Source organism: Bacillus sp. SIMBA_074 (genome assembly GCF_046534555.1).
Classification (GTDB): domain Bacteria; phylum Bacillota; class Bacilli; order Bacillales; family Bacillaceae_G; genus Bacillus_A; species Bacillus_A mycoides.
In genome coordinates this window covers 1-57671 of sequence record NZ_JAWRYM010000010.1, presented here as the reverse complement: position 1 = coordinate 57671, position 57671 = coordinate 1, and the positions used below count along the sequence as shown (strand labels likewise).

Sequence of the window (57671 nt, the reverse complement as noted above, 5' to 3'; positions counted from 1 at the left end):
AACACATTACTGCCCAATTTGCCAACCTAGAATATAGAAAAGGGATAACATCGGATAGGCATTTGTCATATACATAGAGCAGAGCTATGTATAAGGGAGGAGCTTACCGATGTACCTTTATTTATCTCTTATTTTATTAGCTTTTACATTAAGCTTAGATAGCTGTAGTGTAGGGCTAACATACGGGTTAAGGAGCGTAAGAATTCCACTAAGATCAATTATAATTATCGGGATCTGTTCAGCAGCTGTAATGCTCGTTTCCATGGGAATTGGACATATGATCGCGAAAATATTTTCACCTGTTATCGCAACGCGTATCGGCGGATTTGTTCTTATTGGAATAGGTATTTGGGTATTATATCAATTTTTTCGAAGTGATAAAAAAGAAGAACCGAAGCAAGAGGAGAAGGTTTGGAAACTAGAAATTGCTTCGCTAGGGTTAGTGATTCAAATTTTGCGGAAGCCGACTGTTGCAGATTTTGATAAATCAGGAACTATCTCTGCAGGAGAAGCGCTACTTCTCGGTATCGCTCTTTCTATAGATTCGTTTGGTGCTGGAATTGGTGCATCTTTATTAGGTTATGCACCCGCGATGATGGCGGTATTAGTCGCGGTTATGAGTTCTTTATTTTTATTTATTGGAATGAAGCTCGGTACGATTTTATCAAATATGAAATGGTTACAAAAATTTACATTCCTGCCTGGGGTATTACTCATTATTATTGGAATTTGGAAAATGTAAGTATGGGCGTGGAACATTAGTTTCGCGCCTTTAATATTGTGAGGGGGATTATTATGACAGTAGTAATTGGATTAACAGGAGGCATTGCAAGCGGAAAAAGTACGGTATCAGAAATGTTTCGTGAAATGAGTATACCGGTTATTGATGCAGATATTATTGCGCGAGAAGTTGTAGAACGAGGAAAACCGGCATATAACAAAATTATAGAGGTGTTCGGAACGGAAGTGTTACAAAAAGATGGAGAGCTTGATCGACCAAAGCTTGGGAGTGTCGTTTTTTATAATGAAGAAAAACGATTGCAGTTAAACGAAATTGTTCATCCTGCAGTGCGTGAAGAAATGAATGCACAAAAGGAGATGTACATAAAAGAAGATATGCAAGCGGTTGTGTTAGATATCCCTCTTTTGTTTGAAAGTAAATTAACAAATCTCGTTGATCGTGTTTTAGTTGTAGCAGTCACACCGAATACGCAATTGGAACGTTTAATGAAACGAAATAACTTTTCAGAAGAAGAAGCAACGGCTCGTATTCAATCTCAAATGCCATTAGAAGAAAAAGTAAAGAAGGCAGATGAAGTAATTTATAATGATGGCACAATTACTGGAACGAAAACACAATTAGCCTCTATTTTGAAAGAATGGAACATTATTGATTAAAAAATTGTGAAATTAATGAAAATGCTTAGTGACATATCTCCTTTTTGTGTTATACTATTATTGGGATTGGAGATAAATAGTATAACGCATTCAAGGGGGATAACATATTATGACTCGTGTGGCAATTAATGGATTTGGACGTATCGGGAGAATGGTATTTCGTCAAGCAATAAAAGAAAGCGCATTCAAAATTGTAGCAATAAATGCAAGCTATCCATCAGAAACGTTAGCGCATTTAATTAAATATGATACAGTTCATGGAAAGTTTGACGGAACAGTGGAAGCATTTGAAGATCACTTACTAGTTGATGGGAAAATGATTCGCCTTTTAAACAATCGCGATCCAAAGGAGTTGCCTTGGAAAGATCTAGGTGTTGAAGTTGTAATTGAAGCAACTGGTAAATTTAACTCTAAAGAAAAAGCAATTCTTCATGTTGAAGCTGGAGCGAAAAAAGTTATTTTAACAGCACCTGGTAAAAATGAAGATGTAACAATCGTAGTTGGTGTGAACGAAGACCAATTAGATATCACAAAGCATACTGTTATTTCAAATGCATCTTGTACAACAAACTGTTTAGCGCCTGTTGTAAAGGTGTTAGATGAGCAGTTCGGAATTGAAAACGGTTTAATGACAACTGTTCACGCTTATACAAATGACCAAAAAAATATTGATAACCCACATAAAGATTTAAGAAGAGCGCGTGCTTGCGGACAGTCCATCATTCCAACAACGACGGGTGCTGCAAAAGCGCTAGCAAAAGTTCTTCCACACTTAAACGGAAAACTTCATGGTATGGCACTTCGTGTACCAACACCAAACGTGTCTCTTGTTGATTTAGTAGTAGACGTAAAACGTGATGTAACAGTTGAAGATATTAATGAAGCATTCAAAACTGTTGCAAACGGTGCATTAAAAGGAATTGTAGAATTCAGCGAAGAGCCTTTAGTGTCTATCGATTTTAATACAAATACACACTCAGCTATTATTGATGGTTTGTCTACAATGGTAATGGGTGATCGTAAAGTGAAAGTACTTGCTTGGTATGATAACGAGTGGGGCTACTCTCGTCGTGTTGTAGATCTTGTAACGTTAGTTGTTGATGAATTAGCGAAACAAAAAAATGTGCAACATATTTAAGTGAACGAGAGAGGGCAAGTGAAAATTTGCCCTCTTTTTTATTTTTTTCTGAAAAGGAAAAAAATTATATAAGTATATTTTTAAATAGTGGACATACCACGAAACGTTGGGATTACTGTATTCGTGAATCATTAATTTTTTTTAGGGAAAAGTAAAGAGGAAAATATGACAGAAAATCGAAAAAACTGTTGTTGCAAAATGAAAATAAACAAAGTATACTAACACTCGTAAACTTAAGAGCTGAGGTACGTAGTCACTACTTAAAGGGTTAGGACCTCTCTGGACTAACTTTCCCCCGTGGTAGTGGAGCAAGCCAAATTGCAAATTAGTTTTCAATTCGAACAGTTAGAATAAATTTACAAGGGGGAACTGTAGAATGGATACTATGGATACGATGGGTCGTCACGTGATTGCTGAACTTTGGGATTGCGATTTCGACAAGCTTAATGACATGCCGTATATTGAACAATTATTTGTGGATGCAGCACTAAGAGCTGGTGCTGAAGTACGTGAGGTTGCTTTTCATAAATTTGCACCACAAGGTGTAAGTGGAGTAGTAATTATCTCGGAATCACATTTAACAATTCATAGCTTTCCGGAGCACGGTTACGCAAGTATTGATGTTTATACTTGTGGGGATCGTATTGATCCAAATGTTGCTGCAGAATATATTGCAGAAGGTTTAAACGCGAAAACGCGTGAGAGCATCGAGCTTCCTCGAGGCACTGGTAGCTTCGAAATTAAGCAGAGAGAAACAAAAGCTCTTTAAAAAAGAACATAATTGATTTAAAATGTAAAGAGGTGTATAATGCACCTCTTTTTTAGTTTATATAAAATAGGATCACGATATGTAATAACTTAAAGTGGTCATTATAGAAGAATGAGTTATATAATATTGTATATATATTTTCACATGTAGGTGAGTAGCGAAAGAATAAAGATTATAGTGTAAAGGAGTGAATGAATTGCGTTGTCCATCCTGTTTTCATAATGGAACAAGAGTGTTAGATTCGCGTCCGGTAGACGAGGGGCGCTCTATTCGAAGAAGAAGAGAGTGTGAAAGTTGTTTAAGTCGCTTTACGACATTTGAAAGAGTAGAAGAATCACCTCTTATCGTTGTTAAAAAAGAAGGAACACGAGAAGAGTTTAATAAAGAGAAAATTTTACGCGGTTTAATTAAAGCGTGTGAAAAAAGACCTGTATCTTTAAGGCAGTTAGAGGAAGTAACACAAAGTGTGGAGCGTGAACTTCGTAACTTAGGTATATCAGAAGTGAAAAGTGATATGATTGGTGAAATTGTTATGGAAGAACTTCGTGATATTGATGATGTTGCGTACGTACGTTTTGCTTCTGTGTATCGTCAATTTAAAGATTTAAATGTATTTATTGAAGAATTAAAAGATATACTGCAAAAAGAGAGAGAGTAGAAGGAATCTCTTTATATACTGTAAGTAAACGAGATAAGAGAGCTAGAAGCGGAAGCTAATAGCTCTTTTTCGCTAATAAATTATATAATAAAGATAGAACGAGTGAAATGTAGGCTAGATTGGATGAGAGAAAGGAAAAGCAAGAATGGAAAAACAGTCATGGATGGAGCTATTGCCGATTGATCGTTATAAAGTAAGTGCGAAAGGGTTGTTACATAATTACGACCGGAAAGTATTAACGATGTTGTATCAGCCGTTAATAGGTAGTAGAGCTTTTAGCTTATACATGACACTATGGGGAGAGTTAGAGCAAGATCGTGTGTTTGGAAAAGAGAATACACATCACTCCCTTATGGTGACTATGCAAATGCAGCTTCCTGAAATATATGGGGAACGAGTAAAGTTAGAAGCGATTGGTCTTTTAAATGTATATATTAAGAAAGAAAAAGATATTCGGATGTTTATATATGAATTGCAACCACCTTTATCTCCGAAGCAGTTTTTTGATGATATTGTTTTAAGTATCTTTTTATATAATCGCTTGAGTCGGACAAAATACAACCAAGTAAAGCAATATTTCTTAGAAGAAGAATTCGATTTTGCTTCTTATGAAAATGTTACGCGCTCCTTCAACGATATATTTGATTCGTTTAACCCAGGTCAGTTTGAATATGCGCAAGAAGAACTGCGTATCCCGAAAACGACAATTATGCCAAGTAACGAGAATGGGGATGCTCCGAAAGTTTGGAACGATTTCTTTGATTTCTCTTTATTTGTAGACGGACTATCAGCGCTTGTTCCTAAAAAGGCGATTACAGATCAAGTGAGAGAATGTGTTATTACACTCGCTTATGTGTACGGTGTGGATGTGTTATCGATGCAAAATATCGTTCTTGGCGCAGTGACAGAAGTGCAAACAATTGATATCGAAAGGCTTCGGAAGGGAGCACGCGATTGGTATCAATTCGAAAATGGTCAAGCGTTACCTGTATTAAGTGAAAGAGTGCAACCTCATGCTGCTCGTACAATGAAAGAGAAAGAGCCATCTACGCAAGAAGAGATGCTAATGAAACAGTTAGAGGAAATCTCGCCAAAACAATTATTGAAAGAGATTTCAGGCGGTGCAGAGGCGACGAAAGCGGACTTGCAAATCGTTGAGGATGTAATGATAAATCAAAAGTTAACGCCAGGGGTTGTGAATGTACTTATTTATTACGTTATGCTACGCTCAGATATGAAGCTTGCTAAAACGTATGTCGAGAAGATTGCTGGACATTGGGCGCGAAAAAAGGTCGGTACAGTAGGCGAGGCGATGGGGCTAGCGAAAGAAGAGAATCGTCAATATCAAGAGTGGGCTGAGACGAAGAAAAAAGGTCGTACAGCGAAGAAAACAGTGCGAAAAGAAATGGTACCAGATTGGCTTAAAGAAGAGTCGAAAGAAGAAGAGAAAGAACCTGTGAAAAATGACGTAAGTGCGAAAAAAGATGCAAGTACGTTAGAAGATGAACGGAAACGATTAGAAGAAGTATTGAAAAAATATAAGCGTGATTAATAAAAGAAAATGAACGCTCTTTGAGGTGAGAAAATGGAGCATATTCAAAATTCATTTACGAAATTAATGGAAAATAAAAACTTTAAAAATAGATATGAAGTCTTAAAGGCAGAAGTGATGGCGCACCCTCGTGTGAAAGAATTTATAGACGAACATAAAGGTGAAGTAACGACTTCTATGATTGAACGAAGTCTTGTGAAGTTATATGAATATATTGGACAAAGTGTAGGGTGTGCGGATTGTCCAGATTTAGGGTCATGTAAAAATATGCTACAAGGATATGAGCCGAAGCTCGTCATTCAAGGTAAGATGATTGATATTCAATACGATCGTTGTATTAGAAAAGTAGCATATGATGAGAGAAAAAAATATGAAAAACTCGTTCAAAGTGTATATATGCCAGTTGACATTTTGCAGGCAACTATGGAAAATTTAGACCCTTCAGATTTAGATGCACGTATTGATGCAATAGGTGCAACGAATGAATTTTTAAACACATACGAACCAGGTAAAAAAGCACAAGGTTTATATTTGTACGGTAAATTTGGTGTAGGGAAAACGTATCTTTTAGGGGCAATTGCAAATGAGCTTGCGCGAAAGAAAATTAGTTCGATGCTCGTATACTTCCCTGAATTTTTACGTGAAATCAAAAGTTCGATTCAAGATAATTCGATTAGCGGAAAGATTGATGCTGTCAAACGTGTACAAGTATTAATGTTAGATGATATCGGGGCAGAAGCGATGTCAAGTTTTGTACGTGATGATGTACTCGGTGCAATCTTGCAATTCCGTATGTTGGAAAACTTACCGACGTTCTTTACATCTAACTTTGATTTCAAACAGTTGGAACATCATTTAACGTATACACAGCGCGGTGAAGCAGAAGAGATGAAAGCGGCCCGTATTATGGAACGAATTAAATATTTAGCGAAGCCAATCCCAATTGGCGGGAAGAATCGTCGTAATAAGTAAAGAGCGAGCTGAGAAGCTTGCTCTTTTTTATCCCGCTATTGGCGGGCAGTAAGACTCCCACCTCAAAATTCGGCTGTAAAGCAAAGAAGTTAGGTGGGAGCCCTGCTGCCCGTAAAAGCCCGATTGGTGCGGGCTAATAATCAGTGGAGGATGGACAAAACCTCCACTGATTAAAGTTTCACTTTATTTTAATCATTTTTTCAGAGTAGCTTGTATCATTTTTTTCTCCCTCCCTTAATATATATAAAATTAGCAAGCCATATCGAGTGGATGTTCTAACGATGGGAGATAGGTTTCTACTAAGAGTGAACTTCCATAGATCGGACTCTTATAGGATTTGTAACGTATAGATGCAATCCTTTAGAGCGGGGATAAAAGGGGGGACAAAAGTGATTGAAATTTGCTTCGAAGAAAAAAATGATGCTGTGTACGTATACAGACAACTAACGAAAAGAACAGAATCCTTATATAAGGAAACAAGTGTATATTTAAACGAACAAAAGGTTGTTATTCATATACCATTATGTGAATCAAATTATATTGAAAAGATTTTATTGCCAGTATTACTATATTTCATTATGAATGTGAAACAAAATGAATGGATTCATACCATTTTAAAGGAAAAGTTTTTTTATGAAGAACAAGAAGAGTGTCATCAAATATTGTATATGGCACATGAGATTTTAAAGGAAAGAAGAAAAGGAGTAGCTAGTGATTTAACACGTCAAAAATTTGAATCTTATATTGCGTCGTCTTTGAATGATTGGCTTTGTGATCCGCTCTCATTCTCGTTTTCATCATACGTTCGTTTTCGTCTTCGTACATATAGGGAAATGGTAACTAAGCTTGCTGAAGTTGCAATTGATGAGTATAAGATGGAGCAGGAATACCAAATATTCATTGAGACACTTCGCCAACAAGTAAGTAGCCGGAAATCACGTTTGTCCTGTGTACATCTTATTTTTGATGAAAGTTTTATTTTCTATGATGATAAAGGTAGGCGTTTAAAACAGGAGAAATTGGTTCAATATATAGATGAAGAATTATTAAAGAAACAGGATGTATATATCGATACGAAAGTAATTGCACCACTTCTTTCTATTTCGCCGAAAAAGATTTATTTATATACGAAAGAACAAGATCATAATATGATTATTACTTTGCGAAATGTATTTCAGGAACGAGTGCAACTACATGGATTACATGAATTTGAGCGCAATGTGAAAAATTTAAAAAATAAAGGTAACGCCCTTGATTTTCTAAGTTTTTGAGCATATAATTACCTACATAAATGAAATATATTGAAATGTTATGATGAGGACATGGGTAGTTTTCTACGATTTTCAGAGAGGGAAGCCTTAGGGTGTGAGCTTCCTAGTACGGGATAATTACTTACCACCTCTAAACTTTAGCAGTGAACGTTTTTCTAGTAATTGCTAACGGACAACACCGTTATGTTGAACTTGAGCAATTAACAATAATGTTAATTGGAACAAGGGTGGAACCACGAATTCAACACTCGTCCCTTTTTATGGGATGAGTGTTTTTTATTTTGAAAAAAAAGAGGAGTGACCAGTGATGGCAGATGTAGTTAAAATTACTTTCCCTGATGGAGCTGTGAAGGAGTTTCCAAAAGGAGTAACAACTGAAGAAATCGCAGCTTCTATTAGCCCAGGCTTAAAGAAAAAAGCTGTGGCTGGAAAATTAAACGATGAGATGATCGATCTTGTTACACCAATCGAAGAAGATGGTGCAGTTTCTATTATTACATTAGATTCTGAAGATGGCTTATATATTTTACGCCACTCAACAGCTCACCTTTTAGCACAAGCGTTAAAACGTTTATATAAAGATGTTAAGCTTGAGCTTGGCATTGGTCCAGTAATCGAAAATGGCTTCTACTACGATATTGATATGGAAGAAGCAATTACAGTTGAAGACTTCAAGAAAATCGAAAAAGAAATGCAAAAAATCGTGAACGAAAACTTAGAAATCGTTCGTCATGAAGTACCACGTGCAGAAGCACTTCGTCGCTTTGAAGAAATCGGTGATGAGTTAAAATTAGATTTAATTAACGATCTTCCAGAAGATGCAGTTATTTCAATCTATGAGCAAGGCGAATTCTTCGACCTATGCCGTGGTGTTCATCTTCCATCTACAGGGAAAATTAAAGTATTTAAATTATTAAGTGTTGCAGGTGCTTACTGGCGCGGCGACAGCAATAATAAAATGTTACAACGTATTTACGGTACTGCATTCGTTAAGAAAGCAGAATTAGATGAGCACTTACGTATGCTTGAAGAAGCGAAAGAGCGCGATCACCGTAAATTAGGTAAAGAGTTAAAACTATTTACTAATAGCCAAAAAGTAGGACAAGGTTTACCACTTTGGTTACCAAAAGGTGCAACAATTCGCCGTATTATCGAGCGTTACATCGTTGATAAAGAAGCAAGCTTAGGCTATGATCACGTATACACTCCAGTATTAGGAAGTAGAGAGCTTTATGAAACTTCTGGTCACTGGAACCATTACCGTGATGGCATGTTCCCATCAATGGAAATGGATAATGAAGAGTTAGTTCTTCGTCCAATGAACTGCCCTCACCATATGATGGTTTATAAAAATGATATTCACAGCTACCGTGAATTACCAATCCGTATTGCGGAACTTGGAACAATGCACCGCTATGAAATGTCTGGAGCATTATCTGGATTACAACGTGTACGCGGAATGACTTTAAATGATGCGCACATTTTCGTTCGTCCAGATCAAATTAAAGAAGAATTAAAACGTGTTGTAAACTTAACGTTAGAAGTGTACAAAGATTTCGGTTTAGAAAACTATTCATTCCGTCTATCTTATCGTGACCCAGCAGATACTAAAAAGTATTATGCTGATGATGAGATGTGGGAAAAAGCACAAGGTATGTTAAAAGAAGCTATGGATGAAATGGGTCTTGATTACTATGAAGCTGAAGGTGAAGCGGCATTCTATGGTCCGAAACTTGACGTTCAAGTTCGTACTGCTCTTGGAAAAGACGAAACACTTTCAACTGTACAATTAGACTTCTTACTTCCAGAACGCTTTGAATTAACTTACGTTGGTGAAGACGGTAAACAACATCGTCCAGTTGTAATTCACCGTGGTGTTGTATCAACTATGGAACGTTTCGTAGCCTTCTTAATTGAAGAATACAAAGGCGCATTCCCAACTTGGTTAGCTCCAGTTCAGGCGCAAGTAATTCCAGTTTCTCCGCAAGTACATTTAGACTATGCGAAGAAAGTACAAGATGAATTACGACGTGCTGGTATCCGTGTTGAATTAGACACTCGTGAAGAGAAAATTGGTTACAAAATCCGTGAAGCACAAATGCAAAAGATTCCGTACATGCTTGTAGTAGGTGACAATGAAGTTACTGAAGATGGCGTTAACGTACGTAAATATGGTGAACAAAAATCAGAAACAATCGCATTAGATGCGTTTGTTGACATGATTAAGGTAGAAGGAAAACGATAAGAAAGAGCCGCGGTATACCGCGGCTTTTTTATGTATTATAAAAAAGAAAATCTAGAAAAAATAACCAAACAATACTTATCATAAAAAAGTATTGCAAGTATGCTGGTTGTTTGTTACAATATTTCTTGTTGTTAGTAAAACACATCGCGTCTTCTTGACAGACGTCATGTCCTATGATAAACTCATCAAGGATAATAGAATATGGTTTTGACAAGTAGAAGCACCCGCTTCTCACCTGATGGACGCATTCGCAGTTAGCAGGTAAATGTATTTCTTACTAAAGATATTACAAGTGTGGGTGCCGTGTGCCCGCACTTTTTTTGTTCGGGTTCTACAATTGCAAAACGTATTCTAAGAAAACCTTGGAGGTGGCTTACTATTAGCAAGGATATGATGATTAACGAGCAAATTCGTGCACGTGAAGTACGCTTAGTTGGCGCAAACGGCGATCAACTTGGAATCAAGTCTCGTAATGACGCTTTAGACTTAGCTGCAGGTCTTAATCTTGATTTAGTATTGGTTGCTCCGAATGCGAAACCACCAGTATGCCGCATTATGGACTACGGTAAATTCCGCTTTGAGCAACAGAAGAAAGAAAAAGAACAGCGCAAAAATCAAAAAGTAATTAGCATGAAAGAAGTTCGTTTAAGTCCAACAATTGATGAACATGACTTTAACACAAAACTTCGTAATGCTGTCAAGTTTTTAGAGAAAGGCGACAAGGTTAAAGCGTCAATTCGCTTTAAAGGACGTGCCATTACTCATAAAGAAATCGGTCAACGTGTTTTAGATCGCTTCTCAGAAGCTTGTGCTGAAGTTAGTACAATTGAATCTAAGCCTAAAATGGAAGGACGTAGTATGTTCTTAGTTTTAGCACCGAAAAACGATAAGTAATAGATAGAGGAGGAAATACCTATGCCTAAACAAAAAACTCATCGCGGCGCTGCAAAGCGTTTCAAAAAGACTGGATCTGGTAAACTGAAGCGTTCTCACGCTTACACAAGCCATTTATTCGCTAACAAATCTACAAAAGCTAAACGTAAACTACGTAAAGCTGGTGTAGTTAGCGCTGGTGACTTCAAACGCATTCGTCAAATGCTTGACAACTTAAAATAAGTTCGGCTGATATATAGAACAAACTAGGAGGTAATATTATGCCAAGAGTAAAAGGTGGTACAGTTACTCGTCAACGTCGTAAAAAAGTTATAAAATTAGCAAAAGGTTACTACGGTTCTAAGAGTACATTATTTAAGGTTGCTAACCAACAGGTTATGAAATCTCTAATGTATGCATTCCGTGACCGTCGTCAAAAGAAACGTGACTTCCGTAAATTATGGATTACACGTATCAACGCAGCAGCTCGTATGAATGGTCTTTCTTACAGCCGCTTAATGCACGGTTTAAAAAATGCTGGCATCGAAGTTAACCGCAAGATGCTTGCTGACTTAGCTGTTCATGACGAAAAAGCTTTCGCTGAATTAGCAACAGTTGCAAAAAACAACATTAACTAATTGTTTAAAACCTTAGAAGATTTTCTTCTAAGGTTTTTTTATTTGCATTTATTGTAAAATCCTCCACTTATTATCGTTATTTCTTGCTCAAGTATATTAAGATGCGCTTGTAAGAATTTTTGTAACGATAATGAGGAGACTTTTACATGAAAGTAGGAAAGATTAACGGATGTGTCGTTATCGATATGACAAAATCAATATAAAAGCTATAGCGATATAAAAGAATATATATATAAAGTCAGGAGAATCCTCCTGACTTTTTTTATCCCTCTATTTGCGGGCAGTAAAACTCCCACCTCAAAATTCAGCTGGAGCAAAGAAGTTAGGTGGGAGTCGGGCTGCCCGTAAAAGTCCGATTGGTTCAACTAATAATAAGTGGGGATGAACAAAACCCCCCACTTATTAAAGTTTCACTTTATTTGAACTCATTCGTGAGAAGTGCATCTTTCCTAGCAGAAACGACACTGCTATAATGGAAAGATGATATGGAACTTTCATCAAGTGAACAATATATGAGTGATGATTGAAACGTATTTGCAAATTAAGGACAAGCTATCTTTATAAAGATGTAGGTAGCTGACTTGTTAATAAGAAACGAAAAATAATAATGAACTTTGAGATGAAACAACATTGTTGCGGAAAATGCGATGTTGGAGGAGGACAATAGAATGGACTTACTACAACTATTTAAATTACAAAAAGAATTAGATGACCGTATTGTGAAAGAACATGACTTACAACCGAAAAAATTGTTAAAAGAAAAAATGTTAGCTCTTCTTGTAGAAATTGGAGAACTTGCAAATGAAACACGTTGTTTTAAATATTGGAGCAATAAACCAGCGTCAGAACGTGAAGTAATATTAGAAGAATACGTAGATGGTTTGCATTTTATTTTATCAATCGGAATCGATTTAGGAATTGATAAAAACTTCTTATTCTATAAATGTGCGCAAACGAATAAAACACAAGTGGAAATTTTCTTAGACACATATGCGAAAGTAATTCGTTTTACAGATCAACCTTCTATTACGAACTATATTGAACTATTTACAAGCTATCTTCGCCTTGGACAAGCGCTTGAATTTGAACAAGATGAAATTGAAAAAGCATATTTAGATAAAAATGAAGTAAATCATCAGCGTCAAACACAAGGATACTAATTTAATTTTTGAATATTTCAATTTCCTTTTGTATAATAAAGTGACTGAAGAAAAAGGAGGGTGTTGGCAATGATAAAATTAGACGAGACATTGACAATGCTAAAAGAATTAACAGACGCACGCGGTATTGCGGGTAACGAGCGCGAACCACGTGAAGTAATGAAGAAATATATTGAGCCTTTTGCAGATGAACTTTCTACTGACAATTTAGGAAGTTTAGTTGCGAAAAAAGTTGGGGAAGAAAACGGCCCGAAAATTATGGTTGCAGGTCATTTAGATGAAGTCGGCTTTATGATTACGCAAATTGATGACAAAGGCTTCCTTCGTTTCCAAACGGTGGGTGGCTGGTGGTCGCAAGTTATGCTTGCACAGCGCGTAACGATTGTAACGCGTAAAGGAGATGTAACAGGTGTAATTGGTTCAAAACCACCGCACATTTTACCTCCAGAAGCTCGTAAAAAGCCAGTTGAAATTAAAGACATGTTCATCGATATTGGTGCTTCTAGCCAAGAAGAAGCGATGGAGTGGGGCATACGACCAGGAGATCAAGTTGTACCATACTTCGAATTCCAAGTGATGAAGAATGAAAAGATGTTACTGGCAAAAGCATGGGATAACCGAATTGGTTGTGCAATTGCAATTGACGTATTAAAACAATTAAAAGATGAAAAGCATCCAAACGTTGTATACGGCGTTGGGACTGTACAAGAAGAAGTTGGTCTTCGTGGTGCGAAAACATCTGCAAACTATATTAAGCCAGATATCGCATTCGCAGTAGATGTAGGTATTGCTGGTGATACACCAGGTGTAACGGCAAAAGAAGCACAAAGTAAAATGGGTGATGGTCCGCAGATCATTCTATATGATGCTTCTGTTATTGGTCATACAGGTTTACGTGATTTCGTTGTTGATGTTGCGGATGAATTACAAATTCCATATCAGTATGATTCTGTAGCGGGCGGGGGAACGGACGCAGGAGCAATTCACATTTCTGTAAATGGTATCCCATCTATGGCAATTACGATTGCGACACGCTACATTCATTCTCATGCAGCGATGTTACATCGTGATGATTATGAAAACGCAGTGAAGTTAATTGTAGAAGTTATTAAACGTCTTGATAAAGAGGCTGTACATAACATTACATTTAATTAATAGAAAAAAGCGAAGGATAACCTCCTTCGCTTTTTCCATTTTTAAAACGGTCTTTCTAATCCTGCTGCAGTATGAGCTCCTAAAATAATTAAGCGAGTTAATTGCATTGCCATGAAATGTGGGGTATAAATCATGCCTCTTTTTAACCATGACATAATCATTCCGATATGAGCGCCTGTAACATAACTAATAAGAATATCACGAGGGACCATAAGGTCTTCATCATCTGGCTGGGAAATAGATAGGCTTAATGTTAAATGTGTTTGAATTGTTTTCATCATTTTATAAGAATAGTTTCCAGCTGCCTTATCGCCGAGCATAACGTTATAGAAATTAGTATTGTCTGCGATATGCTCAAACAAAGCTAAAAAAGTTGGATGCGGTGAATCAAAAGTGAGCTGAAAATCTTCTTTATTTCGATTTTGTGGTTTAATTACTGCAGCTAGTTTTTCTAACATTTCTTCTATGCTTTTTTCTAATAAATCATATTTATCATGGTAATGGCTATAAAATGTAGCACGATTTACAGGAGCGCGTTCTGCGATATGTTGCACAGTTACATTTTCGAAGCCCTTTTCGCCTACTAAAGCGACAAAAGCATCCTGTATGAGTTGTCTCGTTCGTTTTACACGTGGATCATTTGTATTTTTAATAGACATTTTTACTTCACCTCGTTTAATTTTTTAACCTTAAACAACACATGTATAGTGTAATGTTGTTTAAACAACATATAGGTTTAAATTGTTGGTTGTAGATTCAGGATAATTATTTATAATTATAAACGATAGTCCTTTAGAAATCAGCACCGCTAGGATGCAGACAAAACATAGTTTGCGTCGTAAAAGGTGTGCTTTTTTTGTTTAAAGGTTAATATAATTAACAATTAAACAATGTAAACACTAAGGATGTAAATAGTTTAGAAAAAAATTATATGCGATATAAGGAGAGGAATGCAATGAATCAGTTTCGAAGAATGGTAATTATCAACATTATCACATTAATTGTATTAGTTGGCGGCGGTATTGGCGGTTATTACTATTACAATCAAGCGGAAAACTATTTAAAAACAGAAAATGCAAAGATTGACGGGAAAGTAATCCCAATTGCATCACCAGTAGCAGGTAAATTAACAGACTGGAAAGTTGAAGTCGGAAAAAATTACAATGAGAACGATAAATTAGGTGCGGTTACTGTAGCAGGAGCAAATGGTGAGCAAACAGTAGATGTAACAATTCCGCAAAATGCAACAGTTGTACAATCAAATGCAACAACTAATGCGTTCGTTGGGGCGGGTAGCCCAATTGCTTATGCATTTGATATGAGCAATTTATGGGTAACAGCAAATATTGAAGAAACAAATATTGATGATGTTCAAAAAGGCCAAACAGTAGATGTGTATGTAGACGCATACCCAGATACAACGTTAACGGGAAAAGTAGAACAAGTTGGATTAACAACAGCGAATACATTCTCGATGTTACCATCAAGTAACGCAACAGCGAACTATACGAAAGTAAAGCAAGTTGTCCCAGTTAAAGTTTCTTTAGATCATAGTAAATCAGTAAATATTGTTCCTGGAATGAATGTGTCAGTTCGTATTCATAAGTAAGGGGGAGATGAGATGTCCTCAATTGCAATTGTAGGATATGCACTATTTTGTATAATCGTCTTCTTCCTTATAAATCGTCTTTTACGAAAGAAAAAAACGAATGTGGGAGAAGAACAAGTCCCAGCCGTAAGTAAGATAGAAGTAAGTCAAGCAGAAACAGTAGAGAAAGAACTTGAACAAAAACAAGAAACAGAAGCTTCTAACGTAGTGGAATTAGAAACAGGGAAGCAAGAGCAAGTAAAACAGGAAAAAGAAATGCTGAAGAGACAATTGCCGGTAGAGAATGTGAATGTAAAGGCAGTTGTAGCTGTATTAATTCTCGGTATGTTCGTTTCTATTTTAAACCAAACGATCATTAATGTTGCATTGCCTCCATTAATGAACGAATTTAACGTATCAACTTCAACAGCACAATGGTTAATTACAGGCTTCATGCTTGTAAACGGAATTTTAGTACCAATCAGTGCATTTTTAGTTTCACGGTTTACGTATCGTAAATTATTCATAGCAGCAATGTTATTCTTTACTGTAGGATCTATCATTTGTGCTACATCAGGAAACTTTACAATGATGATGACAGGCCGTGTTATTCAAGCGGTTGGTGCAGGTATTTTAATGCCAGTTGGTATGAATATCTTCATGACATTATTCCCGCCTAATAAACGCGGAGCAGCTATGGGGTTACTTGGGGTAGCTATGATTTTAGCACCAGCTATCGGACCAACTGTAACAGGTTGGGTAATTGAAAACTATAGCTGGAACTTAATGTTCTATGGGATGTTTGTTATCGGTTTAATTATTACGTTCTTATCTTTTAAATTCTTTACACTAGCTCAGCCAGTGTCTAAAACAAAGTTAGATGTATTCGGTGTTTTTAGTTCAAGTATTGGACTAGGTAGCTTACTGTACGGATTTAGTGAAGCTGGAAATAATGGCTGGACTAGTGCAGAAGTTGTTATAACACTTATCATCGGTGTCATTGGTTTAGCTGTATTTATTTGGAGAGAGTTAACAACAGACAATAAAATGCTTGATTTACAAGTGTTTAAATATCCGACGTTCACTTTCACATTAGTAATTAACGCGATTGTAACGATGGCCTTATTCGGAGGTATGTTATTACTTCCAGTATACTTGCAAAACATTCGCGGTTTTACACCGATGGAATCTGGTTTATTATTACTTCCAGGATCATTAATTATGGGGATCATGGGACCAGTTGCAGGTAAACTATTTGATAAGTATGGTATTCGTCCGTTAGCAATTGTCGGATTAGCCATTACAACATTTGCGACATATAAATTTACAACGTTATCGATGGATACACCGTATAGCGTTATTATGACGGATTATATTATACGCTCAATTGGTATGTCATTCATTATGATGCCAATTATGACAGCTGGTATGAATGCACTGCCGATGAAATTAATTTCTCACGGTACAGCAACGCAAAATACGTCAAGACAAGTAGCTGGTTCAATTGGAACAGCGATATTAATCACGCTTATGACGCAACAAACTACTGCTCACGTAGCGGATTACGGCAATATGTTAACAACGTCAAACCCGATTTTAGTTGATAAAGTACACGGTATGGGCCAAAGCTTAGCGGCATTAGCCGGATCAGCTCAAGCAGGAGATGCGATGAGTACACAACTATTATTCGGACAAATTTCAAAGCTATCTGCAATTAACGGTATTAACGATGCCTTCTTAATTGCAACTATATTAGCTGGTATTGCTTGGGTGTTATCGTTCTTCTTACCATCAGGCAATAAATCAAATAGAAAAGCAGGGAATTAAATTCCCTGCTTTTTTGTCTTTTAAAGAGTTAGATATAAAAAATGATAACCAGCTACGGAGCACAGCCCTGTTATAAACAAAATTGTTCCCATAGCACGAATGCTGGATATTTGTCTTCCACTTATAATAGCTAATAGTCCAGCTAAAGAGAAGAAACACCAATATAAAGTTCCTGAAATTGGAACCATCCCCTCTAAATCTATTCCAAAACCTATACAAATGATAGGAACAAAGATAAGCGATATGCTAATCAAACCAGCTATAATAGTAAGTGATTTACGATATTTAATGCCAGCAATAATTAAAAAAATGCCAACGATGAATTGGCATAACATCAAAGTAAGAGCCAAAACCATCCAAGTTAATATTCCAAACACTTCTGTATTACCTCCGATAAAATATTATATATAGAATGAATCCCCTACAGACATAAGTACCCAGAAAATAACCCCTAATATGCCAGCGATAAAAATAATGAATCCCATATTACGTATACTTTTAATCTTTGCCTGTAATCCATTTAATCCTGCCAATAATCCAGTTAAAGAAAACAGTATCCAATATAAAGTAGTTGAAATAGGGAGGATCGTATCGCTATTCACCCCCATGCCCCAAAAAACAAAAGGTAGTGTGACAAAAGATAGGCTAAGTAGCCCCATTAAACCCACAAATAATTTAAGATGTTTAATGCTAGTAATAATTAAAAAAATACCACCGAAAAATCCGCATAAAACAAGAAGTGGCATATAAAAAATCCAAAGTAAGCTCGACATAAATAATCTCCTTCTATGGTGATGAGTTATATTTTACTACATGAGGTTTATTTTGGATATTATTAATAAATATGTATAAATTGATAGAAATGAGAAGCAACGATACGAATTAATAGATGTAGAGAACATTAGAGAGGAGGGGACATATGAAAATTACAGAAGAGAACGTTGCAATGCAACTACGGAAAAGGAACGAAAAAGCATTATATTTTATTATCGACCGGTACGGCGGACTTATAAAAAGTATTATTCAGAAGCATTTAGCCTCTTTTCAAGATGTACAAGAGGAATGCATGGATGATGTGTTATTGGCAATTTGGAATCATATTGAAAAGTATGATGAGGAGAAAAATACTTTAAAAAATTGGATTGCAGCTATTACAAAATATAAATCTATCGATTATGCGAGGAAATATGCGAAGACAGTAAATGAAAAAGGATTAGATCAAATAGGTGAAATAGCGGTACATACCGATACTACTAAAAATGAAATTAGTAATGATATGGAACATATATTAGATCATTTAAAGAAGAACGATAAAGAAATCTTTATGAAGCATTACGTTGAAGAAGACAGTGTAGAAAATATTGCAGAGAAAATGGGAATGAAAACTTCTTTTATATACAATCGTCTATCGAGAGGACGGAAGAAGTTAAGGTCATTATTTTTACATAACCGGATGAAATAAATAAGAAAAGAGGTGAAGAAAATGAAAGATCCATATGAAATGTTAAATGATATAAAAATGGATGAGAATGAATATGAAGAGGTTAACTTAACTCACATAGAGAAACAGAAAATAAAAAAGCGAATTCGTAAAAAAATAAACAAGAACAAAGCTCATACGAAACGGAATGTAGCGATTGTAACATCGGCTGCGGCATTATTTATTATGATGATGACTGTAGATATGAGAAGGATGATTGCGGATATACCGTTAATTGGAAGTAAAATGGAAGAGTACGTAAACAGTAGAGGAGAACCTTTAAAAGAATATAAAACGACAATAGGACAAACGGTTTATGATAACGGTGTAGAAGTAAGGTTAGATGAAGTGATGATAGATGAAGGGCAGATTATTGTTAATAGTACGTTTAAGTCTAACAGTGTTAATCTGGGAGATATTTTTTTACCGTACCCAGATGTTTATATAAATGGAAAAGAGTTAAATGGTAGTGGTGGTGGAGGTAAACAAAAAGTAAATGATTATACATACACATTTTTTACTACTACAAATTTGAAAGATTCACAAATGAAGCCAATGGAATTGGATGGGGAACTAGATATACAAATTATATATAGAAGACTTATGCCGTTAAAAGATAAAACCTCAATAAAAGGAGAATGGGGCTTTTCCTTTAAGGCATCTGGAGACAAATTAAAAGCTGAAACGAAAACAATCCCAATCCATAAACATTTTAAATTGGAAAATGGTCAAAAAATAGAAGGGGAAGATTTGAAAGTGTCTCCTGTATCTACGAAGTTAAATTATAAAATGATGAACGGAACAAAGTTAGATGTGACATTTACTGCAAAAGATCAAGATGGGAAAGAGTTAAAACCAGTTTCAGGTCATACATTAGCGGAAAATAGTTATTGGCGTTTTGAAAAATTAGAGGATAGTGTAACGAAAATTGTACTGACGCCTGTCATCACTTCTGGTGAAGAGGGAGAAAAGAAAACGAATTATCGAAAAGTGTTAACGAAAGAAGAGTTTGAAGTTGTGATAAAAGAGTGAAAGAGGTATCGCGATGAGACCTCTTTCTAACTCAAGAATGCTAACATATTATTCATAATATGAAATAACATAGCTGGAATAATGGATTTTGTTTTTTTACATAAAATAGCCATTAATAATCCCATGAAGAAAGTAATTACCATTACTCCAAGTGAGTATGTATGAGCGATACCGAAGAAGAAGCTTGTTAAAATGGCTGCAATCCAAAATGGAAAGCGTTCTGAGAAGAAGCGAAGTATAAAACCACGGAAAATAAGCTCTTCAAAAATTGGTGTGAGTATAGCGAAGCCGAGAAGTAATAATATTTGATACTGCTTAAAAACGTCTAAGTTAAGTGCGGAAGATTGCTGATTTGTTGCGTCTTGGAACACATAATTTAACAAGATGTAATTGAGTATAATGTTTATAGCGAAGAAAAGAAGTAAGTATACGTATGTACGCCATTCTTTAAGTGCTTTAAAGTTAAAAGATTTTAGCAGTAATTTTTTTGCGGGTTCAAATTTGAAAATGAAGAATAACAACACGGCTAGTTGTAATACGATACTTGCAGTATTTGCAATAGATTCATACAGGGCAATTTGTTTTTTATCTGTAAGACCGGCTGTATAAATTGTTAAGGGCATTGCGAGGAACACAGTAATAAGTCCGGTTCCGAAAAAAGCGAATAAAACGGAGCTAATAAATTGTCCCCATGACATAGAGTATTTCTGCTCATTAGAAAGTTGTGTAACGGGTTGCATTTGTAAAATCACCTCTTTACATTTGAATATTTAATTATAAAGTATTTTGTTTTCGGGTGTAATATTTAAATATTACATATAAAGGTGTATTTTTCGTGAAAATAATAAAAGAGGTATCACCCTATAGTGATGCCTCTTTCTCATTGATAACTATGTTCTGCCTTGTCATTCAATTTCTTTTGCTCTATTTGTAATTCACGCTCTACCAATCGGTCTAATTGCTGAATTGCTTTCAATGCTTTTTCATAAGAAATAGTTCTATAATGGTGTGCGCCACCTGGTTCTTCATCGGCTTCATCCGCCCACTTAATAACATTTTGTAGAGGTGTTCTTTCAAGTGTTTGTTCTAGTAGGAAAGAATCAGTGTGCAGAAGAATTGCAACAGAAATTTCTTTTGCTAGTTTAGGATGTTCTCCTAATCTAATAAGCAATTTATGAGATCTTTCTGCCCCTTTAATCGCATGTATATCATTCTTTTTATACAAGTCATAGTCCCATTCGCCGCCTGTATACCACGTATGATGTCCGATATCATGAAGGAAGCCAGCCTTTGTCGCAGCATCGACTGAGGCGTGATGCTTTTTGGCTAAGTGAAACGCATGGTAAGCGACAGCAATCGCGTGGACCATTCCAGAACGGTTTACATATTTTTGTGTAATGTGATGTTTAAAAACTTGTTCAAGCGTAATACGTTGCATAAAACATTCACTCCTTTTATCTAATGATGTACATGAAGAAAAATCGATCGGTTTAAATGTATTTTGAACATTGTACTCCATCGGGGTAGCGTTAGTAAAGTAGAAATGTTTAGGAGAAGAAAAATTTTATAGACATAAAAGGTCACCTTAGTTTTTTTTCTAAGGTGACCTTTTATTGTTTATTTTTTTAATCCTTGCTCCAGTGTTCCTAACATTTCGTGTTTTTCATTTTCATCAGCATTTTTCCAAATGACTTCGAATAAAACGCCAAGACCTGGAAGCATTTTTTCTTCACCGCTTTGAATTGCATCGACAATCGTTTCTTGTAATTGATCTTGTGAATTTCCAGATACATTCGCTAATACCGCGCCGCGTAAATTAAAACTCATTATCTTCACCTCTTCTTCAGAATTGAAACTGACGTTAGTTTTTGTTCTTTTTTATGTAAATATGTATGAAAAATAGGCTATAATGATAAGACAAGAAGAGAGGGAAATACATATTATGAAAAACATTGATTCAGTACAAAACCCGCGTGTGAAGCAGTGGAAAAAGCTGCAGACGAAAAAAGAGCGCGATAACAAAGCTTTATTTTTTGTAGAAGGATTCCATTTAGTAGAGGAAGCGTTAAAGGCAGGAGTTGTAACAGAACTTATCGTTTCAGATCAGACAGATCTTCCGAAAGATTGGACAGTTAATGATGTTGAAATGTATATTGTGCCTGAAGCAATTGTAAAAGTACTTCGCGAAACAGAAACAACGCAAGGTGTATTTGCTGTTTGTGAGAAACATGAGAAAGAAGTAGCTCTTACTGATGGGAAATTTCTTTTATTAGACGGCCTTCAAGACCCAGGTAATTTGGGAACGATTATTCGTACAGCGGATGCAGCTGGTATTCATGCCGTTGTGCTTGGAGAAGGGTGCGTTGATGTTTATAATAGTAAAGTACTACGATCTACACAAGGTTCTATTTTCCACTTACCGGTTGTGAAAGGGAACTTAGAAGAATGGGTAGACAAGTTAAAAGAAAATAACGTCCCTGTATATGGAACAGCTCTTGAAAATGGAGTTCCATTTGGTGAAGTAACCCCGGCTGGAAGTTTTGCATTAATTGTAGGGAATGAAGGAAGCGGCGTACGCCAAGAAATTCTTGCGAAAAGTGATCAAAACTTGTATATTCCGATTTACGGCGGGGCAGAATCATTAAATGTTGCGGTTGCAGCAGGGATTTTAACGTATTATTTACAAAGCCCAGTTGCGAATCGATAAAAAACTTCTTATAATAAGTTGAAGTGCATGTTCATAAAAAAGTGGTGAAATGAGTATCGAACTTTTTTGAACATATAATAAAAGTATATTAATGAAAAACGTTGATAGAGAAGAGTAGCTTACAAAATCGCCATATAGGGAGAGAGTGCCGTAGACTGAAAGCATTCTTATGGTAGATGGAAGTGAATTCACCTCTGGAGTTGGCGCCAGGACCATTTATATGTAAAGGCGTTCCGGTCAGAATTGATCGTTATAACTAATGAGTGGGCAGACTTGTTCTGTCAATTTAGGGTGGTACCGCGAATTTACCTCGTCCCTTTTTGGGAGCGGGGTTTTTTTATTTTTAAAATTAGGAGGGTTCCAAATGGAAGCACGTTTAAAAGAGCTAAAGCAAAAAGCGTTAGAGCTTATTGAAGAAGCGAAAGAGCTAAAGGGCTTAAACGACGTACGCGTAGCGTATTTAGGGAAAAAAGGTCCAATTACAGAAGTATTACGCGGCATGGGAAAATTATCAGCAGAAGAGCGTCCACGTATGGGAGCATTAGTAAATGAAGTACGTGAAGCGATTCAAACGCGTCTAGAAGACAAAATTGGTAACTTAGAAAAAGCAGTAATTGAGGCGAAATTAGCTACTGAAACAATTGATGTTACACTGCCAGGTCGTCCTGTTGAAACAGGTTGTCACCATCCGTTAACAGCAGTTGTTGAACAAATTGAAGATGTATTCATCGGTATGGGTTATGAAGTAGCTGAAGGAACAGAAGTAGAAAAAGACTACTACAACTTCGAAGCATTAAACTTACCGAAAGATCACCCAGCGCGTGATATGCAAGATACATTCTACATTACAGAAGAAACGTTACTACGTACACATACATCTTCTGTGCAGGCACGTACGATGGAAAAGAATAAAGAAAAAGGACCGATTAAAATTATTTGTCCTGGTAAAGTGTATCGCCGCGATGACGATGATGCGACGCATTCACACCAATTCATGCAAATTGAAGGTCTTGTAATTGATAAAAATATTCGTATGAGTGACTTAAAAGGTACACTGCAAGTATTCGTGAAAAAGATGTTCGGTGAAGATCGTGAAATCCGTCTTCGTCCAAGTTTCTTCCCATTCACAGAGCCGTCTGTAGAGATGGATATTTCTTGTATGATGTGTCACGGTAAAGGTTGTGGCACTTGTAAAGGGACTGGCTGGATCGAAATTTTAGGAGCAGGTATGGTTCACCCGAACGTACTTGAAATGGCTGGTTATGATTCAAAAGAATATCAAGGTTTCGCATTCGGTATGGGCGCAGAGCGTATCGCAATGTTGAAATACGGCGTAGATGACATTCGTCATTTCTATACAAATGATGTACGTTTCTTACAGCAGTTCAAACGAGCGTAAGGGAAGGAGAGGATAAATATGTTCGTATCATATCGTTGGTTACAAGAGTATGTAGATATTAAAGATGTAACAGCACAAGAACTAGCAGACAAAATCACGAAAAGTGGTATTGAAGTAGAAGGTGTTGAAGTATTAAATAAAGGTGTAAAAGGTGTTGTAGTTGGTCACGTATTAGAATGTGAAAAACACCCAGAAGCTGATAAATTAAGCAAATGCTTAATCGATATCGGTGAAGAAGAACCGGTTCAAATTATTTGTGGAGCTGCTAACATTGCAAAAGGTTTAAAAGTACCAGTTGCAAAAGTTGGCGCTGTACTTCCTGGTAACTTCAAAATTAAAAAAGCAAAACTACGTGGGGAAGCTTCTCACGGTATGGTTTGTGCTCTTCAAGAGCTTGGTATTGATGGGAAATTCGTTGCGAAAGAATATGCAGACGGTATCTTCATCTTCCCAAGTGATGCTGAAGTTGGTGCAGATGCACTTGAAATTTTAAATTTAAATGATGAAGTACTTGAGCTTGGTTTAACACCAAACCGTGCAGATTGCTTAAACATGTTAGGTGTTGCATATGAAGTAGCTGCTATTTACGGCCGTGAAGTAAAACTTCCAGCTATCGACTTACAAGAAACAGCAGAAAAAACTTCTGATTACATTTCTGTAAGTGTAGAAGCGAAAGAAGAAAACCCATTATATATTGCAAAAATGGTGAAGAACGTAAAGATTGGTCCATCACCAATGTGGATGCAAACTCGTCTTATGGCAGCTGGCATTCGTCCAATTAGTAATGTAGTTGATATTACAAACTACATTTTAATGGAATACGGTCAACCGTTACATGCATTCGATTACGATAAATTAGGTTCAAAAGAAATCGTTGTTCGTCTTGCAAAAGAAGGCGAAAAGATTCAAACATTAGATGCTCAAGAACGTACGTTACAAAGCCACCATCTTGTAATTACAAACGGCACAAAAGCGTTAGCTGTTGCTGGTGTAATGGGCGGAGCGGATTCTGAAGTTGATAGCGAGACAGTAAACGTTCTAATTGAGTCTGCATACTTTGCAGGTCAAACAGTGCGTCGTACATCAAAAGACTTAGGTCTTCGTAGCGAATCAAGTGCACGTTTTGAAAAAGGAATCGACCCAACACGTACATTTGAAGCAATTCAACATGCAGCTGCTTTAATGGCAAAATACGCTGGTGGAGAAGCACTTGAAGGTGTAGTAGAAGCTGATAACTTACAAGTACAAGAACGTACAGTATCTGTTACAGCTGAAAAAGTAAACCGTGTATTAGGTACAGATATTTCTGCGAGTGAAATGGGTACAATGTTCACAAACTTAAAATTCCCATTCACAGAAGTAGAAGGAACATTCCATGTAAATGTACCAGCACGTCGTCCTGACATTACAATTTCAGAAGACTTAGTAGAAGAAGTAGGTCGTCTGTATGGTTATGATCACATTCCAGTTACATTACCATCTGGAACAATGACACGTGGTAAATTAACATCAGCACAAACGAAACGTCGTAAAGTACGCCGCTTCCTAGAAGGTGCTGGTTTATATGAAGCAATCACATATTCATTAACAAGCGCTGACAAAGCGAAACAATATATGGTTGAGCCGAACGAAAAAGCTCCTGTAAATCTTGCGCTTCCAATGAGCGAAGAGCGTAGCCAACTTCGTTTAAGCTTAGTGCCACAATTGTTAGAAGCAGTTTCATACAATGTTGCACGTAAAAACGACAGCGTTGCATTATATGAAGTAGGTTCTATCTTCTTACCAACAGAAGCAGGAGAACTTCCGAAAGAAGAACAACATCTTGCAGGTGTTATGACAGGTCTTGCTCTTCACCATGCATGGCAAGGTGAGAAGAAAGTTGTAGACTTCTTCGTTGTTAAAGGTGTATTAGAAGGATTATTCGACGTACTTGGCGTGGCAAATCAAATCACTTATGCACCAGCAAAACGTGAAGGTATGCACCCAGGCCGTACAGCTGACATCGTATTAGATGGTGAAGCAATCGGATTCATCGGTCAATTGCACCCGGAAACAGAAAAACAATTAGATGTGAAAAATACATTCGTATTCGAATTATCTCTTGCAAAAGTATTCGGTGCAGACGCTGAGGAAACTTACTACTCAGCAATTCCACGTTTCCCATCTATGACACGTGATATGGCTGTTGTAGTAACAACAGAAACAAAAGCTGGTGAAATGAAGCAAGTCATTGCTGAAGCTGGCGGAGAACTTCTGAAAGACGTAGCACTATTCGACTTATACGAAGGTGAAAAAATGGAAGAAGGCAAGAAATCACTTGCATTCTCTATGAACTACTTCGATGCAGAACGTACATTAACAGACGAAGAAGTAACAGAAGCGCATAACCGTGTATTAACAGCGGTAGAAGAGAAATTTGGTGCGGAGTTACGTAAGTAATAAAAAATTGCCGGATTAAGTCCGGCAATTTTTTTTATGGCACGATTGTCGGAAAATGTCGGTAAGTCGATATATTATAAAAATCGCCGATATATTTGGAGTTACGGTCGATATATTGCGAAAATCGCTGATATATTTTCTGGCATCTTGCATCTTTCTCTCGAATGTAGTACATTAATTTTAGTTTAACAAAACGAAAGACGATGATAAGGAAAAGTAGTATATACTATAATCCAAAGCGAGTCAGGGACGGTGAGAGCCTGATGAGGCGGTATATGTGAAGAACACCTTGGAGTTGCTAACCGAAATTGAAACTTGTATTCAAGAGTAGACTTAGACGGGAATCCGGCCTGTTACAAACCGGGAAGTATGTATTACATACGAGTTAAAGTTGGTCTTTATGACAAATTGGGTGGTACCGCGAAGTTTAACCTTTCGTCCCTTTATGGATGAAAGGTTTTTTTGTATTTAAATATATGAGTAAAGGAGAATTTTACTATGGAAAACACATTAGTAAAAAGTCTGTATAGAGATACAGATAAATACGCAGATCAAACAGTACAAGTATCAGGTTGGATTCGTAACTTACGTGATTCAAAAGCATTTGGTTTCATCGAATTAAACGACGGTAGCTTCTTCAAAGGTGTTCAAATCGTTTTCGATACAGAATTAGAGAACTTCAAAGAAATTGCAAAGCTTCCACTTAGCTCTTCAGTTAAAGTAGAAGGTAAAGTAATTGCAACGCCTGGAGCGAAGCAACCATTTGAAATTAAAGCAGAAAAAATTGATATCGAGGGCTTATCAGATTCTGATTACCCACTTCAAAAGAAGCGTCATACGTTTGAATATTTACGTACAATCGCTCACTTACGTCCAAGAACAAATGCATTCTCTGCAACGTTCCGTGTGCGTTCTATCGCAGCATTTGCGATTCACCAGTTCTTCCAAGAGCGTGGATTCGTACATGTTCACACACCAATCATCACTGGTAGTGATACAGAAGGTGCAGGCGAAATGTTCCGCGTAACAACGCAAGATTTAAACAACGTACCTAAAGGTGAAGACGGACAAGTTGACGAATCAAAAGACTTCTTCGGTAAAGAAACAAACTTAACAGTAAGTGGACAGCTTAATGCTGAAGCTTATGCGTTAGCATTCCGTGATGTGTACACATTCGGTCCTACATTCCGTGCAGAAAACTCAAACACAACTCGCCACGCAGCTGAGTTCTGGATGGTTGAGCCTGAGATTGCATTCGCTGAGTTAGGCGATGTAATGGATCTTACAGAAGATATGCTGAAGTATGCAATGAAATACGTACTAGAGCATGCACCAGAAGAAATGGACTTCTTCAACAGCTTCGTTGATAAAACAGTTCTAGAGCGCATGAACAACGTAATCAACTCTGACTTCGGTCGCATCACTTATACAGAAGCAATTAAAGTACTTCAAGAATCAGGTGCTGAATTTAAATACCCAGTAGAATGGGGTATTGACTTACAAACAGAGCACGAAAGATACTTATCAGAAGAAATTTTCAAACGCCCTGTATTCGTAACTGACTATCCGAAAGACATTAAAGCATTCTACATGCGTATGAACGAAGATGGTAAAACAGTAGCTGCTACTGACCTTCTAGTTCCTGGCATCGGCGAATTAATCGGCGGAAGCCAACGTGAAGAAAGAATGGACGTTTTAGTAGACAGAATTAAAGAATTAGGTATGAACGAAGAGGACTACTGGTGGTACTTAGAACTTAGAAAATACGGCGGTACAAAACACGCTGGATTCGGTCTAGGTTTCGAACGCTTCCTAATGTACATCACTGGCATGGCTAACATCCGTGACGTAATTCCATTCCCAAGAACTCCAGGTTCTTCAGAGTTTTAAGATATAAAAAAGCGAGAGGATTTCCTCTCGCTTTTTTTATTGGAAAGGGTGTAACTACAAGCCGAATTTTATAAAGTATTTCACGATTGGAAAAGATGTTGTTCATAGTTCCCTTCCCACTTCATATATAAGTAAAACGAATGCGACATTTATAGGGAAGGGGTTTTTGTACAATGGGAGAAATTCCAAGTCATACAAAGTGGACATTGCGTGACAAGTATATAGTGATCACTGGTGCAACAAGTGGTATTGGATTAGCGGCAGCTAAGGTATTTGCAGAACGCGGTGCCAAACTAGGAATCATTGCACGTAACGAAGCAAAAGCGAATGATGTTATGACTCAAATTAAAAATGTAACGAATGGGAATGCAGTGGTAGATATATTTTTAGCTGATATGGCTTCCCAACAATCTATACGCCGGGTAGCTACTGATATTTTAGAAAGGTGTCCGAGAATAGATATATTAGTGAATAATGCTGGTGCTTTATTTCAAACAAGGCAGCTTACGAAGGACGGTTTGGAGATGACCTGGGCGGTAAACCATTTAGGTCCATTCTTACTCACTAATTTGTTGTTGGAGCGTTTAAAAGAAAGTGCTCCTGCTCGTGTCATTACCACTGCATCTCACGGTCACAAAATGGCTAAAAAGGGAATTGACTTCGGTGATCTAGATGCAGAACAACTTTATCGCGGTGTTAAGAAGTTCATGGGCGGTCCCACAATGCGTTATGCGCAAACAAAACTGGCTAACATTTTATTCACCTCTGAATTGGCACAGCGGTTGGAGGGAACGAGTGTTAGTGCCTATAGCTTTGATCCAGGGCTAGTGGATACGAATTTTAACCAGGACAATGGTCTGGTTGCTCGCTTAACTATGGCAGCAATGAAACCTTTCTCTCGTACACCCGAGGAAGGTGCTGAAACTCTAATATGGCTAGCAGAATCAACTGAATTTACTGATCATAGTGGTTATTACTATGCCGATAAGCAAATAGGAAAAATGTCTGAAGCTGCCTTGGATAAGGATGCCGCAAAACGTCTATGGGACATTAGTGAAAAACAGACAGGAGGATAAAAGAGTAGCCAGTATATGTTCAGATGGTTATGCTGAATAGTTTTTTACTCTTAAGTGAAAAGTAATCTTGGGGGTGATTGTAATGAGTAAGAAAGTGAAAACAGACCATTCTAGATCAAGCTTAGGTTCTCCGGAAGTGGAAGGACAAGGAACGACTACGCATGAAACGGGTTCTTATAAAGTACCTTCATCAAATAAGAAGCAGAAACGAAGTTAAACATAAAAAGGGAGTCATGGAGACTCTCTTTTTTTAGGTGAATAGTGAATATATATCGTCCTAAATTTAAATATATATCGATATAACGAAGAAGTGCGACAAAAATAGGAACGTGTGAGATTCTATTTATCCATTTTTCATTCATAAAAGGCGAAAAGAATTCAATTCTTTTCGCCTTGTTTAGTTCATCCATATCCTGTCGATACTAAAAAGTAGCTATTTTTTCAATAAGCGAAACGCCTTCTCTGTATTAGCAAAATGCACTTTCACAAACTCAGGTAGTCTTTCTTTACCGACTTTTTGAATTAATTTAGCAGCGGCAATATCAACTTGTTTACCAGCACCTTTCGGAAGTTGCATACCAGCTTTTTTGCTTAGTTCGTCAAATTGTTTTACGAATGAGTAACGAGCTAAAATGGAAGCGGCGGCTACTGCTAAATGGACACTTTCACCTTTTGTAGCGAAGTAAACATTTTCACGCTGTACCTGTTTTTGTTTCGCTAAATATTTATAGTATGTATCAGGCTGTGTAAATTGGTCGATTAAGATGCCTTCTGGTTTTGTAGGCGCGATTTTTGCCAATAAGTTTGTGATGGCTTTGTTATGCAGTAAAGCTTTTAGTTTACCTTGGTTGTTTCCTTTATCAAATAGCTCGTTATATTTTTCATTATGAAGAACGAGGGAGCTGTAAGGAACAACGTGAAGGAGTTGTTTTGCAATCTCAGCAATTTGAGCATCATTTAAGTTTTTGGAGTCTTTTACACCGAGTTCTTTTAAAAGTGGAATTTGCTTCGCATCCACATATACAGCAACAACTGTCATCGGTCCAAAGAAATCTCCAGTACCTACTTCATCGGACCCTAAAATCGACATTGTACCAATAGAAGAAGGTGGTGCATATTGATGCGAATTGGCCGATTTTTTTACAGCGGATTTTGGTGTTTGAGAGACAGTTTGCCAACGAGCAGCCTCTGCTTCGGCACGGCCCCCTTGGAACATTACTTTGCCTGATTTATATGCTGTAATCGTGCAAGATGGTACCTTTGCCATGAAGACACCGCCTTGCGGAATTTTCGGGCTAAGCGCTTGTTTGTATTGTTGTTTCATGTCTTCAATTGCACTAGAACTTGTCTGTATTACGATAGAATTTGACAAAATGGTCGCTCCTTTTTTAATATTGTTATTTTTATCATATCGGATTGTTCTTTCTGTTTCCATATTATGATGGTTCATGGTATGATAAACTTTAGGATTCTGTACGTGATTGGAGGCCGGTGAGTTGTCACAACAAAAGGGAAATAAAAGTCGAATTAATGTAGAAATATATGGTCAACAATATTCAGTTGTTGGCGATGAAAGTACAAGTCATATCCGCATGGTAGCAGCGATTGTGGATGATAAAATGCGCGAACTCAATGCCAAGAATCCTTCGCTTGATACGAGTAGACTAGCGGTATTGACGGCGGTAAACGTCATACACGATTACATAAAATTAAAAGAAGAACATGAGAAATTGAAAGAAAGTATGACACAAAAAGGAATTGAATAACATGATTGATATTATTATCATTTTATTGCTTGTTATGGGATTTTTCCTCGGTTTACGCAGAGGATTTATTTTGCAACTTGTAAAGTTAACAAGCTTTATTATCGCATACCTCGTTGCATACTGGTACTGTAAAGATTTAGCGCCAGCACTTGCAAAAATTATTCCGTATCCATTTGATAAGAATGTGTCTGTTCCAGAATGGATAGATGCGAATAATATTGAGGGTGTCTTCTATCAAGCAATTGCGTTTATTGTATTATTTATTATTACAAAAATCGCACTTTCACTACTTGGTAATTTACTGAATATGTTTGCAGAAATCCCAGTTTTAAAGCAAGTCAATGCGGTTGCTGGGGCACTTCTTGGCTTTTTAGAAGTGTATATCATTCTGTTTGTCTTAATTATTGTTGGAACAATTCTTCCAATTGAACAAATACAAACACCATTACAAAAATCATCAATTAGCAAAATAATTGTAGACGATACACCGATTCTTTCTGAAAAGGTGAAGGAACTATGGCAGACAGGTAGCAGAGTGTAACTTCTCTTTTTTCGGAAAGAGAAGTTTTTTTCTATGAAAGAAAGGCGGGGCAATGATGAAAGTGAATAAAAAACAAGTTATCAAATTACTAGAGACAATCGGCCTATTTATGGAACTAAAGGGCGCGAATCCATTTAAAATATCTGCATTCCGTAAAGCGGCGGCAGCACTAGAAAGTGATGACCGTAGTCTTTCTGAAATTGAAGATTTCACAAAGATTCCAGGTATCGGAAAAGGAACGGCAGCAGTTATTCAAGAATATATAGAATCGGGAACATCTGAAGTACTACAAGAACTTGAAAAAGAAGTACCAAGCAGTTTATTACCACTATTAAAACTACCAGGCCTTGGTGGTAAGAAGGTGGCCAAGTTATACAAAGAACTTGGTGTTGTTGATATGGAAACGTTAAAAGCTGTTTGTGAAGAAAATAAAGTACAAGCTTTAGCTGGATTCGGTAAGAAAACAGAAGAGAAAATATTAGAAGCAATTGATCAAGTAGGCTCTCGTCCAGAGCGTTTACCAATTGCGATGGTATTGCCTATTGCCGGGGAAATAGAGGAGAAATTGTCGAATGTTGCTGAAATAATTCGTTTCTCACGCGCTGGTAGTTTACGCCGTGTTCGGGAGACAGTGAAGGACTTAGATTTCATCATTGCAACGACAGAGCCAGCAGTAGTGCGTGAACATTTACTACAATTTGATAATATGATTGAAGTGATTGCAAGTGGAGATACGAAAGTATCTGTTCGTCTTCAATATGAATATGATATTTCAATTGACTTCCGCTTAGTAAAACCAGAAGAATTTATTACAACTCTTCACCATTTCACCGGATCAAAAGACCATAACGTAAAAATGCGCCAAATTGCGAAAGATAGAGGCGAGAAAATTAGTGAATACGGTGTGGAAATCTTAGAGACAGGTGAAGTGAAAACATTCGAAACAGAAGAAGCATTCTTCGCCCACTTTGGCCTTCCATTCATCCCACCAGAAGTGCGTGAAGATGGAAAAGAAATTGAATTAATTAAAGAGTATCCGAACTTAATTCAGTTCTCTGATATACAGGGTGATTTACATATGCATACAACGTGGAGTGACGGTGCTTTTTCAATTGAAGAAATGGTACAAGCGTGCCGCGCTCGTGGATATAAATTTATGGCAATTACTGATCACTCGCAATACTTGAAAGTAGCAAACGGTTTAACGAAAGAGCGTCTTCGTGAACAAGCGAAAGAAATTGAACGTATGAATGAAAAGTATCCAGACATTACAATTTTGCGCGGGATTGAAATGGACATTTTACCAGATGCGACACTTGATTTTGACGATGAAGTATTAGCAGAACTAGATTATGTCATTGGAGCCATTCACTCTAGCTTCTCACAAGACCGTGAAACGATTATGAAGCGTCTTCGCACTGCACTTGAGAATAAGCATGTCACAATGATTGCCCATCCGACAGGACGTCTTCTTGGGCGCCGTGAGGGTTACGATGTAGATACAGATTTATTAATCCAGCTCGCAAAAGAAACAAATACAGTTTTAGAATTAAATGCAAATCCAAACCGTCTAGATTTAAGCGCGAAATTATTAAAACAAGCACAAGATGCTGGTGTAAAAGTAGCGATTAATACGGATGCCCATACACTTGAAATGTTAGAAGATATGGAAACAGGTGTAGCAGCAGCTCGTAAAGGTTGGATTCAAAAAGATAACGTGATTAACACATGGAATATTGAACGTTTATTAGACTATATTAAACGTAATAAGTAATACAGGGGGGACCTGCAACATGTTAGAACGAACGTTGCGTGTATTAGAATACAATAAAGTAAAAGAACAATTACTTGAACATACAGCATCTTCACTTGGTCGTGATAAAGTGAAGAATTTAGTGCCAAGCACAGATTTTGAAGAAATTGTGGAATTGCAAGAAACAACGGATGAGGCAGCGAAAGTCATCCGTTTAAAAGGACATGTACCACTTGGAGGGATTTCTGATATTCGTTCAAATATTAAGCGTGCGAAAATTGGAAGTATGTTAAGTCCTTATGAATTAATTGAAATCGCAAGTACGATGTACGGTAGTCGCCAAATGAAACGTTTCATTGACGATATGATTGACAACGGTGTTGAGCTTCCAATTTTAGAAACACATGTCGCGCAAATTGTGTCTTTATATGATTTAGAAAAGAAGATTACAAATTGTATTGGTGACGGCGGTGAAGTAGTCGATAGCGCAAGTGACAAATTGCGTGGTATTCGTAATCAAATTCGTACTGCGGAAAGCCGTATTCGTGAGAAATTAGAAAACATGACGCGTTCTTCAAACGCGCAAAAAATGTTATCAGATGCAATTGTAACGATTCGTAACGAACGCTACGTAATCCCGGTAAAACAAGAATACCGCGGCGTATATGGTGGTATTGTTCACGATCAATCTGCTTCTGGACAAACATTATTTATCGAACCGCAAGTAATCGTGGAATTAAATAACGCACTTCAAGAAGCACGTGTGAAAGAAAAACAAGAAGTAGAACGCATTTTAATGATGTTAACGGAAGAAGTAGCAGTGGAAGCTGATATTGTTTTATCAAACGTAGAAGTAGTTGCAAATCTTGATTTTATTTTTGCGAAAGCTCTTTATGCGAAGCGAATTAAAGCGACGAAGCCAATCGTAAATAATGAACGCTACATGGATTTAAAACAAGCACGCCATCCGCTTATTGATCCGGAAATTATCGTGCCAAATAACATTATGCTTGGTAAAGGCTTTACAACAATCGTTATTACAGGACCGAATACAGGTGGTAAAACAGTTACACTGAAAACAGTCGGTATTTGTGTCTTAATGGCGCAATCCGGTCTTCATATTCCAGTAATGGATGAATCAGAGATATGTGTATTTAAAAACATCTTTGCTGATATCGGTGATGAGCAATCGATTGAACAAAATTTAAGTACATTCTCTTCTCATATGGTAAACATTGTAGATATTTTAGAAAAAGCTGATTTTGAAAGTTTAGTCCTATTTGATGAATTAGGTGCTGGGACAGATCCGCAAGAAGGGGCTGCACTAGCGATTTCTATTTTAGATGAAGTATGTAACCGTGGTGCTCGCGTTGTTGCAACGACGCATTACCCAGAATTAAAAGCATATGGATACAATCGTGAGCAAGTTATTAATGCGAGCGTTGAGTTCGATGTAAATACATTAAGCCCAACGTACAAATTATTAATCGGTGTACCAGGACGTAGTAACGCCTTTGAAATTTCGAAGCGTCTTGGTTTGTCTGATCGAGTTATTGATCGCGCTCGTAACCATATTAGTACAGATACGAACAAAATCGAAAATATGATTGCAAAGCTAGAAGAAAGCCAAAAAAATGCAGAGCGCGAACGAAAAGAAGCGGAAGAGCATCGTAAGCAATCTGAAAAACTTCATCGTGAATTACAACGTCAAATTATTGAATTTAACGATGAGCGCGATGAAAAATTATTAAAAGCGCAAAAAGAAGGGGAAGAAAAAGTCGAAGCTGCAAAGCAAGAAGCAGAAGGCATTATTCAAGAACTTCGTCAATTGCGTAAAGCACAGCTTATAAACGTGAAAGACCATGAGCTTATTGAAGCGAAGAGCCGTCTAGAAGGTGCGGCGCCAGAGCTTGTGAAGAAACAAAAAGTAAACGTGAAAAACACAGCGCCAAAACAACAATTACGCGCAGGTGATGAAGTAAAAGTGTTAACGTTCGGTCAAAAAGGTCAATTGCTTGAAAAAGTAAGTGATACAGAGTGGAGCGTACAAATTGGTATTCTGAAGATGAAAGTGAAAGAATCCAATATGGAATACATTAATACACCGAAGCAAACTGAGAAAAAAGCAGTCGCAAGTGTGAAGGGTAGAGATTATCACGTGTCGTTAGAGCTAGACCTTCGCGGCGAACGTTATGAAGATGCAATGATGCGCGTTGAAAAATATTTAGATGATGCACAGCTTGCAAGCTATCCTCGTGTATCAATTATTCACGGTAAAGGAACAGGAGCGCTTCGCCAAGGTGTACAAGATTACTTGAAGAAACATCGCGGTGTGAAAACCTACCGCTACGGTGACATGGGCGAGGGAGGCCTAGGCGTAACAGTTGTCGAATTAAAATAGCAAACAACCAAACAAAAGGGGAAACCATTATATGTTTATGGACAAACTTGCAAAAGTATTGTTAGCTTGTTGCGGAATATTTTTGGTAATTGGGGTTATTTATTTAGTTGTTTTTGCGAAGTAAAGGAGCGTCAATCTTGGCATAATGATATTGCCATGGATTGACGCTTTTAATCTATAAGAAAAGGAAAAAAACATGAAAATCAACCAATACATAAGCGAAGCAAAATTCTGCTCAAGACGTGAAACAGACCGTCTCATTAAAGCAGGACGTGCCTGTATTAACGGTGAAGTATGTACGCACGGTGCACTCGTTAATGAAGGTGATATTGTAACGATTGATGGGCAAGTTATTGCAAAAGAAGAGAAAGAAAAGGTGTATATTGCCTTCCATAAACCAGTCGGAATTACTTGTACAGCAGCCGAACATATTGAAGGAAACATTATTGATTATATCGATTATCCAGAACGAATCTTTCCTGTTGGACGATTAGATAAAGCATCGGAAGGACTCATCTTATTAACGAATGACGGTGCGATTGCGAATCAAATTTTGCACGGTGATTATGAGCATGAGAAAGAATATGTTGTCACTGTTGATAAGCCGTTTACAGATTGGTTTATTGATGAGATGTCTGGTGGAGTGAAAATTAAAGATGGAATGACGAAGCCGTGTAAAGTAACGAGAGTCGATCAATCTACATTTCGCATCGTTTTAACGCAAGGAATGAACAGGCAAATTCGTAGAATGAGTCGTGCTTTCGGATTTACTGTAACAAAGCTAAAGCGAGTGCGCATTATGAATATAGAGCTAAATGAGCTTGAAGCTGGAAAATGGCGAGACATTACAGCTAAGGAATTAGAAATATTAATAGGGCAGTTATAGGGAGGAAAGTTTTCTCCCTATATTTTTTTGTCAGAAAAAATAAAACTATTGATTTTTTAAAAAATAGCCCATATAATAAAAAACAACAAGTTTCGACAAGATATTTTATAAAAGTAATGATGAGGACATGAGTTGTTTTTGACGATTCTCAGAGAGGGAAGCCTTAGGCTGTGAGCTTCCTAATACGGAAAGACAAACTTACCACCTCTAAACTTCAAGAGTGAACTGCAGATGCATTGTAATTCTTGGCGGATAAAACCGTTATCAATTTACACGAGCTATAAAATGAGCTTATTTCGTTATAAATTCATTTTATTAGAATAAGGGTGGAACCACGATTTCAACACTCGTCCCTTTGTTAGGGACGGGTGTTTTTTGCGTTCTTTTACGGGGAAGTATGCTTGAAAGAGGATATGTGACGGATTTTAATTCAGAATATTTTGTCAATAAAATAATTAGGAGGTAGTAGAAATGAAATCATCTTTAAAGTTTTCTGAGATGTTTGCAATAAGCTTAATGTTATTTGCACTGTTTTTCGGTGCCGGTAATATGATTTTTCCACCAGCGTTAGGGCAAGGTGCTGGAACAGATGTATGGATCGCGTTATTTGGCTTTATCGTAACAGGTGTAGGACTGCCTTTATTAGGAGTTATTGTTATAGCTCTAAAGGGAGATATTAATGAATTAGCAGGACGTGTACATCCTGTATTCGCGCTAATTTTCATTACTGCAATTTATTTATGTTTAGGCGTATTTGTTAGTGTACCACGTACAGGGACTGTTGCTTATGAAATGAGTGTTGCACCGTTTTTATCAAGTGAGATAGCTGGTCAATCCTATCCACTTGTTATCTTTACATTTATTTTCTTTGCAGTAACTTTCTATTTAGCATTAAACCCATCGAAATTAGTGGGGCGCATTGGTAAAGTGTTAACTCCAATTTTATTAGCTGTTATTGCAATTATTGTAGCGAAAGCAATTATGACTCCAATGGGAGAGTTTGGTGCCCCTACAGAAGCGTATAGTGCCCCGCTCTTTAAAGGTTTTATTGATGGATATTTAACTTTAGATGGACTTGCAGCACTTGTTTTCGGAAATGTTGTGATCAATGCTTTAAAAGCAAAAGGCATTACAAATAAGAACAGTATTGCGAAAGTAACAATCTTTGCAGGATTTATTGCAGCACTTGGCTTACTTCTTGTTTATTTAGCACTTGCTTACCTTGGAGCTTCAAGTGTTTCACTTGGAATGGGAGCAAACGGTGGAATTATTTTAACAAACGTCGTGAATCATTTATTTGGTAGCTACGGAACATTATTACTAGGTATCGCAATTACAGCAGCATGCTTAACAACTTCTGTCGGTATTGTAGCAGCTTGTGGAGAATATTTTTCTTCGTTATTACCAAAGCTTTCTTATCAAAAAGTCATTTTCATTTTCTCTGTATTAGCATTTATGGTAGCAAATCTTGGTTTAACTCAGTTAAACGCATTAGCATTGCCGATTTTAATTGCAATTTACCCAATTGGTATTGTACTGATCGTATTATCGCTTGTTGAAAACTATATTCGTCTTCCATTAGCTATGTATGTAGGCGGTATTGTAGGCGCATTTGCAATTAGCTTCTTTGATGGATTGCATAATGCAAATCTTCAAGTAGCGGCCCTTGCTCCTATTTTAGATAAAATTCCATTATATAGTGTAGGGATTGGTTGGCTAGTTCCGGGTATCATTGGAATTGCAATTGGATATGTAGTTTCTTTATTTCAAAAGCAAGAAATTGCTGTAGAAAAATAAGGGAAAGAGGCTTTCTTTAAAAGAAAGCCTCTTTTTTTGTAGAAAAATTATATATAGAAGAATTCAGATATTAAAAATTTTATACGTAATATAGTTGACAAAAAAATTACCAGTAGGCTAAGATTGACTTAGTTGTGGAAATATTGGAAGGGAAGAGGTTTTCTATGACTATATCATTTTTGTAAGAAGAGGTGATAGAACGATCGAATTAGGCGGTTTATTTTTTTTTGAAATTCGTTGAGAATGATAATCAATAAAATGATGAAAGAGTTTTATGTTTATTCTTATAGGAAAAATTGGTGGGATTATTTTTTTGTCTATCAATGAGAATGATAATCAATATATTTCTAACTACATAGTGTTACTCGTTATAAAATAGAGATAGAGAGATTATTTTTTTTCTTATATATTGAGAATAATTATCATTTTCAAAAAAGAAAAACAAGGAGGCAGTAAGGTAAATGAGAAAGTTTTCGGTATTACCCGCTTTTATTATGACATTCGTATGTATGCTAGCTTTTCTCGTAGTGCCATTCGGACAAGTTTCGGCAAATGTAGCTGACGGTACTTACGATATTAACTATGTCATACAAAAAGCAGAAAATGATTCAGCTTCAATGGCAAATGATTATTTTGAAAAACCAGCTAAGTTAATTGTAAAAAATGGTGAGATGAGAGTACAAATTCCTATGAATCATAGTGCTTGGATTACAGAATTTAAAGCACCAGAGAACGGGAACTTTGTTGATGCAAAAGTTGTTAGTAAAGATGAATCTGCAGATAAAAGAACTGTAGAGTTTAAAATAGACGACTTATCTAAACCAGCAGCTGTAAAAATTCATGTTGTTGTACCGAACGTAAATTATGACCATAACTACACAATTCGCTTTGCGTTTGATGCAAATGTAAAAGCAGTAGGTGGAGAGAATAAGGCAACTGCTGCAACAAAAAATGAAGATCAAACTCAAAAAAATACACAAGTAAAAGAAGAAGTGAAGAAAGAAGAGAGCAAAGAAACAAACAAAGATGTAAATAAAGGAACAAATGAAAGTGGGAAAGCTGAAAAAACAGATAACCCAAAAACAAGTGATGAAGCACGTATCGGATTATTTGCAGCATTACTTCTTATTTCAGGTGTTTTCTTAATTCGTAAAGTACGTCAAAACTAAATAAAGGAGCGGTATTCTATTGAATAAATATCTTAAAATTGTTGTTGCGATGTTTTTAATGGTATTTACATTCGCATCAACATTACAACCCCTTGCAGTTCAAGCTGCTAGTCAACTAGCTGACGGTGAATATTCAATCGGTTTCAAAGTTCTTAAAGACACATCAGATGAAGAATCTATGATGAATCAATACTCTGTAAGTCCAGGAACTTTAAAAGTGAAGAATGGGAAAAAGAAAGTATCCTTTACGTTAGAACATAGTTCATGGATTACAAAGTTTGAAACGGAAAAAAGTGGTCAGTTTGTTGCGACAAATGTAATTAGTGAAGATCAAGAAAAAGATACAAGAGTCGTAGAATTTGATGTGGACGATGTAGAGAAGGTATTAAATGCGAAAGTAAAAGTAGACATTGATTTTTTAAATTATCATCATGACTATGATGTGCGTATTGCATTTGATCAAAATAGTATTACACCGATTCATGTAGAACAACCAAATGAAAAAGAGGACCCAGCTAATAAGCCAGATCCAAATGAAAATCCGGATCCGAGTCAGAAGCCCGACCAAAAGCCTGACCCAGATCAACAACCAAATTCTAACACAATTAAAGATGGAGAGTACAGCATTCCATTTAAAGTGTTAAAAGATCAAACAGATGAAGAATCTAAGATGAATACTTACATGGTAAATCCAGGGGTATTAAAAGTAGAAAACGGTAAGAAAAAAGCAATTGTAACGTTAAAAAATAGCTCATTAATTAAAAATTTCCAAACGGAAAAAGATGGCGCATTTGCTGATGCAAAAGTAGTGAGTGAAGATAAAGAAAAAGATACAAGAGTAGTAGAATTTGAAGTAGACGATTTATCTAAAAAACTAAATACAAAAGTATTTATTGAAGTGGCATCACAAGGTTACAAGCAAACACATAATGTACAACTTTTATTTGAACAAGATAAACTTGAACAAATTAAAAATGAAGAGAAACAACCGGAAGTAGAAAAACCAGATACTGAAACAATTAAAGATGGTGAGTACAGCGTTCCGTTTAAAGTGTTAAAAGATCAAACGGATGAAGAATCTAAGATGAATACTTACATGGTAAATCCAGGGGTATTAAAAGTAGAAAACGGTAAGAAAAAAGCAATTGTAACACTAAAAAGTAGCTCATTAATTAAAAATTTCCAAACGGAAAAAGATGGTGCGTTTGTTGATGCAAAAGTAGTGAGTGAAGATAAAGAAAAAGATACAAGAGTAGTAGAGTTTGAAGTAAACGATTTATCTAAAAAACTAAATACAAAAGTATTTATCGAAATGGCATCAAGAAACTATAAGCAAACACATGATGTGCAACTTTTATTTGAACAAGATAAGCTTGAACAAATTAAAAATGAAGAGAAACCAGAAGTAGAGAGACCAGAAGTAGAGAAACCGGAAGTAGAAAAACCAGATGGAAACAAAAATCCAGATGCTGAAACAATTAAAGATGGTGAATACAGTATCAATTTCAAAGCTTTAAAAGATCAAACAGAAGAAATTTCAATGATGAACACGTATACAAAGAGTCCAGGCGTTTTAAAAGTGAAAGATGGTAAAAAATATGTATCATTCACATTAACGAATAGCGCTTGGATTACAAAGTTTGAATTTGATAAAAATGGTTCGTTTGTTGATGCGAGTGTATTGAGTGAAGATACGAAAGCTGATACGCGTGTAGTGGAAGTGGAAGTAGCAGATTTATCGAAAAAATTAAACGCAAAAGTAAAAGTCGACATCGATTCAATGAATTATCATCATTTCTATGATATTCAATTTGCATTTGATAAAGATAGCATTAAACCGTTAGATAACCAAGGCGGAAACGACAACCAAGGCGGAAACGACAACCAAGGTGGAAACAACAACCAAGGTGGAAACGACAACCAAGGCGGAAACGACAACCAAGGCGGAAACGACAACCAAGGCAATAATACAACAATTGATCCAAACGCTCTTAAAGACGGTGAATACAGCATTGGCTTTAAAGTATTAAAAGATCAAACAGAAGAAATATCAATGATGAATACATACACAAAGAGCCCAGGTGTATTGAAAGTAAAAGATGGTAAGAAATATGTATCGTTTACATTAACAAATAGTACATGGATTACAAAGTTTGATTTTGAGAAGAATGGCTCGTTCGTTAATGCAAAAGTATTAAGTGAAAATAAAGAGCAAAATACAAGAGTAGTAGAAGTAGAAGTAAATGATTTGTCTAAAAAATTAAATGCAAAAGTAAAAGTAGATATTGATTCAATGAATTATCACCATTTCTACGATGTTCAATTTGTATTTGATCAAGATAGTATCAAAGCTTTAGGGAACCAAGGTGGAAACGATAACCAAGGTGGAAACGACAATCAAGGTGGAAATAATACACCGAAAGTAATAGTTGATCCGAAAAATTTAGTAGATGGTCAATATGATATTACATTTAAAGTGTTAAAAGACAAAACAGAAGAACTTTCAAAGATGCATGACTATACTGTAAATCCAGCAAAATTAATCGTTAAAGATGGTAAAAAGTACATTGAGATGACGCTGAAAAATAGTGCGTGGATTACGAAATTCCAAACAGAAAACAATAGTCTTTTTGCTGATGCAAAAGTAGTAAGTGAAGATAAAAATGCAAATACGCGAGTAGTACAATTTGAAGTAGAAGATTTATTTAAAAAATTAAATGCAAAAGTGAAAGTAGACATTGATGAGATGAACTACCACCACTTCTACGATGTCCAAATTCAATTTGATACAAATAATATTGGTGCGTTAGGGACGATTAAAGAGGATCCAAAAAAAGATCCGAAAAATGATCCGAACAATCCAGTGATTACACCGAAAGTAGATAATGTAAAAAAAGTAGATAATCCTGATTTTAACCGAAATGCAGATGATAAGAAGAAAAAAGAAGATACAAAGAATGATTCGAAAAAAGAGAAAAACTCAAAAACAGCAGATACAGCACAACTTGGTTTATACATGGTGCTACTGCTCGGTTCACTTGCTTTACTAGTTCGAAAATATAGAGCAGGTAGATTGTAATTTTTAGAGTCTTGATGCATGTCCGCATGCATCAAGACTTGTTTCATATTGTATTGAAAGGAGTGGTGATTGCGAGTGAAGAAAATTGCGAGTGTACTAATGGCTATTATTTTATTAGTAAGTATAGCTGGGTGCTCATCACCAAAAAAAGAAACAGCGAAGCAGGTAAAGAGTGAGGGTAAAGAGAGGATTGTCGCAACGACAGTTGCTGTTACTGAAATTATGGATGCGTTAGAAGTAGATTTAATTGGTGTACCAACAAGTACTAAAGATTTACCAAAGAGATATAAAGGTTTACCTGAAGTTGGGAATCCGATGAGTCCTGATATGGAAAAGGTAAAATCATTAAAGCCGTCAAAAGTATTATCCGTGACAACACTTGAATATGAATTAAAGCCAGTTTTTGATGGTGTAGGTATGAAAGCAAACTTTTTAGATCTAACAAGTTTAAAAAATATGCAAAATTCCATTAGTAATTTAGGTAAGCAATATGGACGTGAAAAGCAGGCTGAAGCAGTTGTAACTAAGTTAGATAACAAGGTTGCAGAGATTCAAAAAGCAGTAAAGGGAAAGAAAGAACCGACAGTGCTTATTTTATTAGGTGTACCGGGGAGTTATTTAGTAGCAACAGAGCATTCTTATATTGGAGATTTAGTGAAACAATTAGGTGGTAAAAACATTGTACAAGGTAAACAAGTAGAGTATTTAGCTTCTAATACAGAGTATTTAAAAAAAGCTGATCCAGACATTATTTTACGAGCGGCACATGGTATGCCTGATGAAGTTGTAAAAATGTTTGATAAAGAATTTAAAACAAATGATATTTGGAAACACTTCGCTGCAGTTAAAAATAATCGTGTTTACGATTTAGAAGAGCGTTTATTTGGAACGACAGGAAATTTAGCAGCGACTGAAGCGCTAGATGAATTGAAAAAAATGATGTATCCGTGATGCATTTTAATATAAAGGAAGATTAGCATGAATAAAAAATTTTGGAGTTTCTTTATTGTTACTGTATTACTCATCATTATGACTTTGTTGTCAGCGACGAAAGGTAGTTTAGAAGTAGGTATTATTGACCTTGTACAAGGAATATTTACAGGGGCAAATGAAGATGTTGAAGTGATTAAAGATTTACGTTTCCCACGTATTATTATTGCACTATTTACTGGAGCAGCTCTTGCTGTTTCGGGCGTGCTCTTCCAAGCTGTCATGAAAAATCCACTTGCTGATGCTGGGGTAATCGGGATATCTTCAGGAGCAAGTTTTATGACACTTGTTATTATTACGCTATTCCCGCAATTCTTTTTCTGGACGCCGGTATTCGCCTTTCTAGGTGGTGCGTTTGCGTGTTATCTCGTTTATTCGTTTTCATGGAAATCAGGATTAAGTCCGCTTCTCATTATTTTAATTGGTATTGCCATTAATGCGATGTTCACTGGATTAAATGAATCGTTCATTACGATTTGTGGATACTTCATTAAGAGTATTAAGCAAACGACGACTTCTAATATAACGATGAAGACGTGGGGCGATGTAGAAATAATGGTTACTTATGGAACAATTGGTCTTATTCTTGCACTGTTTGTCGGAGCTTGGTGTAACTTATTATCTCTACAAGATAAGACTGCAAAAAACTTAGGCTTGCACGTGACGAGAGTTCGTCTTATTATTTCTGCCATTGCAGTACTCTTAGCGGCAGTATCAACAGCAATTGCAGGTGTTATCGCTTTCGTAGGATTACTCGTTCCGCACATTTCAAGACAACTAGTTGGTTCAGACCATAAAGCATTAATTCCATTTTCTGCTCTTGCAGGGGCGTTATTAATTTTGACGGCGGATACGATTGGAAGGTTAATTGTGCCACCTAACGAAATTCCAGCAGCGACGATTATGGCAGTTATTGGTGGCCCATTCTTAATATTCTTGCTTAGAAAGAGTGATAAAGTTCATGGAAATTAAAAATGTAACCTTTTCGTACGATAATGTAACGGATCGATTAAAGTCGGTTAGTAGTGAAATAGAGATTGGTAAAATTACAACAATTATTGGACCAAACGGTTGCGGGAAATCAACATTACTTGGTGTGATGTCAAGAAATCACAATCCTCGTAGTGGAGAGGTAATACTTGATGGGAAGGCAATTAGCCAATATAAACCGAAAGAGTTTGCTAGAAAGTTAGCCGTTGTCCATCAACAAAATGAAGCACCGGCAGATATGACGGTAGAGAAATTAACAAGCTTTGGCCGTATGCCTCATAAAAATATATTTTCTTCGCAAACTGATGAAGATAGAGAAGCAATAGAAAGGGCTTTAGCATGTACGAATTTGCTAAGTAAACGTGATAAGGAAATTCATGCTTTATCTGGTGGAGAAAGACAGCGTGTTTGGATTGCCATGACGTTAGCTCAGAAGACGCCAATGCTCTTTTTAGATGAACCGACAACATATTTAGATATTTATTATCAACTTGAAATATTAGAGTTAGTAAAAGAATTAAATGAAGCACAAGGATTGACAATCGTTATGGTATTACACGATATTAATCAGGCGATTCGCTATAGTGATCATATCATTATTATGAAAGACGGCGAAATTGTTACAAAAGGCAAGCCGAATGATGTTGTGACAGAAAGTATGATAAAGACGATATACGGTGTAGATGTCGTTGTAAAGCAAGATGAAAATACAGGATTGTATATGGTCCCAATGGGTATTTAAACATGCGAACAATCCGTTTTGAGGTGATAATTTGAGTAGCAAAAAAGAAAGGAAGAAGAATTCTTTTTTTCAACGAATACTTACAGTTGTTTTTTTAGGTACCTTTTTCTATTCAGTATATGAATTAGGTGATATTTTCATGGATTACTATGAAAATCGTAAAGTAATGGCCGAAGCACAAAACATTTATGAAAAAAGTCCGATGGAAGAGCAATCACAAGACGGGGAAGTACGTAAACAGTTCAAAGTTCTGCAGCAAATTAACCAAGAAATAGTTGGATGGATTACGATGGATGATACACAAATTAATTATCCAATCGTTCAAGCAAAAGACAATGATTACTATTTATTTCGAAATTATAAAGGTGAAGATATGAGAGCAGGAAGCATTTTTATGGACTATCGTAATGATGTGAAATCTCAAAATCGAAATACTATTTTATATGGTCACCGTATGAAAGATGGTTCTATGTTTGGAAGTTTAAAGAAAATGTTGGATGAAGATTTCTTCATGTCGCATCGTAAATTATATTACGATACATTATTTGAAGGATATGATCTTGAAGTGTTTTCGGTGTATACAACAACAACTGATTTTTATTACATTGAAACGGATTTTAGTAGTGATACGGAATACACATCATTTTTGGAGAAAATTCAAGAAAAATCGCTGTACAAAACGGATACAAAAGTGACAGAAAGTGATCAAATCGTAACACTTTCGACGTGTGACTATGCACTTGATCCAGAAGCGGGAAGATTAGTAGTACATGCGAAACTAGTAAAAAGACATTAAATAAAAAAAGTATAGAATATGAGAAGTGGTAACACTCTTCATATTCTATACTTTAAAAAAGAAATATGCTTACTTTGCTGCAGCCATTGGCATACGTACAACTTTTACATCATAGTAAGCAATTTTATTATCAAGAATATAGTCTGGCATCCCGCCTTGATGTGAGTGAGCATCTTTAAATGCTGAGCTCTTTGTCCAACCTTGGAAATCTTCTTTTGCATTCCAGCGAGTGCTAATTGTTACTTCATCATAATCAACTGTATTGTGCGTTAAAAGAACTTCTAATCCTAAAAATCCTGACATTGTTTCGACTTTACCTACTTTATTAAAACGCTCAATTAATTTATGGCCATTTCCCTTTGTAATTTTAGTTGTATTTGTAACAATAATCATGTTTATTCCTTCTATAAATGTAGCCTTTATTTTCAAGAACTCATATACATTAAATGATAATGAAAATCATTATCATTGTCAATGGTAATTTTCATATAAATGTAGAATTAAGGATGAATTTACTATTATATAAATAATTTGACCATATAGTTAATGAAGTTATATATTATTAAAATAAAACAAAATAAGAAATATACACAAGCAAAGTATGGTTTATACCTTGCTTTCGCAATACTATGAATAAGGAGGGTATTATGGTCGAATCATTGTTACTTAGTATCGTTATCATTATTACGTTAGGCATTGCCTCACAATGGACCGCATGGCGCTTCCAGCTCCCTGCTATCGTTGTTATGGCAGTTGCCGGATTATTAATTGGTCCTGTTTTCGGCATCATTAATCCAAAAGATGTACTTGGTGATGTTTTTAGTCCGCTTGTATCACTTTCAGTTGCCATTATATTATTTGAAGGTAGTTTAAGTTTAGATGTACGTGAACTGAGGGGACTATCAAAACCAGTATTTCGTATTGTTACGTTTGGTGCGTTTATTGCTTGGATTGCTGGCTCACTTGCAGCCCATTACGTCGCTGGATTAGATTGGGCGGTTGCATTTATTATTGGAGGACTTTTTATTGTGACAGGTCCAACTGTAATTATTCCGTTGTTACGCCAAGCACGATTAAAGCCAAGGACAGCTGCAATTTTAAAGTGGGAAGGGATTATCGTTGATCCGTTTGGAGCATTACTTGCTGTATTCGCCTTTCAAATTGTAAATTTCTTAACGAAAGAAAATGTACACTTACATACGTTACTATATTTCTTTGCAGGTTCGTTATTTGCAATGGTACTTGGGTATGCGTTTAGTATTTTTATGAGTTATATGATTTTAAAAGGGAAAGTACCAGAATATTTAAAGGCACCGATTTTGCTCGTTACGGTATTACTATGCTTCGGCATTGCAGATGAAGTCATGCATGAAACAGGTATGCTAGCCGTAACAGTAATGGGGATTACACTTGCACGGATGAAGAAATATATTTCTTCTATCGGTGATATTCGTCATTTTAACGAAAATATTTCCGTACTATTAACATCGACTGTTTTCATCATCTTAACAGCATCACTTCCAAGAACGACGATTATGGAGATTTTTAGCTGGCCTATTATTAGCTTCGTACTTATGATGATATTTGTTGTTCGTCCTTTATCAATTTGGGTATCGACAATTGGAACAGAGTTAACAAGATCAGAAAGGGCGCTAGTTGGTTGGATTGCGCCGCGAGGTATTGTTGCATTAACGGTTTCAAGTTACTTTGCGACGGAGTTATTACAAGAAGGGTATAAAGATGCTTCTATATTAACAGCACTTACATTTGCACTCGTAATTACGACCGTTTGTGCTCATGGATTTTCAATTGGATTTTTAGCAAAAAAATTAGGATTAGCGAATACACAGCCACCAGGTATTTTAATTTCAGGAGCTAGTACATTCTCAACTGCATTCGCTATGCATTGTAAAGAGATGGGGATTCCGAGCTTAATCGTAGATGTATCGGAAGAACATTTGCAATGCGCAAAGGTGAAAGGGCTTAATACATATAACGGCCAAGTACTCTCAGAGCAGTTGCAATTTGAAGTAGATATGAATCAGTATGAATACTTAATTTCAGTTACAGATACGGATTCTTACAATGTATTAGTCGCAAACACATATGTACCGCAGTTTGGACATCATAATACATTTTTACTTCCGATTCATGATGTGGAAAAGATTGAGCAAGAACGCATCTCTCTTTCGAAAAAAGCTCATTTACTGTTTGGTCAAAATGAAATTTATGAAGAGTTAGATAGAAAAATTGAAGAGGGTTATACATTTAAAACGATACAAGTTGAGGAAGAACAAAAAATTAATAAAGAAGAGAGCGATTCAGAGGATGTAATATTATTTATTCGTCACGATGATGGTAGTCTTACTTTTTCAACATTGTATAAATATATAGCGGTTATACCAGGAGATGAGCTAGTTGTACTAGCAAAGCAATAATATGGTATAGTGAAACGAGGCTTTTTTCAGCCTCGTTTTTTACATTGCTTCCTACTAATTAGAAAGCATTCAAATGGAAAGGAAGACATTACATGCGATCTGAAGTAACTATAAAAATAAAACCGAAGTTTATAAAAGAAATTAAAAGTGGATATCCACTTATTTTAAAAGATGCTATTCAGAATTTAAATGATGTACGTGAAGAAGGAACAATCATCAACGTAGTAGATGAGAAGAACCAATTCATCGGAAAAGGCTATTATGGAAAACAAAATAAAGGATATGGATGGATTTTAACGAGAAAAGAGAAAGAGCAAATTAATCAACCTTTCTTTGAAAGTAAAATCAAATCTGCTTTACATAAACGAAAAGATTTTTATAAATCAAATGATACAACAGCATTCCGTGCCCTGAATGGTGAGGGCGATGGCCTTGGTGGTTTAATCATCGATTATTATGACGGCTATTACGTAATAAGTTGGTATAGTGAAGGGGTTTATACTTTCCGCGATGAGATTATAGCAGCACTTCAAAAAGTAGCAAATTTCAAAGGGATTTATGAGAAAAAGCGTTTTGATACGAAAGGGAAATACATTGAAGGTGATGATTTTGTCGCAGGAGAGCGCGGTGAGTTCCCACTTATCGTAAAAGAGAACGGTGTAAACTTTGCTGTATATTTAAATGACGGGGCGATGGTTGGTGTGTTTTTAGATCAGCGTAACGTTCGAAAACAAATTCGTGATAAATATGCAAAAGGAAGAACGGTTTTAAATATGTTCTCTTATACCGGGGCTTTCTCTGTGTTTGCAGCGCTTGGCGGAGCGAGTAAAACAACGAGTGTGGACCTTGCAAATCGTAGTTTAAGTAAAACGATTGAGCAGTTTAGTGTAAATGAAATTGATTATGAAGCACAAGATATTATTGTAGAAGATGTATTTCTATATTTCAAATATGCAGCTAAGAAAAAGATGAAATTTGATATGGTTGTACTTGATCCCCCAAGCTTTGCACGCTCGAAAAAATATACGTTCAGTGCGGCGAAAGATTATAAAAACTTATTAAAAGAAACAATTGCCATTACAGAAAATAACGGTATTATCGTTGCTTCTACAAATTGTAGCGCATTCGATATGAAAAAGTTTAATGGCTTTATCGATACAGCATTTAAAGAAATGAACGGTAAATATAAAATATTAGAAGAACATTCTTTACCAGAAGATTTCCGTACAATTGATCAATTTAAAGAGGGAGACTATTTAAAAGTAGTTTTCATCGAAAAAATTAAAGGTTAATGAAAATAAGAAAAGGAGCTCAAGTTTAAATGAGCTCCTTTTCTTATTGAATGATATTTTGGACTCTGCCAACTTGCCCGTCCTGCAATCGTACTTTAATGCCGTGCGGATGAGAGGGTGAGTTCGTTAAAATATCTTTTACAATTCCTCTTGTTAGCTTACCTGTACGTTGATCTTGTTTTAATACAATATCGACTTCAAGACCTGATGAAATGTTAGATCGTTTTTGCCCGTTCATTTATACACCTGTACGTCTACGTTGGTTGTTTGTTTTCTTCGTTTGTTGGTTTTGTAATTTTTTCGTTTCTTGACTTTGACTTCCATTATTTGAGCCGTTTCCATTTCCTTGCTTTTTCTTCGCAAGTTGTTCGCGCATTAAATCAGCTAAGCTTACTTTTTTGTTTTCTGACATGATAAGTCTCCTTTATATAAAGTTAATTATGAACAATCGTAGTGAATTTCATCATATCATTGTTAAGGAAGGAAGGGAAGTTGGTTTGAAAATTCATATAATTCTTTCCAGCATTCATTCGTTACGATACAATTAAATTGTTAATGTTTGTTAAAAAAGGGGATAGAAATATGTCACATCATATTTTATTAGTTGAAGATGACATCTCAATTCAAGAGATGGTTGAAACATATTTAGTAAAAGAAGGTTTTCAAGTTACAATCGCATCTGATGGAGAAGAAGGAGTTAACGCATTTTTAAAAGGTTCATTTGATTTGATTATCCTCGATATTATGATGCCAAAGTTAGATGGCTTAGAGGTTGTGCGAATCATTCGAGAAAAAAGTGCCGTTCCGATTTTAATGATGTCAGCGAAAGATACAGATGTTGATAAAGCTGTTGGATTAGGACTTGGAGCAGATGATTACATTTGTAAGCCGTTTTCTATGATTGAACTAGCTGCACGTGTAAAAGCGGGTATTCGGAGGTCTACAAAGTATTCGGCTGTGGAATCAAAAGATGAGGCGATTCAGATTGGTGATTTAATAATTGACCCAATTAATTTTACTGTGGAGAAAAAGGGAAGACAGCTTAAACTTACTTTAAAAGAATTTGAGATTTTAAAGCTATTCGTGAAGAATCAAAATCGTGTTTTTACGAAAGCACAAATATATACGCTTGTTTGGAATGAAGAATATTATGGTGATGATAATGTTATTAATGTTCATATGAGAAGATTACGTGAGAAAATTGAAAGTGATCCATCTAATCCAGAATATATTAAAACATTATGGGGCATCGGCTATAAGTTGGAAGTGATGTAGTATGGTTGTATTTTTAACAGTGGTGATTATTATATTGCTTATCGTTATTTACGTGCAATATAAAATTAGGAAAAATAGTAGTAGGAATTTACGCTACACGTATGAGAAGTTAAATCGAATTGTAAAAGAACAAACTGGTGAGAAGCTATTAATTATGACAGATGATCTAGAATTGCAAAAGTTATTAGTGGCGATTAATCATTTATTAGATGCAAAACAGAAAACGAATGCAGATCATGCGAAAGTAGAAATTTCGATGAGAAAAATGCTTTCAAATATTTCACATGATTTGAAAACACCACTAACAGTTATTCTTGGATATACCGAAATGTTAAATAAGGATAAAACGATAAGTGAGGAAGAGCAGCAAATATTACTCGAAAAGGTGCATGTAAAAACACTAGAAGTGATGGAACTGATTCATAAGTTTTTTGATTTAGCAAAATTAGAATCCGGTGACAAAGCAATCGAGATGACAAAAGTAAATATGAATGAAGTTTGCCGCGAGAAGATTTTATCTTTTTATGATTTAGTGACGACGAAAGGTTTTCATGTCCATATTGATATAGCAGAAAGAAATATATATGCACTTGGAAATGTAGAAGTATTAGGCAGAGTATTGAATAATTTAATATCAAATGCGATTACATATGGGGACGATGGAAAGACACTTGGTATGACTTTAAGAGATGATGAAACGAGTGTGTATATAGACGTATGGGATAAAGGAAAAGGAATTGATGAATCTCATATTGATAAAGTGTTTGAGCGTATGTACACACTTGAAGATTCAAGAAATAGATTGTACCAAGGAAGTGGTCTAGGGTTAACGATTACGAAAAGGCTTGTGGAAGCGATGGATGGAGAAATTTATCTTTCTAGTAAGCCGTATGAAAAAACGGTTTTTACAGTTGTATTAACAAAGATGCAGTTTTAGCTTGTAGAGAAGTAGATTCTACAAGCTTTTTTGAACGTAAGGAATTTGTAAGGAACGGGTAAGAAAAAAGAGATTTTCGTTGTCTATTATAGAAATATAGAGCAGTGCGAAAGGGGAAAGTGACATGACATATATATTAAAAACGAACCAGTTAACGAAAGTGTTTAAAGGGAAAGAAGTTATTTCTAGTGTTAATATGCATGTGAAAAAAGGAGAGATTTACGGCTTTTTAGGACCGAACGGCGCGGGTAAAACAACGATTATGAAAATGATTACAAATTTAATAAAACCGACGAGCGGTGATATTGAAATTTTCGGTGAGAAGTTAACAGATACATCTTATGAAGTATTAAAAAGAATGGGGACAATTATCGAATATCCAATCTTTTATGATAAATTAACGGCGAAGGAAAACTTAGAATTACATTGTGAATATATGGGGTATTACGATAAAAACGCAATTGATCATGCTTTAAATTTAGTAAAACTGCACGGTATAGATGATAAAAAAGTAAAAGATTTTTCATTAGGGATGAAGCAACGACTTGGTATTGCAAGGGCGATCATGACAAAGCCAGAACTACTCATTTTAGATGAACCGATTAATGGTTTAGATCCAATTGGTATTAAAGAGTTACGAGACTTATTTAAAATGCTCTGCAAAGAATATGGCATTACGTTATTAGTCTCTAGTCATATTTTAGGTGAGATGGAACAAATGGCAGATACAATTGGTGTGATTCAAAATGGAAAACTAATAAAAGAAGTTTCGATGAAGAGTATTAACGGAAAACAAACAGAGTACATTGAAATCACTGTTCCGGATGTGAAGCGTGCAGCTTATATTTTAGAAGATAAACTCGCTATAAAAAATTACAAAATAATGAGTGGAAACATGATTCGTGTGTATGAATTGAAGGCGACGCAGCAAGCCATTTCAAAAGCACTCATTATGAACGATGTAGAAATTGAAAGTATTAATAAGAAACATAGTTCTTTAGAGGAGTATTTCTTAAATGTAATGGATGGAGAGGGCATTCATGCTTAATGGATTGTTAGTGAATATAGTAAGTGGATTGATCGTAATGTTCATAAGTGGGATTTTATATTATAGAAAACCTGAGCGGAAATGGATTTTAATTTTATTAGTGATAGGAATGTTAAGCGTAGTTACTGCTGGAATTAGAATGTTAGTAGCGTAGAGGCAGTTATATAAGGAATGGAGGCATGGTTTACATGTTTAAATTAATGAAGCTTGAATGGAAGAAACATCAATTATCTAGTTATTTTAAAAGTGTAGCAATTTGTATTATAGCAATTTTCACCGTAGTAAACCTCATGGCGTTGGGAGCGAAAGACGAGGTAGATGGGCTATTCTCTGACTTCACGCAACAAATGGTTTTAATAAACACTGTTATTAGGATAACATTCATTATTTTTAGTTCGGTCATTTTATCACGTTTAATAATTGATGAGTATAAGAACAAAACAATACAACTATTGTTTATGTACCCACTGCAAAGAAAAATGCTAATGAGGGCGAAATTAACAATTGTTTTTTGTTTTTGTTTTGTGAGCACGATTATCGCTACTTTCAGTATTAGTTTACTCGTATATTTTGTGAGTCCAATGATGGGGCTGATTGAAACGCCAGCTACGATAGGTGAAATAATAGCTATCGTTCCAGCTACTTTTATAAATGCATTTATGATATCTGGTATAAGTTTAATTCCTTTATTTTTTGGGATGAGAAAGAAATCGACACCGACAACAATTACTTCTGCAGTAATAATTGGGATGCTAATTAGTAGTAACTTTGGTTCTGGAAACGGTCAAGTAAGTATGTTTAATTTTATCGCTATCCCAATAGTGCTCTGTTTATTAGGGATTTTTATTAGTTATCTTTCATATCGTAAAATCGACAAGATTGATGTGGCGTGAAGCAAGCTTAAAACAACAACGAACTGGGGTATGAATAGTGAAAAAAATAATAGTAATTGCAATTTTACTTATTACAATTGCTAGTGTAGTTTTTGGTTTTAAGGTGTTTCAGGGGAAAGATTTTAAGAAAGAAAAGTCTTTTGAGATAAATAATATAAAAGAAATAGAAGTAGACAATGAAAACTGGGATATTGAATTTAAAAGTACAGACTCTAATAAAATAGTAGTTTCCGCCCAAGGTCAACAAGTAGATAAAGAGATAGATCCCGTCAAAATAGAAAATGACGGTAATAAAGTTGTGATTAAGCAAAAACAAAAGGCGACCAGATTTTTTAATGGTTTTACGTTTCGGAAGAAAAATAGCATATCTATAGCTGTTCCGAAGAAAGAAATAGATAAAATTGTATTAAATAATAAATCGGGTGATGTGAAAATAAGCGATATAGTAGTAAAAAGTATCGTGACAAAAGGCAAGTCTGGAGATGAAATGATTGTAGGACTATCGGCAGATAAGGGTGAGTTCACATCCGAAAGTGGAGATTTAATGTTAAAAGATAGTTCATTACAAGAAGTAAATATAACTTCTACTACTGGCGATAATTATGTGAAAAATATAAAAAACGAAAATATGAACATCACTTCAACATCTGGGGAAGTATTATTGAAAGGTATGACAGAAGGAAAATCATTATTTATAGAAACAAAATCAGGCGACATTGGCGTACGGTATAAAGGTGCTCCGACTTCATTGAAACTTACGGCTAAAAGTCATTCGACTGACATAATGATGGATTTAGATGGACTTAAGAAAGATAAAAATACAGAAAAAATAAAAGCGGGAACCATTGGTGATGCAAAAAACGAAGTGAAGATTTTAAGTAAAACAGGAGCGATTTATATCGATTAAAATTTAAATAAAAGGAGGACTATCATGCTACGTCTTATGAAGCTAGAATTGAAGAAGTTTAAGCTTGGATGGTATGTGAAGAGAGCGGTTATTGCAAATATCATTATACTGGCACTACTAATTTTCGTTAGTTTCGTTGCTCAAATAGAAGGGGATCCTGAAATAAAAGATCCACAGACAATTTTGTTGATGGCTAGCACATTAGTAAGAGCAACATTTATTATTTTTGGTAGTGTACTAATCGCAAAAATAATAATTGATGAATATAAAAACAAAACAATATTACTCATGTTTTCTTATCCAATTAACCGAAAGAAAATGATGGCTAGTAAGTTGGCCATTACAGCAACATTAACATTTATAACAGTTATTGTATCGAACATTTTAGTAGTAGGAATTTTCTTTGGGATAGATAGTTATTTTTCAATTCTTCCTAATTCATTTACAGTAGATCAATTGATGCAAGAAGGAATAAAACTGGTTCCTTTAGCCATTGCAACTGCGGGAATGAGTTTAATCCCATTATATTTCGGAATGCGTAAACGTTCAGTGCCAACTACAATTGTTTCATCCCTTATCGTTGTATCAATTGCAATGAATAGCAACCCAACGTTTCCTACAGCAACTTTTCTTCCCCTTCAACTAGCATTGGCAGCAATTGGAGTTGCGATTGCATATTACGGAATTAAAAATATAGAGAAGGAAGATATAACAGTATGACAAGAATACGTAACAAAGAGTTGGCGTTATACCAACTCTTTTTTGTATATGTATGCTTCGTTACTACTCTGCGAATTTGTAGTGTTTACTTAAATACTCTTGAACTCCTGGAGAAATGTTAAAGTTATTAGGACTTTTATATTCGATAGTAAACTCTCCATCTACACTTGTTTCAAAGGAGATTGCATAGCTATTCATTTTAGCATTGTAAGAAGTATTTTTGACTTCCGCATCTAGATTAAAGTATTTTGTAATATAATTTTTTGATTCTGCAATTGCTGTTTGTTTTCCCCAAGGGGTACCATAATATGTGAAATAAAGAGATACACCGATAACTCCAATAATAGAAGTTAGTAAAAGAGTTCCCATAGCTATTTTTTTATTTTTTGTATTCAATTTGGTTGCCCCTCCTCATAATATGTATTTATTTTAACTTGTTTTTCCCATAAAATAACCATTTAGCCAAAAATAGTTTCACATGAAACAAGTTACAGAAAAAGACAAGATATGTAAACATCTTGTCTTTTTTGTCGTTACATTTTAGGAGCTTCCATTCCAGACGCAGCCCATTCTTCTTTTGCGGGGCCATATACGCCAGGAACTGTTAAGCCAGCTTGTCGCATTAAAACAGTCATCTGTCCGCGGTGGTGATTTTGATGATTGATGAGTGTCATTAAAAATATAGAATTCGGCATAGGACGACCAAAGAAGTTATTAATAGTAGCTAAGTCTTTATCAGTCCACTCACTTTGAAGTGCTTCAATAAAAGCCGTATTCACTTTGCGATACCCATCTGCAATTTCTTGTGATAAAGATTCATCGGTTAATGCATCGAGCATCTTCTGAGTAGACTCAGCTTCGTATGTCCATGATTGTAGAAAACCTTCAATAGTTTGGTACATTATTGTTATCCCTCCTACTTATGTTCATAGATTAAATTCGAGATACTTAATTCATTCCCTTTTTATAGAAAAAATTTCAATACATATTGATACGATATAAAAATAATTAGAAAATATTTGTAAAAGTGTCAGAAAATCGATCTTTTCATTCGTATATGTAATGAATAAAGAATAGAGTAAAGATTAAAGAGTGGTGATAAGGGTGAAGGATATAAAAATAGTAGAAGGTCTTCGAAAACAAGACATGTTAGCGTTACATACAGTCATTGATCAATATGGAGATTTAATTTATAAGGTGGTTCATAGCGTTTTAGATACGGCACATAGCAAGGTGCTAGTGGATGAATGTGTTGACGATATTTTATTAATCGTTTGGTACAACATTAATAGTTATGATGAAAATCGTGGGAAGTTTAGAAATTGGCTTATATCTGTTGCGAAATTTAAAGCCATTGATTATAAACGAAAAAGTAATAAGGTCTATCAATTACAAGAGTTTCAGCAAAAAATATATGTAGAAGGAAAAAATGTTAATTTAACAAAATATGAGGGTATTTTAAGTGTTAATATTTTTTGGGAATTTTGACGAAATAATAACGAATTATACGGATTTTAATATATTGTATTGAAATGCATGCGTGTATCAAGGTTGAAGAAGAGGAAATTCGTTTAATGAGGAAGGCGAAAGTACAAGCGAAAGGAGAGCGTATTGCATGTAATAATTATTAGAATGTAAGGGAAAAAACCTTTATTTATAAAAGGTTTTTTCCAAAGCGGATAGTTGATAAGGAAAATAAAAACTAATTTTTTATTAGAAAGATATTTTTAATTCGTTGGCTGTACTTAAAAGATTGAACACGAAGGAGGGTCAACATGTCTTTATGGAGTAATAATGCAAATGGATATTGTGGATGTAATAATCAAAATGGTTTACATGTTGATTCGTGCTGTTTTAGTTGCGATGGGACAGTTCCTAAGCTTGGTCCAACAGGCCCAACGGGAGCAACAGGTTCAACGGGAGTAACGGGAGCGACAGGTTCAACGGGAGTAACGGGAGCGACAGGTTCAACGGGAGTAACGGG

The 57671-nt window shown here is 35.8% G+C and carries 58 protein-coding genes, 2 pseudogenes and 5 other annotated features (1 of these 65 running past the window's edge); of the genes and pseudogenes, 48 read left to right on the top strand and 12 right to left on the bottom strand.

Annotated features, from left to right (window positions below; genetic code table 11):
- From mutM to SB773_RS13275, 15 genes are all read left to right on the top strand, one after another.
- Positions 1 to 37, top strand: the 3' portion of a protein-coding gene (gene mutM / locus SB773_RS13345; protein WP_002015480.1) for a DNA-formamidopyrimidine glycosylase. It extends 794 nt beyond the left edge of the window; only the last 37 of its 831 coding nucleotides appear in the window; its start codon lies beyond the left edge, outside the window; the stop codon is at positions 35 to 37.
- Positions 38 to 109: 72 nt separating this feature from the next.
- Positions 110 to 742: a sporulation membrane protein YtaF gene (gene ytaF / locus SB773_RS13340; protein ID WP_002129352.1), complete on the top strand. Its 633-nt coding sequence runs from the start codon at positions 110 to 112 to the stop codon at positions 740 to 742.
- A 53-nt stretch (positions 743 to 795) separates the two neighbouring features.
- On the top strand, positions 796 to 1398 hold the full coding sequence (gene coaE / locus SB773_RS13335) for a dephospho-CoA kinase (RefSeq protein ID WP_060751308.1): 603 nt from the start codon (positions 796 to 798) through the stop codon (positions 1396 to 1398).
- Between the two features lie 109 nt (positions 1399 to 1507).
- Positions 1508 to 2536: a glyceraldehyde-3-phosphate dehydrogenase gene (locus SB773_RS13330; RefSeq protein WP_002129350.1), complete on the top strand. Its 1029-nt coding sequence runs from the start codon at positions 1508 to 1510 to the stop codon at positions 2534 to 2536.
- A gap of 385 nt (positions 2537 to 2921) precedes the next feature.
- Positions 2922 to 3305, top strand: coding sequence for an adenosylmethionine decarboxylase (gene speD / locus SB773_RS13325; protein ID WP_002003660.1), 384 nt, complete (start codon positions 2922 to 2924; stop codon positions 3303 to 3305).
- Positions 3306 to 3501: 196 nt separating this feature from the next.
- Entirely contained in the window at positions 3502 to 3963 is a 462-nt protein-coding gene (gene nrdR, locus SB773_RS13320) for a transcriptional regulator NrdR (protein ID WP_001203686.1), read from the top strand.
- A 145-nt stretch (positions 3964 to 4108) separates the two neighbouring features.
- Positions 4109 to 5515: a replication initiation and membrane attachment family protein gene (locus tag SB773_RS13315; RefSeq protein ID WP_410590328.1), complete on the top strand. Its 1407-nt coding sequence runs from the start codon at positions 4109 to 4111 to the stop codon at positions 5513 to 5515.
- A 33-nt stretch (positions 5516 to 5548) separates the two neighbouring features.
- Positions 5549 to 6487 (top strand): primosomal protein DnaI, encoded by a 939-nt coding sequence (dnaI, locus tag SB773_RS13310; RefSeq protein WP_002015473.1) that lies wholly within the window; start codon positions 5549 to 5551, stop codon positions 6485 to 6487.
- A gap of 389 nt (positions 6488 to 6876) precedes the next feature.
- Positions 6877 to 7758: a putative sporulation protein YtxC gene (gene ytxC / locus SB773_RS13305; protein WP_060751309.1), complete on the top strand. Its 882-nt coding sequence runs from the start codon at positions 6877 to 6879 to the stop codon at positions 7756 to 7758.
- A gap of 31 nt (positions 7759 to 7789) precedes the next feature.
- Positions 7790 to 8017, top strand: a binding site (T-box leader).
- Positions 8018 to 8065: 48 nt separating this feature from the next.
- Positions 8066 to 10003 (top strand): threonine--tRNA ligase, encoded by a 1938-nt coding sequence (gene thrS / locus SB773_RS13300; protein ID WP_410590326.1) that lies wholly within the window; start codon positions 8066 to 8068, stop codon positions 10001 to 10003.
- Positions 10004 to 10209: 206 nt separating this feature from the next.
- Positions 10210 to 10330, top strand: a sequence feature (ribosomal protein L20 leader region).
- Between the two features lie 63 nt (positions 10331 to 10393).
- Complete coding sequence (gene infC / locus SB773_RS13295; RefSeq protein WP_002015470.1) at positions 10394 to 10897, top strand: translation initiation factor IF-3; 504 nt, start codon at positions 10394 to 10396, stop codon at positions 10895 to 10897.
- 21 nt (positions 10898 to 10918) lie between these two features.
- The gene (gene rpmI, locus SB773_RS13290; protein WP_001125945.1) at positions 10919 to 11119 is read left to right on the top strand and encodes a 50S ribosomal protein L35; all 201 of its coding nucleotides are present in this window, start codon (positions 10919 to 10921) and stop codon (positions 11117 to 11119) included.
- Positions 11120 to 11157: 38 nt separating this feature from the next.
- Positions 11158 to 11514, top strand: coding sequence for a 50S ribosomal protein L20 (gene rplT / locus SB773_RS13285; protein ID WP_001138364.1), 357 nt, complete (start codon positions 11158 to 11160; stop codon positions 11512 to 11514).
- A gap of 668 nt (positions 11515 to 12182) precedes the next feature.
- A complete protein-coding gene (locus tag SB773_RS13280; RefSeq protein ID WP_002015469.1) occupies positions 12183 to 12674 on the top strand; it encodes a dUTP diphosphatase in 492 nt (163 codons plus the stop codon).
- Positions 12675 to 12743: 69 nt separating this feature from the next.
- Positions 12744 to 13829 (top strand): M42 family metallopeptidase, encoded by a 1086-nt coding sequence (locus tag SB773_RS13275; protein ID WP_002088917.1) that lies wholly within the window; start codon positions 12744 to 12746, stop codon positions 13827 to 13829.
- A 41-nt stretch (positions 13830 to 13870) separates the two neighbouring features.
- On the opposite strand, the gene SB773_RS13270 is transcribed toward SB773_RS13275, so the two are convergent.
- The gene (locus SB773_RS13270) at positions 13871 to 14488 is read right to left on the bottom strand and encodes a TetR/AcrR family transcriptional regulator (protein ID WP_002015467.1); all 618 of its coding nucleotides are present in this window, start codon (positions 14486 to 14488) and stop codon (positions 13871 to 13873) included.
- Positions 14489 to 14784: 296 nt separating this feature from the next.
- On the opposite strand from SB773_RS13270, the gene SB773_RS13265 reads away from it, so the two are divergent.
- Complete coding sequence (locus SB773_RS13265) at positions 14785 to 15438, top strand: HlyD family secretion protein (protein WP_060751310.1); 654 nt, start codon at positions 14785 to 14787, stop codon at positions 15436 to 15438.
- Positions 15439 to 15450: 12 nt separating this feature from the next.
- Positions 15451 to 17244: a DHA2 family efflux MFS transporter permease subunit gene (locus SB773_RS13260; protein ID WP_107887380.1), complete on the top strand. Its 1794-nt coding sequence runs from the start codon at positions 15451 to 15453 to the stop codon at positions 17242 to 17244.
- A 20-nt stretch (positions 17245 to 17264) separates the two neighbouring features.
- Here the strand turns inward: SB773_RS13260 and SB773_RS13255 are convergent, their stop codons facing one another.
- Both SB773_RS13255 and SB773_RS13250 read right to left on the bottom strand, forming a co-directional pair.
- Entirely contained in the window at positions 17265 to 17621 is a 357-nt protein-coding gene (locus SB773_RS13255) for a hypothetical protein (protein WP_016092408.1), read from the bottom strand.
- A gap of 24 nt (positions 17622 to 17645) precedes the next feature.
- Positions 17646 to 18017, bottom strand: a complete 372-nt coding sequence (locus tag SB773_RS13250; RefSeq protein WP_002165001.1) for a hypothetical protein — start codon at positions 18015 to 18017, stop codon at positions 17646 to 17648.
- A 146-nt stretch (positions 18018 to 18163) separates the two neighbouring features.
- On the opposite strand from SB773_RS13250, the gene SB773_RS13245 reads away from it, so the two are divergent.
- Both SB773_RS13245 and SB773_RS13240 read left to right on the top strand, forming a co-directional pair.
- The gene (locus tag SB773_RS13245; RefSeq protein WP_410590320.1) at positions 18164 to 18706 is read left to right on the top strand and encodes a sigma-70 family RNA polymerase sigma factor; all 543 of its coding nucleotides are present in this window, start codon (positions 18164 to 18166) and stop codon (positions 18704 to 18706) included.
- Positions 18707 to 18727: 21 nt separating this feature from the next.
- Positions 18728 to 19756 (top strand): DUF4179 domain-containing protein, encoded by a 1029-nt coding sequence (locus SB773_RS13240; protein ID WP_410590318.1) that lies wholly within the window; start codon positions 18728 to 18730, stop codon positions 19754 to 19756.
- Positions 19757 to 19782: 26 nt separating this feature from the next.
- On the opposite strand, the gene SB773_RS13235 is transcribed toward SB773_RS13240, so the two are convergent.
- From SB773_RS13235 to sspI, 3 genes are all read right to left on the bottom strand, one after another.
- Positions 19783 to 20496 (bottom strand): CPBP family intramembrane glutamic endopeptidase, encoded by a 714-nt coding sequence (locus tag SB773_RS13235; protein ID WP_341025834.1) that lies wholly within the window; start codon positions 20494 to 20496, stop codon positions 19783 to 19785.
- Between the two features lie 140 nt (positions 20497 to 20636).
- Positions 20637 to 21194 carry an HD domain-containing protein gene (locus SB773_RS13230; protein ID WP_002067431.1) on the bottom strand — a complete coding sequence of 186 codons (558 nt, stop codon included), beginning with the start codon at positions 21192 to 21194 and terminating at the stop codon, positions 20637 to 20639.
- Between the two features lie 179 nt (positions 21195 to 21373).
- Positions 21374 to 21583 (bottom strand): small acid-soluble spore protein SspI, encoded by a 210-nt coding sequence (gene sspI / locus SB773_RS13225; RefSeq protein ID WP_000009511.1) that lies wholly within the window; start codon positions 21581 to 21583, stop codon positions 21374 to 21376.
- Between the two features lie 82 nt (positions 21584 to 21665).
- Here sspI and SB773_RS13220 point away from each other — a divergent pair, with 82 nt between their 5' ends.
- The 6 genes from SB773_RS13220 (at position 21666) to SB773_RS13195 (ending at position 29484) form a co-directional block, all read left to right on the top strand.
- On the top strand, positions 21666 to 22463 hold the full coding sequence (locus SB773_RS13220; protein ID WP_002015458.1) for a TrmH family RNA methyltransferase: 798 nt from the start codon (positions 21666 to 21668) through the stop codon (positions 22461 to 22463).
- Positions 22464 to 22555: 92 nt separating this feature from the next.
- Positions 22556 to 22784, top strand: a binding site (T-box leader).
- 43 nt (positions 22785 to 22827) lie between these two features.
- Entirely contained in the window at positions 22828 to 23862 is a 1035-nt protein-coding gene (gene pheS / locus SB773_RS13215) for a phenylalanine--tRNA ligase subunit alpha (protein ID WP_002015457.1), read from the top strand.
- 18 nt (positions 23863 to 23880) lie between these two features.
- Complete coding sequence (gene pheT / locus SB773_RS13210; RefSeq protein WP_410590314.1) at positions 23881 to 26301, top strand: phenylalanine--tRNA ligase subunit beta; 2421 nt, start codon at positions 23881 to 23883, stop codon at positions 26299 to 26301.
- A 194-nt stretch (positions 26302 to 26495) separates the two neighbouring features.
- Positions 26496 to 26747: a binding site (T-box leader), on the top strand.
- A gap of 52 nt (positions 26748 to 26799) precedes the next feature.
- A complete protein-coding gene (asnS, locus tag SB773_RS13205) occupies positions 26800 to 28191 on the top strand; it encodes an asparagine--tRNA ligase (RefSeq protein WP_002034242.1) in 1392 nt (463 codons plus the stop codon).
- Positions 28192 to 28364: 173 nt separating this feature from the next.
- Complete coding sequence (locus tag SB773_RS13200; protein ID WP_113734132.1) at positions 28365 to 29267, top strand: SDR family oxidoreductase; 903 nt, start codon at positions 28365 to 28367, stop codon at positions 29265 to 29267.
- A gap of 82 nt (positions 29268 to 29349) precedes the next feature.
- Positions 29350 to 29484 carry a YuzL family protein gene (locus SB773_RS13195; protein WP_002112167.1) on the top strand — a complete coding sequence of 45 codons (135 nt, stop codon included), beginning with the start codon at positions 29350 to 29352 and terminating at the stop codon, positions 29482 to 29484.
- Positions 29485 to 29700: 216 nt separating this feature from the next.
- Here the strand turns inward: SB773_RS13195 and rnhC are convergent, their stop codons facing one another.
- Complete coding sequence (rnhC, locus tag SB773_RS13190) at positions 29701 to 30639, bottom strand: ribonuclease HIII (RefSeq protein WP_044442280.1); 939 nt, start codon at positions 30637 to 30639, stop codon at positions 29701 to 29703.
- A 124-nt stretch (positions 30640 to 30763) separates the two neighbouring features.
- On the opposite strand from rnhC, the gene zapA reads away from it, so the two are divergent.
- The 12 genes from zapA to srtB all read left to right on the top strand — a co-directional run bounded on the left by zapA (position 30764) and on the right by srtB (position 46177).
- Positions 30764 to 31033 carry a cell division protein ZapA gene (zapA, locus tag SB773_RS13185; RefSeq protein WP_002112165.1) on the top strand — a complete coding sequence of 90 codons (270 nt, stop codon included), beginning with the start codon at positions 30764 to 30766 and terminating at the stop codon, positions 31031 to 31033.
- 1 nt (position 31034) lies between these two features.
- Positions 31035 to 31574, top strand: a complete 540-nt coding sequence (locus SB773_RS13180) for a CvpA family protein (RefSeq protein WP_002129333.1) — start codon at positions 31035 to 31037, stop codon at positions 31572 to 31574.
- Between the two features lie 55 nt (positions 31575 to 31629).
- Positions 31630 to 33348, top strand: coding sequence for a DNA polymerase/3'-5' exonuclease PolX (gene polX / locus SB773_RS13175; RefSeq protein WP_131246713.1), 1719 nt, complete (start codon positions 31630 to 31632; stop codon positions 33346 to 33348).
- A gap of 19 nt (positions 33349 to 33367) precedes the next feature.
- On the top strand, positions 33368 to 35728 hold the full coding sequence (locus SB773_RS13170) for an endonuclease MutS2 (protein WP_410590310.1): 2361 nt from the start codon (positions 33368 to 33370) through the stop codon (positions 35726 to 35728).
- A 196-nt stretch (positions 35729 to 35924) separates the two neighbouring features.
- A complete protein-coding gene (locus tag SB773_RS13165; protein WP_410590308.1) occupies positions 35925 to 36614 on the top strand; it encodes a 23S rRNA pseudouridine(2604) synthase RluF in 690 nt (229 codons plus the stop codon).
- 107 nt (positions 36615 to 36721) lie between these two features.
- Positions 36722 to 36972: a binding site (T-box leader), on the top strand.
- A gap of 113 nt (positions 36973 to 37085) precedes the next feature.
- A complete protein-coding gene (gene brnQ6, locus SB773_RS13160; protein WP_044442284.1) occupies positions 37086 to 38411 on the top strand; it encodes a branched-chain amino acid transport system II carrier protein BrnQ6 in 1326 nt (441 codons plus the stop codon).
- Positions 38412 to 38872: 461 nt separating this feature from the next.
- On the top strand, positions 38873 to 39580 hold the full coding sequence (isdC, locus tag SB773_RS13155) for a heme uptake protein IsdC (RefSeq protein WP_044442286.1): 708 nt from the start codon (positions 38873 to 38875) through the stop codon (positions 39578 to 39580).
- Positions 39581 to 39599: 19 nt separating this feature from the next.
- On the top strand, positions 39600 to 42659 hold the full coding sequence (locus SB773_RS13150) for an NEAT domain-containing protein (RefSeq protein WP_410590305.1): 3060 nt from the start codon (positions 39600 to 39602) through the stop codon (positions 42657 to 42659).
- Positions 42660 to 42728: 69 nt separating this feature from the next.
- Positions 42729 to 43610: a heme ABC transporter substrate-binding protein IsdE gene (gene isdE / locus SB773_RS13145; RefSeq protein WP_410590303.1), complete on the top strand. Its 882-nt coding sequence runs from the start codon at positions 42729 to 42731 to the stop codon at positions 43608 to 43610.
- Between the two features lie 27 nt (positions 43611 to 43637).
- Positions 43638 to 44621, top strand: a complete 984-nt coding sequence (locus tag SB773_RS13140; RefSeq protein ID WP_410590301.1) for a FecCD family ABC transporter permease — start codon at positions 43638 to 43640, stop codon at positions 44619 to 44621.
- Positions 44611 to 45381: an ABC transporter ATP-binding protein gene (locus tag SB773_RS13135; protein WP_410590299.1), complete on the top strand. Its 771-nt coding sequence runs from the start codon at positions 44611 to 44613 to the stop codon at positions 45379 to 45381. The genes SB773_RS13140 and SB773_RS13135 overlap by 11 nt, the downstream gene beginning before the upstream one ends.
- Positions 45382 to 45412: 31 nt before the next feature.
- A complete protein-coding gene (srtB, locus tag SB773_RS13130; RefSeq protein WP_002129321.1) occupies positions 45413 to 46177 on the top strand; it encodes a class B sortase in 765 nt (254 codons plus the stop codon).
- Between the two features lie 69 nt (positions 46178 to 46246).
- Here srtB and isdG read toward each other — a convergent pair whose 3' ends face one another.
- On the bottom strand, positions 46247 to 46570 hold the full coding sequence (isdG, locus tag SB773_RS13125) for a heme oxygenase (protein ID WP_410590296.1): 324 nt from the start codon (positions 46568 to 46570) through the stop codon (positions 46247 to 46249).
- 254 nt (positions 46571 to 46824) lie between these two features.
- On the opposite strand from isdG, the gene SB773_RS13120 reads away from it, so the two are divergent.
- Both SB773_RS13120 and SB773_RS13115 read left to right on the top strand, forming a co-directional pair.
- On the top strand, positions 46825 to 48615 hold the full coding sequence (locus tag SB773_RS13120) for a cation:proton antiporter (RefSeq protein ID WP_410590294.1): 1791 nt from the start codon (positions 46825 to 46827) through the stop codon (positions 48613 to 48615).
- A 92-nt stretch (positions 48616 to 48707) separates the two neighbouring features.
- Positions 48708 to 49907, top strand: coding sequence for a class I SAM-dependent rRNA methyltransferase (locus SB773_RS13115; protein ID WP_002067464.1), 1200 nt, complete (start codon positions 48708 to 48710; stop codon positions 49905 to 49907).
- Between the two features lie 43 nt (positions 49908 to 49950).
- Here SB773_RS13115 and SB773_RS13110 read toward each other — a convergent pair whose 3' ends face one another.
- On the bottom strand, positions 49951 to 50145 hold the full coding sequence (locus SB773_RS13110; protein ID WP_001014315.1) for a YwbE family protein: 195 nt from the start codon (positions 50143 to 50145) through the stop codon (positions 49951 to 49953).
- On the bottom strand, positions 50146 to 50319 hold the full coding sequence (locus SB773_RS13105) for a hypothetical protein (protein WP_002015431.1): 174 nt from the start codon (positions 50317 to 50319) through the stop codon (positions 50146 to 50148). It abuts the gene before it with no gap.
- Positions 50320 to 50489: 170 nt separating this feature from the next.
- On the opposite strand from SB773_RS13105, the gene SB773_RS13100 reads away from it, so the two are divergent.
- From SB773_RS13100 to SB773_RS13070, 7 genes are all read left to right on the top strand, one after another.
- Complete coding sequence (locus SB773_RS13100) at positions 50490 to 51182, top strand: response regulator transcription factor (protein ID WP_002088884.1); 693 nt, start codon at positions 50490 to 50492, stop codon at positions 51180 to 51182.
- 1 nt (position 51183) lies between these two features.
- Entirely contained in the window at positions 51184 to 52119 is a 936-nt protein-coding gene (locus SB773_RS13095) for a HAMP domain-containing histidine kinase (RefSeq protein ID WP_131246705.1), read from the top strand.
- Between the two features lie 124 nt (positions 52120 to 52243).
- Complete coding sequence (locus SB773_RS13090) at positions 52244 to 53167, top strand: ABC transporter ATP-binding protein (RefSeq protein ID WP_016120864.1); 924 nt, start codon at positions 52244 to 52246, stop codon at positions 53165 to 53167.
- Positions 53160 to 53321, top strand: a complete 162-nt coding sequence (locus tag SB773_RS13085) for a hypothetical protein (protein WP_002143307.1) — start codon at positions 53160 to 53162, stop codon at positions 53319 to 53321. The genes SB773_RS13090 and SB773_RS13085 overlap by 8 nt, the downstream gene beginning before the upstream one ends.
- A gap of 34 nt (positions 53322 to 53355) precedes the next feature.
- Entirely contained in the window at positions 53356 to 54060 is a 705-nt protein-coding gene (locus SB773_RS13080) for an ABC transporter permease (RefSeq protein WP_002165013.1), read from the top strand.
- Between the two features lie 37 nt (positions 54061 to 54097).
- Positions 54098 to 54967: a DUF4097 family beta strand repeat-containing protein gene (locus tag SB773_RS13075; RefSeq protein WP_410590289.1), complete on the top strand. Its 870-nt coding sequence runs from the start codon at positions 54098 to 54100 to the stop codon at positions 54965 to 54967.
- 24 nt (positions 54968 to 54991) lie between these two features.
- Positions 54992 to 55687: an ABC transporter permease gene (locus SB773_RS13070; protein WP_131246703.1), complete on the top strand. Its 696-nt coding sequence runs from the start codon at positions 54992 to 54994 to the stop codon at positions 55685 to 55687.
- A gap of 63 nt (positions 55688 to 55750) precedes the next feature.
- Here SB773_RS13070 and SB773_RS13065 read toward each other — a convergent pair whose 3' ends face one another.
- On the bottom strand, positions 55751 to 56083 hold the full coding sequence (locus SB773_RS13065) for a YfjL-like protein (protein WP_131246702.1): 333 nt from the start codon (positions 56081 to 56083) through the stop codon (positions 55751 to 55753).
- 137 nt (positions 56084 to 56220) lie between these two features.
- Positions 56221 to 56589: a DinB family protein gene (locus tag SB773_RS13060; RefSeq protein WP_410590286.1), complete on the bottom strand. Its 369-nt coding sequence runs from the start codon at positions 56587 to 56589 to the stop codon at positions 56221 to 56223.
- Between the two features lie 244 nt (positions 56590 to 56833).
- Here SB773_RS13060 and SB773_RS13055 point away from each other — a divergent pair.
- Positions 56834 to 57139 (top strand): annotated as a pseudogene (locus SB773_RS13055) (sigma factor); the annotation flags it as partial.
- A gap of 323 nt (positions 57140 to 57462) precedes the next feature.
- Positions 57463 to 57671 (top strand): annotated as a pseudogene (locus SB773_RS13050) (BclA C-terminal domain-containing protein); the annotation flags it as partial.

Coding starts and splice junctions, on each gene's coding strand:
- ytaF (WP_002129352.1), top strand. CDS start 110: ATGTACCTTTATTTATCTCTTATTTTATTAGCTTTTACATTAAGCTTA.
- coaE (WP_060751308.1), top strand. CDS start 796: ATGACAGTAGTAATTGGATTAACAGGAGGCATTGCAAGCGGAAAAAGT.
- SB773_RS13330 (WP_002129350.1), top strand. CDS start 1,508: ATGACTCGTGTGGCAATTAATGGATTTGGACGTATCGGGAGAATGGTA.
- speD (WP_002003660.1), top strand. CDS start 2,922: ATGGATACGATGGGTCGTCACGTGATTGCTGAACTTTGGGATTGCGAT.
- SB773_RS13315 (WP_410590328.1), top strand. CDS start 4,109: ATGGAAAAACAGTCATGGATGGAGCTATTGCCGATTGATCGTTATAAA.
- dnaI (WP_002015473.1), top strand. CDS start 5,549: ATGGAGCATATTCAAAATTCATTTACGAAATTAATGGAAAATAAAAAC.
- thrS (WP_410590326.1), top strand. CDS start 8,066: ATGGCAGATGTAGTTAAAATTACTTTCCCTGATGGAGCTGTGAAGGAG.
- infC (WP_002015470.1), top strand. CDS start 10,394: ATGATGATTAACGAGCAAATTCGTGCACGTGAAGTACGCTTAGTTGGC.
- rpmI (WP_001125945.1), top strand. CDS start 10,919: ATGCCTAAACAAAAAACTCATCGCGGCGCTGCAAAGCGTTTCAAAAAG.
- rplT (WP_001138364.1), top strand. CDS start 11,158: ATGCCAAGAGTAAAAGGTGGTACAGTTACTCGTCAACGTCGTAAAAAA.
- SB773_RS13280 (WP_002015469.1), top strand. CDS start 12,183: ATGGACTTACTACAACTATTTAAATTACAAAAAGAATTAGATGACCGT.
- SB773_RS13275 (WP_002088917.1), top strand. CDS start 12,744: ATGATAAAATTAGACGAGACATTGACAATGCTAAAAGAATTAACAGAC.
- SB773_RS13270 (WP_002015467.1), bottom strand. CDS start 14,488: ATGTCTATTAAAAATACAAATGATCCACGTGTAAAACGAACGAGACAA.
- SB773_RS13265 (WP_060751310.1), top strand. CDS start 14,785: ATGAATCAGTTTCGAAGAATGGTAATTATCAACATTATCACATTAATT.
- SB773_RS13260 (WP_107887380.1), top strand. CDS start 15,451: ATGTCCTCAATTGCAATTGTAGGATATGCACTATTTTGTATAATCGTC.
- SB773_RS13250 (WP_002165001.1), bottom strand. CDS start 18,017: ATGTCGAGCTTACTTTGGATTTTTTATATGCCACTTCTTGTTTTATGC.
- SB773_RS13245 (WP_410590320.1), top strand. CDS start 18,164: ATGAAAATTACAGAAGAGAACGTTGCAATGCAACTACGGAAAAGGAAC.
- SB773_RS13240 (WP_410590318.1), top strand. CDS start 18,728: ATGAAAGATCCATATGAAATGTTAAATGATATAAAAATGGATGAGAAT.
- SB773_RS13235 (WP_341025834.1), bottom strand. CDS start 20,496: ATGCAACCCGTTACACAACTTTCTAATGAGCAGAAATACTCTATGTCA.
- SB773_RS13230 (WP_002067431.1), bottom strand. CDS start 21,194: ATGCAACGTATTACGCTTGAACAAGTTTTTAAACATCACATTACACAA.
- sspI (WP_000009511.1), bottom strand. CDS start 21,583: ATGAGTTTTAATTTACGCGGCGCGGTATTAGCGAATGTATCTGGAAAT.
- SB773_RS13220 (WP_002015458.1), top strand. CDS start 21,666: ATGATAAGACAAGAAGAGAGGGAAATACATATTATGAAAAACATTGAT.
- pheS (WP_002015457.1), top strand. CDS start 22,828: ATGGAAGCACGTTTAAAAGAGCTAAAGCAAAAAGCGTTAGAGCTTATT.
- pheT (WP_410590314.1), top strand. CDS start 23,881: ATGTTCGTATCATATCGTTGGTTACAAGAGTATGTAGATATTAAAGAT.
- asnS (WP_002034242.1), top strand. CDS start 26,800: ATGGAAAACACATTAGTAAAAAGTCTGTATAGAGATACAGATAAATAC.
- SB773_RS13200 (WP_113734132.1), top strand. CDS start 28,365: ATGGGAGAAATTCCAAGTCATACAAAGTGGACATTGCGTGACAAGTAT.
- SB773_RS13195 (WP_002112167.1), top strand. CDS start 29,350: ATGAGTAAGAAAGTGAAAACAGACCATTCTAGATCAAGCTTAGGTTCT.
- SB773_RS13180 (WP_002129333.1), top strand. CDS start 31,035: ATGATTGATATTATTATCATTTTATTGCTTGTTATGGGATTTTTCCTC.
- polX (WP_131246713.1), top strand. CDS start 31,630: ATGAAAGTGAATAAAAAACAAGTTATCAAATTACTAGAGACAATCGGC.
- SB773_RS13170 (WP_410590310.1), top strand. CDS start 33,368: ATGTTAGAACGAACGTTGCGTGTATTAGAATACAATAAAGTAAAAGAA.
- SB773_RS13165 (WP_410590308.1), top strand. CDS start 35,925: ATGAAAATCAACCAATACATAAGCGAAGCAAAATTCTGCTCAAGACGT.
- brnQ6 (WP_044442284.1), top strand. CDS start 37,086: ATGAAATCATCTTTAAAGTTTTCTGAGATGTTTGCAATAAGCTTAATG.
- isdC (WP_044442286.1), top strand. CDS start 38,873: ATGAGAAAGTTTTCGGTATTACCCGCTTTTATTATGACATTCGTATGT.
- SB773_RS13140 (WP_410590301.1), top strand. CDS start 43,638: ATGAATAAAAAATTTTGGAGTTTCTTTATTGTTACTGTATTACTCATC.
- SB773_RS13135 (WP_410590299.1), top strand. CDS start 44,611: ATGGAAATTAAAAATGTAACCTTTTCGTACGATAATGTAACGGATCGA.
- isdG (WP_410590296.1), bottom strand. CDS start 46,570: ATGATTATTGTTACAAATACAACTAAAATTACAAAGGGAAATGGCCAT.
- SB773_RS13120 (WP_410590294.1), top strand. CDS start 46,825: ATGGTCGAATCATTGTTACTTAGTATCGTTATCATTATTACGTTAGGC.
- SB773_RS13115 (WP_002067464.1), top strand. CDS start 48,708: ATGCGATCTGAAGTAACTATAAAAATAAAACCGAAGTTTATAAAAGAA.
- SB773_RS13110 (WP_001014315.1), bottom strand. CDS start 50,145: ATGAACGGGCAAAAACGATCTAACATTTCATCAGGTCTTGAAGTCGAT.
- SB773_RS13105 (WP_002015431.1), bottom strand. CDS start 50,319: ATGTCAGAAAACAAAAAAGTAAGCTTAGCTGATTTAATGCGCGAACAA.
- SB773_RS13100 (WP_002088884.1), top strand. CDS start 50,490: ATGTCACATCATATTTTATTAGTTGAAGATGACATCTCAATTCAAGAG.
- SB773_RS13095 (WP_131246705.1), top strand. CDS start 51,184: ATGGTTGTATTTTTAACAGTGGTGATTATTATATTGCTTATCGTTATT.
- SB773_RS13090 (WP_016120864.1), top strand. CDS start 52,244: ATGACATATATATTAAAAACGAACCAGTTAACGAAAGTGTTTAAAGGG.
- SB773_RS13085 (WP_002143307.1), top strand. CDS start 53,160: ATGCTTAATGGATTGTTAGTGAATATAGTAAGTGGATTGATCGTAATG.
- SB773_RS13080 (WP_002165013.1), top strand. CDS start 53,356: ATGTTTAAATTAATGAAGCTTGAATGGAAGAAACATCAATTATCTAGT.
- SB773_RS13070 (WP_131246703.1), top strand. CDS start 54,992: ATGCTACGTCTTATGAAGCTAGAATTGAAGAAGTTTAAGCTTGGATGG.
- SB773_RS13060 (WP_410590286.1), bottom strand. CDS start 56,589: ATGTACCAAACTATTGAAGGTTTTCTACAATCATGGACATACGAAGCT.